Below are 57671 nucleotides of genomic sequence, written 5' to 3'. Positions count from 1 at the left end.
CGTAAGGTCAACGAGATTGATAACCGTGGCAGCCATTTCTACCTAGCGCTTTATTGGGCGGAAGCACTTGCTGCACAAGACAAGGACGCGGAGCTGAAATCGCGGTTCCAGTCGCTTGCAGCGACCTTGTCGGATCAAGAGGCGAAGATCGTCGACGAGTTGAACTCGGTGCAGGGCAAGGCGGTCGACATCGGTGGTTATTACCAACCCGATTGCAAGAAGGCCAGCGATGTGATGCGACCAAGTGCAACGCTGAACGCCGCGATCGACGAGCTAGTAAAGTCGTAGTCGAAGTGTGGGATAGGCTTCCAGCCTGTCATTGGTCGGGGGATGTTGCTTGAGGGATCTTTAGCAAGATCCACTACGGAGCGATCAATGGCGATTGTCGCACGGCTTTCCAAGCCGTCAGCGTGCCTCGCGTTTGATCGTTGCTTCGGGAATCGCCGCGTGCAATTTTGGATGACGCGAACGCTCTCGTAGCGAAAGTCGCGAAGACTTTCGGGGTGTGGGATAGGCTTCCAGCCTGTCATCGGTCGGGGGATGTTGCTCGAGGGATCTTTAGCAAGATCCACTACGGGGTGATCAATGGCGATTGTCGCACGGCTTTCCGCCGTCAGCGTGCCTCGCGTTTGATCGTTGCGGCGGGAATCGCCGCGTGCAATTTTGGATGACGCGAACGCTCTCGTAGCGAAAGTCGCGAAGACTTTCGGGGGGTGGGATAGGCTTCCAGCCTGTCATTGGTCGGGGGATGTTGCTTGAGGGATCTTTAGCAAGATCCACTACGGGGCGATCAACGACGATTGTCGCACGGCTTTCCAAGCCGTCAGCGTGCCTCGCGTTTGATCGTTGCGGCGGGAATCGCCGCGTGCAATTTTGGATGACGCGAACGCTCTCGTAGCGAAAGTCGCGAAGACTTTCGGGGTGTGGGATAGGCTTTTAGCCTGTCATTGGTCGGGGGGATGTTGCTCGAGGGATCTTTAGCAAGATCCACTACGGGGCGAACAATGGCGATTGTCGCACGGCTTTCCAAGCCGTCAGCGTGCCTCGCGTTTGATCGTTGCGGCGGGAATCGCCGCGTGCAATTTTGGATGACGCGAACGCTCTCGTAGCGAAAGTCGCGAAGACTTTCGGGGTGTGGGATCGGCTTCCAGCCTGTCATTGGTCGGGGGATGTTGCTTGAGGGATCTTTAGCAAGATCCACTACGGAGCGAACAATGGCGATTGTCGCACGGCTTTCCGCCGTCAGCGTGCCTCGCGTTTGATCGTTGCCGCGGTGAGCAGTCACGTGCGATTCCGACAGCACGGTTAATTTAGCGCTACCAGCTTGGAAAGCTGGGCGACAATGACTTTGCTTCGTTACGGTCTGCAGCTCGCCCGCATATACAATAATGCAGTCTTCAAAACTTACGCTTCGGGTTATGATAAACACGAAACTGCAAAACCCACGCAATACCCGGTGCCTTACGGCCCTCGGCTCACGACGGACATTGACATTTCGATAAGATCGACAAGCTGACCGAAACGAGTACCCCAAACTTCACCATGATGACTTCCATTCGATTCCTCGGCTTCCCACTTGCCTTGGCGTTCATGTCGTTGACGAGTTCGCTTTGCAGCTTTGCGAGTGAGCCGGTTCGTGCCAAGGTCGTCTGCTTTGGAGACAGCATTACCAAACGAGGTTACTCGGACTTTTTGGCGCCGCTGCTAGGCGTTGATGCAATCAACGCCGGTGTCGGTGGCAACACAACGACGCAAGCCCTGCGGCGAATGAACCAAGACGTATTGTCAAAACATCCCGATGTGGTGGTGATCTTTTTCGGCACCAACGATAGCCGCGTCGACAGTGCGAAAGTCCATGTGCCGCTGGATCGCTACTCGGCGAATCTGCATGAAATGATCGATGCGTGCCAAAAACAACAGGCACAGGTGGTCTTGTGCACCGTTCCTCCGATCAATCACGAGCCCTATTTCACACGTCATGACAAGGCGGTGTTTGATCGCGCCGGCGGGCTGGATCGATTGCTGCAACAGTATCGCGAAGCCGCGTTGCAAGTGGCCCGCGAACGCATGGTCGCGGTCGTCGATCTGAATCAGATATTGTTAGACGAGCCAAACTGGCTCAGCTCTGATGGGGTGCACCCGACGCCCGAGGGTGTTGAGATTCTGGCAAAACATATCGGCAAAGCGGTCCGCCCTCTGATCGCAGCGAAACAAAAATAGACTTGGCGTCGTCTTTCGCTTGGGTCGCTCACTTTTAATCGTGGCGGCGCTGGTCGCCTAATCGATCAAACCAAGCCGAGCGCCATCATCAGCGTGAGTTTGTCTTGCAGGCCGACTAACCGTTTGGTGGCTCGGCCGCGTGTAAACACGATCAGCGTTGGCAGTGAAGTGACTCGGTGCTCGTTCGCTAGATCGCTGTTGGCCTCGGTATCGACTTTGACCACCTTGTAGCGGCCTTTGGCTTCCGAATGCAACTTATTCAGCTGCGGAGCCATTTTCCGGCAGGGGGCACAGCGATCAGAGTAGAAATCGACGAGCACCGGAACGTTGGCGTCAAGCACCTCGCGGTCAAACGTCGATTCCGTCACTTTCTTGACCATCGCGAAACCTTACTTCTGCAACGAGATGTTTTTGAAGCGGACGGTCATCGGCGGACCGACGTGTAATTGCAATGCGATCACGCCATCGGAGGAGGATTTTTCGGATTGCTCGTCAATCACTTCGGCGGTCATCGTGCCGTTGATGAAGTGTTGCAGGCGGTTGCCCTTGGCGACGACACGAAATTCATTCCACTGGCCGGGGTGAATCGCATTGGCGAGCTCTTTGCCATCGGCAAACGTTTCATCTTGCTTCTTGCCGTCCGCAGTGATGGTGACCCGATGACCACGCTGAGCCAAGATGCCGCGGCCCCGTTCTTCGTACAAAATACCAGCGAATCGGTTGGTGAAATCGATGTCGGCTTGATAGCCCCCTACGATGAATTTGTCTTCGTCGACGATTTTGCTGCGGTACTGGATCCCCGAGTTGCCCCCTTCGATTTTGAACCAGACGGTCAGTTCAAAGTTTTCGGGGACGTCTCCCTTCCAGATCAAAAAGGTATTGGCGTCGATCGGGTTGGCTTCGGTGGTGCGGCCGACAATTTGGCCGTCTTCGACACTCCACAGATCCTCGCGGCCTTTCCAGCCGTCGATGCTTGTGCCGTCAAACAAGACGGTCGAGTCAGCGGCGGACTTAGTCGCTTCGCTGTCGTCCTCGGCAAACGAGAACGCGGGGGCCAACAGAAGGGTGGTCAATAAACAGGCTGCAAATCGTTTCATGAGGGTGTCTCTTGTTAGGTTCCAATGCCATCGACGGTGTTCCAATAGCCACCTCGGCTATGGTCAAACCGCAATTTCGTTCCGCGGAAGGATTCGTCGAACCCGCGTATTGTATTCCAAACGCAGTGCCCGTGAACATAAGTCGCAACGGGCCATCCTTGCAGTGTTTCCCCGTCCCAGGGGCTCCAGCGGGATTTTGTATGCTGCTGGGCATCGCGAATCGTGCGTTTTTCGTTCATGTCGACCACTACTAAATCGGCGTCATAGCCCGCTTCGATTCGGCCTTTACCGACCATGCCCCACACCCGAGCGGGGGCGTCGCTCATCCATGACGCGACTTGATTCAGCGTACAGCGGCCTTCGCCAGCTTGATCGAGCATCAGTGCCAAGCTGTTTTCGACCGCCGGCAAACCTGATGGGCTCTGCGGATAAGGCTGCGATTTTTCTTCGAGTGTGTGCGGAGCGTGATCGGTCGCGATCACCTGGATCGTGCCATCGAGCAGTCCTTGCCAAAGCCCTTCGTTGTCCGCCTTGGTCTTGATCGACGGGTTCATTTGGATGCGGCTGCCGAGCCGCGGGTAGTCGTCGACGTTAAAGAAGACGTGATGCAAGCAGATTTCCGCCGTGATGTAGGGCGAGGCATCCGCAAGCAGCGGCAACTCGGCGGCGGTCGATACATGCAGCACATGGAAGCGATGCTTGTGGCGACGAGCCAATTCGGTCGCTCGTTTGGTCGCGATCACGGCCGCGTTCTCGTCGCGAATGCGTGAGTGGTCGGTGATGTCCGTGGTTCCGGCCAGCCGCTCGGCGTTGGCACGCACGGTGGCTTCGTCCTCACAGTGGGCGCAAATGGGTAAGTCGGTCTCGGCAAAGATCCGTTCCAATGCCGCTTGCTCGTCGACAAGCAGATTGCCGGTGCTGCTGCCGATAAAGATTTTGATTCCCGGAACGTCGGTGGCCTGTTGTAGCTCGGCGACGTTATCCGGAGTCGCGCCGATGTAGAACCCGTAATTGACTCGCGATTTTTTGGCCGCGATCGCTTCTTTGTCGCGAACCCCGGCCAGCGTGATCGCAGGCGGCTTGGTGTTGGGCATCTCGAGGAACGAGGTCACTCCGCCCGCGGCACAGGCACGCGATGCAGTTTCCAGGTCCTCTTTGTGCGTCAATCCGGGATCACGAAAATGGACCTGGTCGTCAATCACGCCGGGCAGCAAGTGACGACCGCTGCAATCGACCACTTCGTCCGCTTGGACATGTGATCCAGCGTCGACGTCCATGATCTTGCCGTCTTCGACCAGCACCGATCCCGTGCGGACCGAGTCAGCGAGAACAACGTTGGCATTTTGAAATAGGGTGCGGGACATGGGCTTTGCAGGCGGAATCGAGGAACAACGTGTGAGCTACCGTCAGGATAACAGTCTGAGTGAGGAGTGAGGAGTGAGGAGTGAGGAGTGAGGAGTGAGGAGTGAGGAGATGGTGACGCGTGAGCGGCCGGGTTCCGCATATTAACGCGGTTTCGTAAGGCCCACGGCTCACTTCCAGATGCCGGCTTCGGTGAGTTGTTTTGATGCGGTGCCGGCCCAGTCTCGGTTCGCCGCTGGCGACGCGGGACTGGGGTGAAGGATCCGTGAAAGTTTTGCCTCACTATTGATTGCTTCGAGTGATCGCTTCAAGCACCCTTCGGCATACGCGCCGACGCCGACGACGTAGGTCGGGTCGAGCAGTTCGAGTAGTCGCTGCAGGTGCGCGTCACAGACCTCGTTAAGCGATTCACGTTCGGCAACCGGCAGTTTGTCGGGCGTGCGATTGCGGGCTGATGCTTCCATGAACACCAACGGACAATAATTCAGCACGAAGTGGTCTTTGAAAAACCGATCTGCCGTCTTAAACCGCTCGCGGAACAATCCCCACAACCTTCGCCCGCTGACTTCACTCTTGGCACAATCGAATCCTTCGACAGGCCGTTTGGGGTGTTCGTTTTCAGGATGATCGACGGGGACATTGATCCCCATCCAATTTTTGACCGAGTCGATCTCGCCAAACGGAACTCCGGTTTGAGCCATTCCCCAGGGGCCTGGGTTCATCCCCAAGAATACGACATTCACTCCCTTGTTGTTGACATGTTCCAGATAGGCTTCGTGCCCCTTCCAGGCGTAACGCAGCGGATTGTAGACGTGCGTCACCGGTTCGGAAAACGACAGCGAATCGACATCGTCGCGGAGTTGCTGAGCGGCAGCGATCACGGAATCGCGAATACTCGTTTTCTTTTTAGCCATCAGTGAGTCGCAGGTCCTTCGGAAGTGGGTTCGAGTTCGGTATTGGAGGTTGCCGGGTCCGCGTTTGCCGGGGCGGGGATCGCCGGTGGTTCTAAGTCGGAGGCATCAAACAGGTCACGCGACTGAGACAGGATCATGATCTTTTGCCAGATTTTGCGGCTCATACTGGTACTTAGTTGTTCGATCTCGGTGACGGCGGCGACGGAATGAGCGTCGTCGAATCGCTCGACGTACAACGCCGCGATCTTGCCCACCAACGATAACATTTCGCTGCAATAGTCCAGGTAACGACCGAGCAAGAACGGCGTCATGTTGTATTTAGGCGAGTGATCAGTGGCCTGCCAGTTTTGTAAAATCCGTTCGGGATCTTTGGTCAATTGATGCATGTCGATGATGTGGGCGATCGACCGCAATTCATGAACCGCCGCCAACGCTCGTTTGCGTTTAATCCGCGTTTCCAAACTGATCAAAAAGTACAAGGCGATGCCGACAAACACGGCACCGTTGATCCCGGCGTCAAAGGTTTGGATAAAGTCCATCGGACTGACTTCGTCCGGTTCCAAACGAACGACCAACGCTCCGTAGAAAATCAAAACGGCCAACAAGCTGAACGCCAACAGGTAACCGACCGCGCGAATCCACAAGATCGGACGCCCAATCCAGGCCGATCGCGATGCGGCTTGCAGCGAGACTTGGTGAAGTTGTCCGCACAGCTTGCCGAGTCCGCAATTGGGAAATCGCTCGTCGATCCGCACTTGAAGCATCGCGACCGTTTCGACGATGCGGTCATCACGCAGTCGCAGCAGATCGTGCGGCTTTCTTTCGACGTATTCGGTTAACTTGTTCATTCGCATGCGTCTCGCAGAAAAGCCAGAATCCTAGCAAAGCCAGGAAAGATGTTTTACTTCGAATGACACGGCGGGAAGTGATCTGGCGAGCCCAGACTGGCAGTCTGGGCTACTTCTACACGGCCATGTATTCTTCGATGGCATCAATCACGATCTCTTCGGGCGCAGGTTTACCCACCCATTTTTCGATACATTGGCAAATCATACCGACTCGCCGCTGGTCGATGTTGATAACAGTGGCTGCGAAATCATCGAGCGCTTCGGCCACCGCTTCATTGCCGCTGAGGTCAAACAGCAGAGATGACGGGCAGGCGGCGGACGCGTCTTCGATTTCCAGTGCCACGGCATCCGCATCGAGCTCGCCAACCAGGATCACATCCGCCTCGGGGATCGAGGCGGTGTCGGGTTCGAGCAAGGACTGTTTCAGGGGTTCGCGATACGGTTCGGGAAACAGCGAATCGAGATCGCGGTGAATTTTACCAATGACGCTCGCCGAGACCGCCGAATCGTCCTGTTTGGCAGAAAGATGGGCATGGATCTGAGCCGAAATCCATTGGCTTTCAGCATCAAAACCAAGCAGGCCTGAGTTTTGTGAAGCAGAGCCTTGTAGACCCGAACGGGCAATCGGGTCACGATAGAAACAGTCCAGTACTGCGGGTCCGGATTGATCGGGCAGATGGCCAGCGGCCCACTGAGCCGCTTCACGGATCAAATTCTTGCTCAGTAGAATTCCGCGGACCCCAAGCACCTCGAGTCCATGCAGGGCGACGGGCAAGTTTTCCGGCGTGACATCAAATGACATCACTCGCCAATCGAGCTTCATCGCTTCAAAGGCTCGTTCGATCGCGAGCTGTGACGGATTTCCGGCAATCGGGTGCCCAAGCACCGCAATGATCGGTTCAGTGGTACCATCCATGTTTCAAGTTCGCTCTCTCAAACCAAACCTCGGGAATGTCAAGTGGAAGCCGGAAAACAGCAAACCTACTTGATTCCGCTGTTAAATCGAAGGGCGCTGGTAATTCTGGGCAGCTGGGCACTGGCAATGATTGTCGCAACATGGCGGACCGCAGATCCCGCACATGGCATAGTCGAAAGCCACGAAATCAACTTTGCCTTTCGCTGTTTCATTGTCGGCTGCTGGTTGGGCAGCATCGCGGTGAGTTGTTGGATCACGTCGGCGGTAAAAAAAACGGTGATGCGATACGGATTGCAAATCGCACTGGTGCTGGTCGGCGTGACGTCGTTTTGGGGCACGTTTAGTGATGACCCTTGGCTCTCAACTTTGGTTGACATGGTGGGAATCGTGCTGAGTCAAAACGTCGTGTTTGCGTGGATTGCGGTCCCTCGATGGAACGATACGCGAGAGTCAAGTCAGCGGAAACGACGTCAATTTTCGATCGGCGACCTGATTGCGATCACGACCGTGTTTGCGTTGCTGTTAACATCGGCACGCGACTTTCTGCCCCCGATACGAGCCGAGCTCTATTGGCCGGTGCTAATCGGGATCTGGTTGACGGTCCCCGTCGCCACCGCGCTGCTCAGCCAGGCAATGCTACTGGTCGCGTCTCGCGGCGGGTTGGCACGTGTGATCCTGGTGGGATTTGTGCTCTTTTTAGGCAGTTTCGCGATGGCGATTTTTGCCACGGAGTTTGAATTTCCCATCGAGTGGAATGATCTGTTTTTCCTGTACGTGCTGTACTACTTGATGGTGTTTGTCGGCTTTTTGTGTGCGTTTGCGGTTGCCAGTTTTGCGGGTCGCTCGGCCGCACAACATGCCGCGATCACTGAATCGGCTGAGCTTTAGCATTACCCGGTGCCTTACGAGAGCGTCTGACTTTGAACGCCTTGTGATTCACGGCGCCCGCATAGCAATGACAATCCTAACCCGACGCGTGAGTTTTGAAGTTGCGCTATTTGCTGTCGCGGAGCGACATACTTCGATAGCCTCGGACTTTAGTCCGAGGGATTTTCGCCAAAAACAATCGAGTCCCAGCGGGACGTTTTGTGACTTGATCATTCGCCACAGAACGTCGCTCCGCGACTTGGTGCCAATTTCAGAACCGATAACCTTGGACTAAAGTCCAAGGCTATCCCATAAAGTGCCTCCGGCACAAAAACAGCAATTTCAAAACGCGTGAGCGAGGGACCTCCGGTAACGCGATGCGATCTGCTTGGAGTCCCTCGCTTAAGCTTCGGGTTGTGGTTTTTCTAAGCCGGACGCTTTCTTACCGCCCACGGCTCACCCGTTTGTTTCAATCATCGACTCAAGCAACAGGTCACTCGCGACCTGCCGGCTAGTTTCTCGCCGCGTCGACGATCGCATCGACCACCAAACGGTCGTCGTACTGAGTCAACGTGAATTGACCGCCGCGGAACCACTGCATGATCGGATGGGCATAGTCCAAGGGCGAGCTCAGCGGTGGTTGTGTGCCATGCCATGCCGTGCTCTGCCATTGATCCACTTGAGGCTGAAATTGGTATTCGCCGCCGAGGGTGCACTGCAGATCGGTGGCGAATATATCTTGCGTGGCTGCGAGTGCATCGGCTGGCGGCACTCGCAATTGGCGTGACAGCATGCCCAGGAAATCGGCTCCCGCCAAACTGCTGGTTGCCGACCGTTGGTACAACTGGTTCGTGACCCAGGATTCGAGTTGGCTGCCTCGCAAATTTCCGATTCGGCCACGAAGTTGGGCCGCGTCTTCGACTTCGATCGAAGCCAAAAACGGCAAACTCGCGGTCAACAGATCAGGATAAAACGACAACACGCTGAACCCGCCTCCGGTGTAGCGATAGATTCCGCCGATCAGCCGGCTCATCCCTGGACCGACCGGAGTGCCACGGCCTAGACCCAGCGGCAATCGATCAATCGCTCCGGGGGATGGCCACGCGCCGATGTAACCTGGCAACTGTTTCAGTGCACGATAGGTCTTGATCAAGCCGTCGAAGTCATCGGGATTTGGTGGCACCGAGTCTTTGATCGCGGCAAACAGATGGGTTGGGGGACCCAGCTGTTCCGAAGCCACGTGGGCTTGGACCGCGACGATGTCATCCGGAGCAAATTGCATCGCGACCCGTGTCGGTGGTCCCAATTGCTGAGCGTATTTGCCGTATTGTGCGGGCGACCAAGGAGCGATCTCGGCATGGATGGCGAGCCGTTCGACGGTGGCGTTTTGATCGCCACCGGCAAATACCGTCTCCCGCTGCACGCCGGCCATGATCGGGTCCATGTGCGGAAATCGTGAGGTGTAGCTCGCGGCGATCCGCGAGTACCACAATGCTTCTTCGGCCGTCACGTTTTGTAGTTCGATGTCGGCGATCGGCAAAAAGGTCCCGCGAGCACCGCGGCGCGTATCGATCACGCTGTCGCCGAGTTCCACGATCCCGCTGGCGTCCGAACGCTCGCTAAAGTTGTTGGGCAGGTAGCCACGTTGGATCAACTGGTCAATCGACACCGTCGCTGCTCCTTCAGCAGCAGCGGCTAATTTGGCCAGCTGTACCAAGGTCACATCCGATTTCGCATCGATCCGTCGCCGCAGCTCGATCAGGTATTCGGGTGACACCAAACCTTGCAGCATTTGAGGCGAAAAGTAGGCAAACAGTGAATCCTCTCGCTCGATCGGCATCAATCGCCGAGCGAGTCGAAATTCCGAGGTCGCCGCGAGCGATTGCCCACTTTCGCCGACTTCGAGAAAACGCCTCGCCATTGTTTCGCTGTTGGTGACCAGGATGTACTCGCCATCTTCGACCATAAACGAACGCACGCGATTGTCGGCACTTTGCAGCAGCGAAACGGTTTTGCCGGCGATGGTGGTGTCGCCAAGTTCGATCGCGTCGTCTGATTTCGCTCGTGTCGCTCGATCGTTTTGCAGTGAGGTGCGGAACAGGAACGCGTTCTTGACTTTGAACAACACTCCCAACGTCGCTCCGTCATTCAAATACAGATCGCGACCGATGATCGCTTGGTCTTCGATCACGGTTGGGCCCAACATTCGCGACAACTGATTCATTTCCAGATTCAATTGCGTTTCGATGGCCTTGGTCCCCGGGCTGCGGAAACCTCTTAGCGTGACCATTCGCGAAACATCGCCGCCGTACTCTTCCGAAAGATCACGGAACCACAAATAGTTCTCGAACGACCCATAGCGAATATAAAAACACTCCGGCGGCACTCGCGTTGCCAGCGGTTCGATCGCAGTGTTGTCATTCGCACCGCCGGGGTTTGGAATCGGCTGGGTCCATCGCGGAGCGGCGGGAACCGGGACGACTCGGCTCATGTCCGGTGCGAGAGGTTGTCCCATCGCGGCTTGGCGAAACATTGCCTCGGTCGCTTGCTCGGCACCCGCCATCAATTTCAGGGTCGACACCAGCGTGTCGCCGGCCTCGGTCTCGGTGGTGAACCAAGCCGGCATGGGAAGATGCAAGCGGCCAGATAGCATCGCCACTAAATAGGTCTCGACCCAGGGCGGATAATCGCCAGCATCAATTCGCGTTTTGGCGGCCGCGGTGTAGTCGCTCCACCACTGGTTCAACAGTTGAGCATGCGTTGCGGGATTGGATTCCGGATTCAATTGATATTCACCGATCACACCGCTGGTATCGCTCAGTGCGACCACCATCGGTTCGCTGCCTTGGAACAGGAACGAGATTCGGCGTGCGACCGTCTCTTCGGTCGGTTGGTCTCGGCTAGTGATCTCGCGGATCAGACTTCCGACACGGCGAAGCAGCCGGCCTTGGCCTGCCTCGGGCACCGGCCGCTCCGATGGCGGGACCAATTTTTGACGAATTTCTTGCCCCACCGGATAGAACACGCGGCGCTGTGCATCGGTGACACGAAGCGGTGGCTGCGACCCGATCGGCACCCCTGCGGCCAATGGGATCTCAATCGTAGCTACGCCAAACGGCTCACCCGCTTGCGCCGAAGCGAGGACCTGCTGGGCCGTCGCGGCCGAGGGAATCCCTAGTACCAGCAGCACGGCGAAGCACGCCAGTGGGGGGGCGATGTGAGTGAGTGCCCGCCGTCCTGCGGTCGGGACGCGGCTGCGTGAAACCGTGGAGAGATCGGGCAAAGGGGAAGTGGAGCAATATTTCATGGAGAATTTTTCTTTATCTGCTTGGGGTCGTCACCCGTGTTTCTTGGGTGATAATGGCAGCGAAGTTCCATTATTAAGACCGACTCAGCAACAGGATAGGGCGATGGCAGATAGTCCATCACGAAGTGGCGTTTTTCAGGCAAGTACCGACAAGCGATTGGAGGCGTTTGCCGAGAGCATTAGCTTCGATCGACGCATGTATCAACAGGATATTCGCGGCTCGATCGCGCATGCGGACATGCTTTCGAGCGTCGGTTTATTGACTCGAGAAGAGTTTTCGACGATTCGTGACACTTTGAAGGAAATCGAGGCGGAACTTGATGCCGATCAGTTCCCGATCCGCTTCGAGCTCGAAGATATCCACATGCATATCGAGCAGGCGTTGATCGACCGGATCGGTGACGTGGGCCGAAAACTGCACACCGCTCGCAGCCGTAATGATCAAGTTAGCACCGATGTACGGATGTGGGTCCGCGAGGCGCTGGACACCGTGGACGCCCGGCTGCTGGAATTGCAACGAGCGTTCCTGAGCCGCTGTGAACGCGATTTTGATGTCGTGTTGCCGGCGTACACCCATCTGCAGCGGGCTCAGCCGGTGATCGCCCCCCACTACTGGATGGCCTATATCGAAAAACTACAGCGAGATCGCGGCCGGGTTGCCGATTGTCGCCGGCGAGTCAACGAATGCTCGCTCGGGGTCGCGGCGGTCGCGGGAACCACGCTGCCGATCGATCGTGATCACACCGCCAAGGCGCTCGAGTTCGATCGGCCAACGGCCAACAGTTTGGACACCAGCAGCGATCGCGACTTCATGCTCGAAAGCGCATTTGTGCTGTCGGTGATCGCGTCGCACCTGAGCGGTTGGGCTGAAGAGTGGATTCTGTGGAGCACCGTTGAATTTGATTTCATCAAGATGCCACAAGCGTTCTGTACCGGCAGCAGCATCATGCCACAAAAGGTCAATCCCGATACGCTGGAACTGACCCGAGGCAAATCGGCTCGCGTGATGGGCAATTTGCAAACGTTAATGTTGTTGGTCAAAAATTTGCCGCTGGCGTACAACCGCGATTTACAAGAAGACAAGCCACCGCTATTTGATTCGTTCGACACCGTGATCGCCTCACTCGAATTGGCGATCCCGATTGTCGAAGGATCCGAGCTGCGACGTGAATCGATCGCCAGTCGTTTGGAACGCGGCTACTTGGATGCGACGACGTTGATGGAGTGGATGATCCGCAAGGGCATGCCGCAGCGTCGAGCACACCATTTGGTGGGCGCGATTGTGGGTGAAGCGATGAGCCGCGAAGTGCCACTGAGCGAGTTGCCGCTGGACGTCATGCAGTCGCACGCAGCGGAGATTGACGAATCAGTCTACGAAATCTTGGGCAGCCGGAAAGCGGTCGAGGCGTTCGTTAGTTACGGTTCGTCGGCACCGGCGCAAGTGCGAAGTCAAATCGATCGTTGGACCAAGCAATTGGCCGCTTCGTAAGCGTGCTCGCCACATCAACATCGCCGAGCGAAACTCGCCAAGAGTTTCGGCGGTGACAGCAGCGAGTCACCTCGCCCGAGCGCAGCTTGGGAGAGGTCGGACGGGCCCCTTTAGGCCTCGTCCGGGTGAGGGCCGACCGCGCAAAGAAAACGCCGCAAGCAGTTGCCGGTGCGATGACCAGTGCGAGTAAGCTGGAGGCAGACCCTCACCCGAGCATCGCTGAAGGCTCTGCTCGACCTCTCCCCAAACGGCGTTTGGGAGAGGTGTACTGATTCTAGCCCAACCGCTTACCCTCGGCCGCGTTCCAGTAGCACCAGCATGATCATCGCTAGCAGCGATCGCAGTTCGTCGTCTTCGGGCATTTCGCCAAGTTTCTCGAGCACAAATTTCCCTTCAAACACCGCCGGTCGTTTGGTCAACCGTAACAGGGGTGTGCCGTCCGGCCGTGTGATGATGTAGCTCGGATTCAACAGGTAGGCGGCCACCAGCCCGATGATCGGAATCTCGCCCAACAGACTTTCGAGCACCTTCTTCATCGGGCTCTCTTCGCTGATCGTCATGTCGACGGCACCATTTTGCATGATCTCGTAGTGGGCGGACCATAACGATCGCATGCCCTTTCGGCGGACCGCACCCCAATCGTTGCCTTGCGCATCGGTGAAATGGTAGTTGGCGGAAAAGTCGATCATACGATCCGACGCGATGGTGAAAATCAGATTCGATTGGCTGGCATCGCTGTAAATGTTCACTTTCTCTTTTAACTTGAACATTTTTTGTTTGATGAACATCAACACGTTGCCACTCGCGTCGGTGGCGGTCACGCGCTGGCCAAATGTCATCAGTTTAAAAGTCAATTCGATGGGGTACTGCATGGTGTTCTCGGTTAGAATCGATTCGCAAACATCGGAATGGGACCAAAAAAAAGCCGCGTCACTATTGCAGTGACGCGGCTTAGTTTAGCTGATCTCGCTGCCCATGTTGCAGCGCGATCAATTAGCTCTTTTGTGCAGGTTGGCTCTGCTGAGTCAAACCTGGACGAACTCGCTTGTTGATGTCGGTTTCCAAAACGCCGAACACCGACTCGTGACGAGCGACCGACATTTGCAGTGCTGCCAACAAACGCTTCGCGGTGAAGAAGTTCACGATGATGCGTTGCTTGACTTGGATGGGGTCCTTAGGAACGCCGATCGGTTGTGGGTTCAAACCGAAGTCGATGATCAATTCTTCAGGCGACCCCGTTACGCGGCAAAAGTTTGCGTAGCATGCCAACGCGTTGTCATCGGTCACTTGGACCTGAACAGGTTGTTGTTGCTGAGTTTGTGCTTTTTCCGCTGGTGCTGCAGCAGCGGTTGCTGCTTCTGGTGCGTCGGCCGCGGGGCTCTTGGTCTCGTCTGCCATCAGTAATTTCACTCCGAAAGGTAAAGAAGAAATATCATTCTGTTCTCGCATCACGAACAAGCGAAAACGGTGTGGGCGTAAAAGTCGTCTCGGGTTTGCCGCCCGAATCGCACTAAGTCCCAGTCAGCTCTCTTTCTGTTAAGCCTGCGTCACCATGATGAAACATCCTGACAATTCGCATGCTAACAATATGGGGGGCTGCTGCAACGTGAGACGACCTTGTTCGATTAAATAATTCTTAATGTCTGCTTTTGTTTGTTAAACCACGCGAAATACACAGCTTGGCGAGTTGTTTAAAACTCGAAATTGAAGGTCTTCGCAATCACACGCCACAGTCGTGAACCCAGCGACATCGGGTCCACATGCACCTTGGCACTGCCTCGGTAACCAGGCCGCAACGTCAAATCTTTAGGATCCAGCGGCACACGTGCTTGGTAGGAAACACTTCGTGGTTTGATCATTCCCGTGGTAGGGTCAATTTCGGTTTGTAAGTCGCCTCCGGTCTGGCTAGCCATTGATGACGAGGTTGCTTTGAGCGGGTCGTTGGATTTTTCGGAGATCGTTCCGCTAAACTTTTTCATGCGATTGGAATCGAGCAGCATGTCCACCGATTGGCCTTCGCGAACCAATTGGTCATCACCTTGATCGATTACCAATACCGCTTCGAACGCTTCATGACCGCCTATCTCGCAAATCAAGTCATCTGCCGTCAACATCGCGCCTCGATTTCGTTCATCCAGCGGCGATCCGGTCCAACCGGGCAGTCGTCCGTCGCCAGAATCTTTCGAGTCGCGTTCGGGTGGCGGCAAGACAAATCCGTCACGATTCGCCCGAATCACCAATCGCTCTAGTTCTTCTTCGGTTTTTGCACGCACCGAGGCCAGCGAATGGAGCAATTCGACTTGAGTTTCAATCGAAGCTTTTAGCGATTGGTCATAACTGCTGCGGAGCGATAGGTTGCGAAGCTTGACGGTTTCGACCTCTTCTTCGCCTCGGTAATCCGCCAAACGAATTTGCAGATCCGGGTTCTCTAAGATCGCAATCTTGTCCCCGACGCGGACCTCGGTCCCTGGCTGGACTGTCCAGACGATCCGGCCTGGGGTGCCGGCATAAACCGCTCCCGCTTGGCTGGGGCGAATCTCTAGGGCGCAATCCACATGATGAGGAAGCTCAATTTTTACAACGGCAGCGATAACCAGCCCGGCGATCGCCAGCGTCGCCAACAGACGGCCACGTTTCACTTTTGATAATCTCCCAGGCGTACGACAAAACTTCCAGGTTTGGATCACCGGTTGTGCCACCAGGCCGAAGAACCCGATCACCGCCACCATCCGTCCAATCGCTTGAAGTCCATACGGTTCGAGCACTTTGATCACGAACCAACAAATCGAAAACACAACGACCCAGCGATAAATCACACTGGCGATCGTAAACATTCCGAACATGAACTTGCCCCGCGTGGGCATGAACGGATCGTCTTGTAATTCCAAACCGAGACACGTTTCTTGGAACCAACGCTTCAGCACCTCGGTGCTCTTTTGGCGAAGGTTCGGTATCTCTAAAAAATCCATCAGGATGTAGTAACCGTCGAATCGCAACAGCGGGTTACCGTTAACCAGCACCGTGCTGACGACGTTCAAAAACATCATGTTCAAACACAAGTCATTGATCGTGGTGCCTTGTTCACTAAACCACCACACAAATGCCGCGATCGACGCCAAGATCATTTCGACATAGATCCCGCCAGCACCGATCCAAACGCGTTTCCATTTGTTCGGCAGCATCCACGAATCAGACACGTTGCAGTACAAACAGGGCGTGAATACCAACAGCATGAAGCCGATCTCGTGGCATTCCCCCCCGAATTTTTTACAACTCAATCCGTGGCCAAACTCGTGTAGCACCTTCACCAGCGCCATCGTGATGGCCAGGATCAACCAGCGATCGGCCGCAAAAAATTGCTGGAACGTCGGTAGTTTTGCATACACCGTCTCGTATTGGCTGGCCAACAGCAGGCCTGCGGCGGTACACAAACCGATGAAAAAGATCAACGCCGGGACGGTAAAGATCCATCCGAACCACGGCAGGATCGCATTCAAGATTTTTTCAGGGTCGAAGCCGCGGAATCGCAAGGCAAAGACGTTGGACATCTTGCCCATGACTTCTTTGTTCTTCTTTTTGCGACCACGCTCACGCAGTGCTTTTCCTTGCCCCGGAGAGTTGCTGATCACCAATCCGCTGCGGTGCAACATCCCAATGAACTGCTGCAGGTCACCAAAGGTGATCTTTTGCGGAGCGAAACGCTGCTCGAATCCATCCTTGATCTGCTGCAGGCTGACGTGTCCGTCGAGCATGTTCAGAATGTAATACTCTTCGTCGTGAAAGCGAAAATACTGCAGGCCGACTGGTTCCTTGACGACCCAATAGCCGGTGCCTTGATAGCGATGCCGGCTCGCCGTCAAGTCAGGTCGTTTGCGCACCGTCAGCGGCCTTGATGAGCTGCTTACGAGTGATTCAGCAAGTGTGGCCATGAAGTAGAAAAGTGAAGAGTGAAAAAATTGGGATAGGCTTCTAGCATGTCGTGTCTGAAACGCTAACGTCTGCACCGGCGATTCCCCAAGCGGGAGCTAAATGCCCATTCCACGCCAGCGAACCTGATTCCATTGCGATTAGATTACTTCAGCACGGTCATTTCAGCTCGCATTCCTGGCTTGACCAACCATTGCTGGCCAGCTTGTTTATTGTCGATGTTGACCGAGATTCGATAGAGTTTGTCCAGGCCAATTTCGCTGCCGACGAAGTCGACCTTCGCATCGAATGTAACGACGTTTTCATCGCTCGCATCGCGATACACTCGCACTTGGACCGGCATCCCTTTGACCACTTGTTCGGAATAACGCCGCGTGTCGATGTAACCTTCGACTTTCAATTTGTCCAATTGAACCAAGGTCGCTACGGGGCTTCCCGGTTGCACCCATTCGCCAAGCTGGGCAATACGCGCTTCGACATAGCCATCAAACGGAGCCGTAATTCGGCGTTTTTCGATCTCGTATTCAGCCATCTGGCGTTCACTTTCTTTGGCTTTGAACTGGACCTTGGCGATCTGCATCTGCATTTCCGCCAAGTCAATTTTCAGTTCCGCTCGCGTCGCTTCGAAACGTTTCTTTTCAAGTTCCCAAAACGGGATCGCACCTTCACGCCGCAGCTCCTTGAAAGCCTCTAATTCAGCAACCGCAAGGTCCTTTGCGTTTTTCGAGTCCTTCAAATTGACGTCGTTGGTCGCATTGAGCAACGCTTCTTTTTCTTCGGCCTTCTTCAGCTCCAAAGCGTGTTTCGCTTGGGTGTCGTCGATTACGACCATCAATTCGCCTGCGGCAACGGTCCAGCCTTCATCGAACTTCAGCTCCATCACCTTGCCATCCACTTCGGCAGGCACATTCACATTGTTAATGAATTTGACCGTGCAGTTTTCGGCATGAATTTCATTCGCCGAAGGGTTGGAGGTGGTCTGAGCCAACGCTGGAGTCGCAAACGCCAACGCGAAAGCGGCAATCATTGTTTTGTTCACAGATTTAAACTCGATTTGATTGGGGGCATCGTGATGGGGCTGTTTGAGTACACCGCCCCATGGCTCGAACTAGAAGAAGAATTTACAGCACCATTCGTAGATCTCGTGGAAGAACACAAATCCACTTGATCGGCGTCCACAGTAGACCTTGGCAATGACCTTGGCCCCCGGACGCGGATGCAGTTCTTGTAGTGAAGCTTGCTCGGGGTAGGCCGACATTTTGATCACGGCCCCATGTTCTTCGTTCGGTTCGGCGCGAGCGGAGATGTCGGCAACCTTTAGCGATGCGTCCAACTTCTTGTCCGGGTCGGTCGCCAAAATGTAGGTCACGTCCAAGGTTTCAGACTGATTTTCCTTGACGTATTCGTCCAAATGGCCTTCGCGTTTTTCCGGAAGCTCTAACTTCAAGAACAACGGTTGGCGAAGATCCGCGACCTCCAATAGCACTTGGCCAGTGGAAATGGGGCGGCTTCGCAACATCTTTTCGACGTCCCACGACGTCACGATGCCGTCGATGGGCGAACGAATGATCAGTTGCTCGGCGCGATCGACCAGCAGTTGCTTCTTTTCGATCAACACGCGTCGTTTTGTATCGAGCTCGCTAACCTCGCCTTCCAACGCACGTCGTTCGGCGGGTTCTAAGGACTTTCGCTGAGTCAGCTGACCTTGGTTGCGTGCTTTTTCAGCCAATGCGGTTTGGATCTGGCCTTCGATGTCGGTCAGTTGAATCTCAAGATCGCGGTTGCGAAGTCGAACCAATTCTTGACCGACGGTGACAGGTGAATTGTGGTCCACTAAAACTTCGATCACCTCGCCATCGATCGGCGCAAAGATCTCGCGTCGCACTTCCGGTGTTAACGTCCCTTCGGCTTCGAGCGTGAAATCTTTGGGAATGAAAACCAGGGCTAGGATGGCGGCAACAATCAGAGCGACCACGCCAAGTGTTTTCGGAAGCGTTCTCGCTCGCAGTACCCAAGTTGCACGGCCCAGTGCCCGCCAAACTGGCATCAAGAACAAATTGCTATGCGACATCGAGTTGGCGATCGCACGTGTTCCGTGCTCGTAAACCAAGTCGCAGCGGGCGTGAAAGATTTCGGCCGGAATGTTGCTCTCGATTTGCTCGATAATCAACGCGCCGATGACTTCACCACGGTGCGCATTATCGCGATCGATCTCGCCGGCAGCACCGGTGTCAGCTTCGGCACCCAGTTTTCGTTGCGGTTCGCGAAGCGGAAGTACTGCGATGCTACGACCATACGATTGGTCAACATAGTCTTCGAGTGCTTCTTCGATTTGAGGCGGCAAATCTTCGGTCGATCCGTCATGCCATAGCGGCTCGCCCGCCGCGACGACTCGCGTCGCCAATTGGTTTAGCGAGGCGACAATGTTGGATCGGTTTTCGATCGTGTCTTGGCCGCTGATTGCTTTGACCGTGCACTTGCGACCTTTCTTGATCGCCACGCTGACGCGGTCGCATCCAATCAACCGCCGTCCTTCGTTGGCGACGATGTGGGCGGTTTCCATCAAATCGAGCGATTCGTGCGATGCTCGGGCGAAAGCGTCTGCTTGTTGCCAGAGCGTTTGACGATCACCCAGTTTTTGTAGTTTTTGGCCTCGCAACCAATCGGCCGCGAGTTCACACATCTGTTGTACAAACCGCAGATAACCACGCTGGGTGTCGGGTGCGGTGTCGGGACGTTGAAAAATTTCGATCAAGCCGTCTTGTTGCTCATCGTGCTTGAGCGCACCAAGAACGAGCAGGTAGCGAGTCGGATTGCCCTCGGCTTCGCCATCGGTGGTTCCCGAATACGGCGGCACAATCAGCGATTGACCGGTGTTGGCCACACGCTGGATCAGCCGAGTGTGACGGGTCGCGTCCTCGGAGTCGCCCGAGAGCACGCTCGGTTCCGCATTGATTTGGTACTGCAACTTCAGCTGGCGATCTTCGTCCAACAGCCAGATGGCACCGCCGGCGGCAGCCAGAGCAGTGATGATGCGGGAAAGCAGTTCAGGATAAAACTCGCCGGCCGTCGCTCCGGATTTCGAGAGCGCAGCAATCTCGTTGACCAGCGAACGGATCTGAGCTTTGGTTTCCTCAACGGTTTGTTGATTGACCGACATGGCGTATTTCGGAGCTCACGAGGGAGAGAATTGGGTTAAGCGTCTGTCGACAGTAATGAATCAAGCGGTTCACCGCCATGTTGACCTGAGCGGTTATGTAAGAAACACAGCTCGCGGCACCGACCTTGTCGATTGATGCGAATAAGCTGCATTTGCCCATTCTGCGCCGTTGCTTTATTTCCTCATGGCGTGGCGAAAATGGGACATTCCGGTAGACCAGCGAAGGAATTTGCTCGACGTGTCTAGACAGCTTATACAATTTGTATAAACTCGTCTAGACTGTTCGGGGGGATTTGCTTTAAGTTTCTCGGCAGTGACTGTTTGTTCACGTTCCTCCTCGCGTTTCGATTTTATGCTCAATCCCGATTCCATCGAGCCGACGCCGCATCGCCACGACCCAGCGGCGGATCGACAAGAGCCCGCCGATTCGGAGTCGCTGTCGACAGAGGATGTCGGGGCGGCGATCGAGGATTTGCAGCGTGAGATCAATCGGCTGCAGCGTTCGATTCGGCAAGCAATCCAGGCTCAATTGAGTCGGTTTGCCGATCGAAACTTTGGATCGTTGCAGCAGAACCAGCAGATGGTCCAGGCAATTCATACGCTGCTGGACAGTCACGGATTGCGGGTCCAGTGCAGCGAATGTGGACATCCAGCGATCTTGCGAGTTTCGGCTCGGCCGGGGATCGAGCATGGTGCGTTTGTGTTCGATCACACGATTGATCGCCGCCGCACGTTTCATGGCGGCCGAGCGGTGATGCCGCAAATTCGTCTCGTTTCCAAGCCCGCGCGAAAAAAAGCGGCTAGCTAAACTGCGTTCGTACTTCACTCGCTAACACCACGAGCCCCACCCAGAGCCGGCTACCGCCAACTCAGACCTCCCCCGAGGGGGAGGTGAAGATGAGGGGCTGACGTCGGCATCGCAGCGGGCTCGTCTTCATTTCCGGAATTTTGGTATGATCCCCGACATGAGTACGGAAGACAAAAACACAGCGGAACTTTCACCGACACAAACCAGCGAGATGTTGCGGGGGGCGATCGGTCAGATCAAATTCGCCCGCAATTACACATTGGAATTGCTGGCAAATACTCCGCAAGAACTGTGGTTCAAGATCCCCGAGGGGATGCCGACCAATGTCGCTTGGCAAGTCGGGCACTTGGCGGTCAGCCAATATGGTTTGTTGATGTTTCGCATTCGCGGGCGAGGCCCCGATGATCTGGAGTTGATACCTGGGAAATTTCGCAAAGCATATGGTCGTAGCAGCGTGCCGAGTGACGACCCGTCGTCGCAGCCGACGGCCGATGAATTGTTGGCGAGATTGGCCCAAGTGCACGAGCAATCGATGCAGGTGCTCGATGCGGTGACGCCTGAGGTGTTGCTTGAGCCGGTCGATATGCCTTTTGCAGCTTATCCCAACAAGCTTGGCGGTGTTCTGTTCTGTCCGATCCATGAGGGGATCCACGCAGGTCAGCTTGGCATTTTGCGGCGAATGCATGGGCTCGAGCCTGTGCGGTAAGTGCCGGGTAACCGGTCGCGCGATCATCGTTGTTCGCTCGGCCGATCAAACGCTTTTTCTTAAACCGTCAAAGCATGCGTTTGAATTGAATCTGTCTCTATTTAACGACGAAGTAAATTAATCAACATGGATGATCCATCCGCTGAGGTATCGGGAATGCGTCGCCGACTGATTCTGATGCGGCATGCAAAAAGCGACTGGGCGGACGAAGGATTGTCGGATCATGATCGTCCCCTCAATAAACGCGGCAGGCGTGATGCGCCGCAGATGGCCGCGTGGCTTCGCGAGATCGATTGCCTGCCCGATGTCGTGCTCAGTTCGTCGGCGGTGCGAACACGAGAAACACTCGAGTTGATGCAGGACTCGTTTCGCTCGGATGTTATTGTTAGCTATAGCGAATCGCTGTACCTGGCGTCGCCCGAGACGATATGTAATGTGATCGCCTCGGATAGCTGTGATGCGTCCACCGTGATGGTGCTCGCACATAACCCAGGGATGGCGTATCTGGTTTCTCAGTTGGCGGGACAAATGGTCGACATGCCGACAGCCGCGATCGCCATCTTTGACGTATCGATTACCGATTGGAGCAAGTTTCGGCTGAGCAGCCCGGTCAAGCTTGAACATTTCATGCGACCTAAGGCTTTGTAGAACATGCTCACCCCCAATCGATGGTGGTTCATTCTGCTGGCTGTTCTGGTTGGCCATTTTGGCATCCATCTGGCGATCTACAATCGCATTAACGGCTTTGGAATACCGCGTCGCACGATCAAGCGAATTGTTAAAGTCTTTTTCGTCTCGGCAATCACGCTGCCCTTCATTGTCGGCTACCTCTACTTTGATACGTTCCGGCAACTGATCATCGACCCGCATGCGAGCGTTTATTTTCCATCGGTTCTGAACGCCTACGGCGTGGTGTGTTTGGCAAGTTGGTTGGTGTTGGGGGTACCGTGGCTGCTGTGGCGTCCTGTCCTTGGGGTCGAGTGGGTGCATGCCGAACGCAAAGTCGAGGTGGTGGACGTGCAGCGAGCGGTCAACCGTTCGTTAGCGCTCACCGCGAAATGCAAATTCGAATCCAAGCTGCCGCTGAATCAAATCTTTGACTTGGCGATCGAGCAGATTACGTTGCCGGTGGCGGGATTGCCGGCCAAGTTAGATGGATACCGGATCGCGCATTTGAGCGACATTCACTTGACCGGCGATGTGCACCCCGATTACGCCAAATACGTTGTCACGCGAGCGACTGGTTGGCGGGCGGACATGATGGTGATCACGGGCGACATCATCGACCGCCAACCGTGTGTCGATTGGTTGCCCGAGATCTTTGCTGCCGCCGATGCAGCGGACGGTTGTTATTACGTGCTAGGAAATCACGACACGCGGATCGAGGATTCGCGGCAAACACGTCAAGCGATGGACTTGGCGGGGTGGACTGATCTCGGATCCGATTCGGTGCTTTGCAATTTGCGAGGCCAATCGGTGCGGATCATTGGCAACGAATACCCTTGGTTTGATCGGCCGGAGCTCGAACCCAACCGTGATGACGAGTTTCGAATTTTGGTCAGCCACAGTCCCGATCAAATTTGGTGGGCACGTCGACATGGCATCCAATTGATGATGGCAGGACACACGCATGGCGGTCAGGGGCGATTGCCTTTGATCGGTCCGATTTTGAGCCCTAGTTTTCACGGCAGCCGATTTGCGTCGGGCGATTTTTACAAACCGCCCACCACGATGCATGTCTCACGCGGTCTCGGCGGCGTCCACTTAATGCGAATCCACTGCCGCCCCGAATTGTCGCTGATCACCCTGTCCGCACCGCGGCCGAAGTAACGCAAAGCAGTTGCAATTGACATTGCCTCCCCCCCTCGCCTAAAAGCGTTGTCAGGCTGGATAAACCGACTTTTCTCGTCGTCGAGGCCGCGACTGAGTCGCCTGAGACTCGGTGTTTTTGCTTTTCCTCGGGGAAAAATATGGCTGGACGGCAATTGGATGTAGTCATCCCGGTTTTCAACGAAATCGAAATTATTGAGACGCTGCATACGCGAGTCGATGCGGCGTGTAAGGCAACCGGGCTGCGCTACCGGATCAATTATGTCGACGACGGCAGTAGCGATGGTACTGCGGAATGGGTCGTTGAAAACGCGATCAACAAGTCCGCCTCGCCCGACGAAGCGGTGCAGCTGATCTCGCTGTCGCGAAACTTTGGTCAACCTGCTGCAATCGTCGCGGGGCTCGATTCAACTGACGCGGAATGCGTCGTGTTGATGGATGGCGACCTGCAGGATCCGCCCGAACTGATCACGCAAATGGTCGATCGCTGGCGTGAGGGTGCCGAAGTCGTCATCCCCCAGCGAACAGCACGCAAAGAAACCTTTGTTCGTGGGCTTGGGTTTGCCGCCTTTCATCGGCTGTTTCAATTTCTGTCCGAGTCCAAGGTGCCGTCTAATACGGGCACGTTTTGCTTGATGAGCCGCAATGCAGTCGAAGCGGTCTGCCGTCTTCCCGAAACGCACCGATTCTTTCCCACGCTTCGCGCGTGGGTCGGCTTCAATGTTTCGATCATCCTATTTGAACGTCAAGAACGAGCGGGCGGCGAGCCAAAGCAGAACTTCGTGCGACTGTTTCGCTACGCCATGGATGCAATCTTTGGCAACTCGCTCAAGCCGCTGCGCTTTTTGACAGTCTCGGGAGCCCTCCTTTGTTTTGTCTCGCTGGCTGCCGCGGCATGGTTTGCAGCGAAGCGAATCAGCGGTGTTGAGACTGCATCACTTGGCTTTACCACGATCGCCTGTGCCATTTTAGGCTTGGGCGGATTCCAGCTGATTGCGGCTGGGATTCTCGGTGAATACATCGGCCGGATTTATGACGAAGTGCGCCGGCGACCTTCGTATATCGTGTCCAGTGCAACCACGTCGGAGGATGCCCAAGAGCGCGCGTTCCGCGTGATCTCACGAAAAGCGAGCTAGAGGATTATTCAGTGAGTACGGATAGCAAAACGATCCAGCCGGAAGCCTCGCGTTCGTTTGTCGAGTCGCGCCGAGATGCGTTGTGTCGACCGGTCATGGTGTTGGCGGTTTTGATGGTCAGCTGTGCGGTGCTTGCGTTGTACTGCAGTCGACTGAACCAGGAGTTCTATCAACACAAGAACCCGTTCTATGATTCGCTGAGTTACAACCAGCTCTTATTTGAATCGATGGAAACGTCCCGCCAGCAAGGGCTAGTGGCGGGTTGGAATCACGTTTATTCCGCCGACACAACCGTGTTTCTTCCGTTTGCGATCGCAGCCTCGATTGGACCTTGGGTGGAACCGAGCCGGATGGTGCCGGTCTGGATCCAAGCTGCATATTTGTTCGGCTTCTTGGCGTCGGTGTTTTATTATCTAGTTAAAATTCGTGACCTGAAACCGGCGACTGCGTTACTGGGATGCTGCACGTTTTTTACGACCAGTTGCATCTTCATGGAGGTCGGCGGGCTGTCGGATTTCCGAGCCGATTTGATGTTGTGCCTCAGTTTTGGTGCATCGGCGCTGTGGTTCCTATCCGCAATGCAGCGACCCACGACCGGGCGGTTTGTCGCATGCGGCATTGCCGTGGCAATCTGTTGCCTGTCGCGTTCAACGGCACCGATCTATTTGGTGTTCGGTCTCGCTCCCTTGGCGGTGCTGTTTTTGTTGCAGCAAGGCGATCGCAGCAAGCGGATACGCGGCTTGATTCTGACCAGCGTGATCGCCAGTGTGTTGTCGGGATGGTTTTATATTCTGAATTTTGATTATCTGCACTACTATTATGTCGTCTGGAATACCGACGCCAACGCAAAGCTTCCGCTAAGTGAAGCGGTAAAACATGGCGAATTCGCTGGGCGTGCGATAGGTGCTGAGGTCCTGTATCTGATCGGCGGGTGGATGATCGGTCTTGTTTTCTTTACACGCAATCGCGGGACGTTCAAGACGATTTTGGATGCAACTCGCGATCGCTCGACGCCCGACTGGGCTCTACTTTGGGTGGGACTCAGCCCGATCGTATTTCTTGTGGCTCGACGTGCGGGATTGAACCCGTTCGTTTCGATGCCTGCGGTAGTCGGGTTAATTTTGTTCGCCATCATTCCTCTGCTGAAAGCATTTGAGAGAAACGACAATCGTCGATTGTTGGCGTGTTCATGGGGACTGCTTGCGATTGCGATCGGTCTTGCTGCTCAACGAGGATGGCAGCGGCATCAACCCAGTGGATTCAATTCGATGGCGGCCCAGCAACAGATCATGGACGTGATTTTGGCCGACAGCATCGCGAACAATATGTCCGACGTCCGTTTCGGAGTCAGCCATTTAACAGAATTAAATTTGTGGAGTCTGTATTCGACCGTGATGTTTGATCGCGAAGGGGTCACCAGCGACGAAGGGAAATTGATCTATCAGAACGTCCGATTGCATGCCAATGGTTTGTTTTCCCTTCCTGCCGCAGCGGATTGGGACACGGTGCCAGGGGAAAGCGAGTCGGAAAAGTTACAGTTGCTTTTGGAACAGTGTGATCGCACGTGTGACTTCGTGGTGGTTCCTGATCAAAACACGGCGGCCTATGTCCAGCAGCACTGTGCTTACAATTACATCAACCGCTACGCGCCGACATTGCGTAACGAAATTGTCAACGGAAATTGGGAACGGGTTTCGAATCCGATCCAAACCAGCGAGAATGAGTCGGTCGAAATCTATCGCTCGCGGCAAATCACCTCGCAAGCACCCGTTGCCAGCAAGCCAAAGAGTCAATCTTTCCGGTAAGCCGATAGACCGGTAAGCCGATTTGGCGTCAAGAACTTATCGTCGCTCTGCTTTCGCCTTGTCAACAGGATTATCAATCTCGATGATCAGCGTTCTGGCTTTCGGCATCACCGAGCAGTTGCTTTATCCGATCTTCGAGTTGCTTGGGAGATGTAAAGCCGACTTCGTAATCGATTACATTTCCCTTTGAATCGACCCAAAATGTTGTCGGGTAGGCGCCGACATGGTAATGGTCATCCGAAACCACTCTGCCTCCGAGAACAATGGGATGACTCAAGTGTTCGTCTTTGACATATTCCGCGACCGCTTCGTGTTTGTCGTTGTATCCATTGATGGCAACGATTGAAAAACCATGTGGCGAGTATTTGTCGTGCATGGCCGACAACCACGGCGCTTCCTTTCGACAGGGACCGCAGGCCAGTCCCCAGAAGGTGATCAATGCGGGGCGATCTTTGATGAACGACTGCAATTCAAGCTCAGTGCCGCTGAGTTGAGTTAGCTTGAAATTGGGTGCAGATTCTCCAATCAATTTCTCGGGGGCGCCTCCGCCTGGCGAATGCGAATACTGAATGCGTTCAAAACCAAGTTCTTGTGCCAAGAGCAATGCGGGCGATGGCGTATAATTCTTTTTTTGTTGCGCGAAGAAATCTAGCAAGGCGGGATTGGTTGTGTCGGGGGCTTTGGGTGCGAGTCTCGCATCAAACAGTTTCTCAATCGTTTCTCGTCCGGCTTCGGTGCTGGACAACTTGAAAAGCAAGGTGTGCTTTTGGGATAGTTCAGTCGATTGCACTGCTTCACGAATTGACGATTTTAGTTCGGCGGAAATTTCGGTCGTCCGTCCATCAATGGGATGGATAATTTCCACAATGCAATCGGTGTCACCATGCACAAACTTCGACAGCCGCGTTGTCACTGGGAATACCCGTACCCGTCGGTTTTCAGTCAACGGCTCCTTCGCATCCGCGATTTCATCATCAGGATCGACGCGCTGATAAGCTTCGATCCAAGCGGCGGATGTGCTCATTTGCGAAGAACTGATGTCTTGATAACCCGCCGTGGCAGCGATCTCTGACAATTTCTTCTCGAGTCGTTTACGGAGTGATCGGTCTCCACTTTCAGGAAATTGGTAGCGGCAAACTAGTCGCAAACTTGAGCGGTCAGGGGTGGCGTTCTTCAGTGCCGCAACAAAGTCTGGCTCATTTAGCGCAGACAGGTTCACATCGTCGTCAACGATGAGAGCGTTGCAGTTGACGACCGCGTAGGTGTCCGCGTTCGACGACACCGTTGCTCGTTGAAGCTCGGTAGAAATCGACGCCACGAAGTAATTCGGTACCTCCTCGGCTGACGACGCAGCGCACGAGATCATGCAGCATCCGTAAAGCAGTAAACTCTGGATGTATCTCATCTCATTTCTCTCCAACCGTCGTCAAAGACTTGTGTGATTCGCCACGCAAAGCGTGATGCTTTGAAATCCGTTGCTCAATGATAAACCAAAAGTCGCCCGTAAATTTGGTTTCGTGCGGCTGATTCTAAGCTCGGAGCTTAAAGGGGGTGGTCCAGTGATTTGGCGCGGGTGCGGATCCTTGCCTTCGTCGTCGGCGGGCGTATTGGTAACCGGGGACGAAAAAACAGCCACCTCCTACAATTCCAAATATCAAATGGGCCCACGGTGGATACATCGCCATCAAGACCGATGCAAATAACAATGCCGCAGTCTGGAAATAGAACGCCCCAGTTAACATGCTTGCTTTGATTAGAAAAACCATCGCAGTGACAATGCCTAGCATCGGCGACAGGGTGAGCACGGGTAGTTCGAGCCACCACTCCAGCGGAAACATCATCGCGATCGCCATCATGCTGGCGCCCCATACATGGGCCACTTGTCGCTCAATAAACGTGACCGGCCCCATCCGTTTGCGCAGTCGCCAAAATACCGCTGCCCAGGCGCCCAAGCCGATCGTCCAAACCGCGCCGTAGGCCATTCGGTTGGTGAAGCCGTGATAGTCCAATTGCCATGTCAACAAACAAGCAACTAACAACACCAGCGAATGCCACATCCATAACAAGCCCCAGTTCTCTAGAACCGCGGCATGATGCGTTTCGCGGAACACTCGCGCGACCACTTGGCTAAACCGACCACTGCGGGCGGCCACCGGTTCGTCGGCAAGATACGCTTCGAGGTCTGTGGCCAATGCGGCAGCCGATTCGTAGCGTAAATCAATTGGTTTTTGCAGACAGCGAACGACAATCATTTCTAAGTCGCGATCTAGACTCGGACGCAGCGCTCGCGGCGGGCTCGGGTCTTGCTCGATCACCAGCATCACCAATTGCATCGGAGTCTCGGCGACAAATGGCGAGCGTCCGGTCAAGGCAAAATAGAGTACGCAGCCAAGGCTATACACGTCGCTGGACGGACCGACCATGTCGCGGCGATTGCCCGCTTGTTCGGGTGACATGTAGGCTGGAGTGCCGACTAACATGCCGCTGCGAGTCAAGTCGGCCTGGGATCCCGATTGTTTCGCCAATCCAAAGTCGGTGATCATCGGCAAGCCATCGCGAGGCAATAAGATATTGCTCGGTTTGATGTCGCGGTGCAGGACGCCAGCGTCATGCGCGAACTGGATCGCGCGAGCGACAGTAGCGACGATCTGAGCCGCTTCTCGCTGGGGCATCGGGCCATCCGCCACGCGATCGGCCAGCGTGATGCCGTCGATGTATTTCATGCTGAAGAAAGGGCGGCCGTCGACGTCAGCGACTTCGTACACCGGCACGATACTGGGGTGATCCAACTTCGCCGTGGCCGACGCCTCGGCCAAAAAACGCTGCATGTCGGTGTCGCTGGCCAACCGTCCCCGCAAAATCATTTTGACCGCGACTTCGCGATCGAGACTGATTTGTCGAGCTCGGAAAACGACCCCCATTCCGCCGCGGCCGATCTCTTCGATCAATTCATAATCACCGATCTCGGTTGGCAACTGCAGGCTTCGCCAACGCCCCGATGACCCATTCTCGTTTGCTGTAGCCCCGTTTGGATAAGACCCGATTGGATCAGGCCGCTGTTCGTGGGCAACGCCTGCGGTATCGGTGACCAGGACGGCGCCCCACAGTCGCCGCAGTTCGTCGGCGTATTGAGGATGCTGGTGGCATACGGCGGCAAAGTCGACCAGTTCACCGCGGCAAACACCGTCGGCAAGATCGGCCAAGATCGCGGCGATCTTTTCGTCATCGGCACTGAACGGCTCCGCATCGGAGTTCGGTTCGCCCGGAGGTCGAGACGGTTCTTCGCTCACGGTGCGTACTCGTCACCCGATTCGCTCTCGAGCAGTTCACGCAGTCGCCGGACGGCGCGTAGGTACCGCATGCTCGCCGCGGGCGGATTGACGCCAAGCACCTCGGCAATCTCGAGATTCGAAAGGTGCTCGTAATGCCGCATCAAAATGATTTCGCGATCTTGTTCGCCGAGCTGCTCGATCGCCGCTTCGACTTTCGCCGCGATCTCCGCTTGCGTGGCCGCAGCGGCAGGCGTCGGGCCGGGATCCCAGAGCTGAGCCGCCAATTCCACGGACGATTGATCTTGGCCGCCGGGCATCACCATCGCTTGTTCGCGATCCATACTGCGTTTCGCGCTGACGCGGTGCCGCCGGTAGGTGTCGATGATGCGGTCCCAGGCAATTTGACGAATCCACAAGTGGAACGCCATCGCGGGGTCATCGAGATATTTGTCCAGTCGTCCGCTCGCTTCGACCAACACATCTTGGACGACATCACTGACGTCCACTCGCCGTTGGACTTTGCGATCCAGACGCATTTCCACCAGTCGTCGTACGGAGACGCGGTGCCGTTCGAGTAAACGGTTCACCGCATCGGCGTCACCCTGTTTCGCTGCGATCAACAGCGTTTCGGTTTTGTCGTCGCTAGGCCAGATCGATTTTGCCATGGAATTGTGTTTGCTCGCGTTCGAGATCGTTCTCTACCATCATAGTAGGAAGTAAATGCCAAGAGGCGAGCGATCGTCGTTGATCGCTCGGCGATCCGCACGAATGATTCATTCGCCCTTTTTCCCGTAGTGGATCTTGCTAAAGATCCTTCACGCTAGATTTTTGACAAGTTCCACTACGGGACGATCCGAGGCCCCATTGGCTTGTTTTTGCGAACGCGGAGTGATCTCGATGACCGCTTCCACGCCAGGCGAACCGTAGACTGCCGCCCCGGTGTAAACGGTCAAGTTTTCACGTAGCGTGGCGACGCCGTCGTGATGTGTATGCCCACAAATCACGGTCGTATTGCAATCCGAACGCTGTTGGCAAAACTCCATCAACGTCTGGCCGATTTCCCCGCATACGAAAAAGGGAGCCCAGTTGTCGTCGGTCGTTTTGCCTTCGTACCAACATGATTCTCGAAACGGCGGAATGTGGGTCGCGACCAGCACATCCGTCGCGTCGCGGGGAACGGCCGCGAGTTTGACTTGCAGCCGGGCGGCCGATTCGGCGCCGAGTTGTTGTAGCTTGGCTTTCCAGCGGTCCGGCGATGTCTCGCGAAAATCATCAATTTGCTCGAAGTCGTTCAAGCGGATAAACGAAGCTTCGTAATTGCCGATGGTGGCATCGCCCCAACCATCTTCACCGCATAGAAAAACTCCGTCGGCCAATGGAATCGGGCCAAGGTCGGTCAAGTAGTTCAGTGCATCGAGCTCGCGTGACGCCGCGATCACAGCCTGGCGAGTCCGCGCAATCGAACTTTGGTAAAAGTCGTGATTGCCAAGCACAAAGTACAGAGGGACCGCGACCGTGTCGGCGAGGCGACGGAGTTGCAAGACGACGTCATCCCCTTCGGAGATATCGCCGCTGATCAGAAGGGCATCCGGCTGTGTGGATGCGATGCGATCGGACCATTGGTCCCAATCGTGAGACGAAACGTGATTGAGATGCGGATCGGTTATCCACGCGATTCGCATCTCATTTCACTTTCATTTTTTTACGACAACACGACGGACCTGATGGAGCCGTCGTGTTGGTTGGGTCAAGCTGAATCAAGCGAAGCCAATAATTAGGCGGTCGCTGCGATACCGGCAGCTTCAGCCAGCGCTTCGGCCTTGTCGGTCTTTTCCCAAGTAAACGCATCGCCTTCGCGTCCGAAGTGGCCGCCGGCACTGGTTTGGCGGAAGACCGGACGACGCAGTTGCAAGTGGTTGATGATTCCCGATGGAGTCAACGGGAAGTGTTCTCGCACCAACGCACACAATTTGGCGTCTTCGACTTTGCCGGTACCTTCGGTGTCAACGTGAACGCTAACCGGTTCGGTCACACCGATGGCATAGGCGAGTTGAACTTCGCAGCGATCGGCAAGTCCTGATGCGACGATGTTCTTGGCAACGTAGCGGGCCATGTACGCGGCACTGCGGTCGACTTTGGTCGAGTCCTTGCCGCTGAACGCGCCACCGCCGTGACGTCCCCATCCGCCGTAGGTGTCGACGATGATCTTACGACCGGTCAAACCACAGTCGCCGTGAGGTCCGCCGACCACGAATTTGCCGGTGGGGTTGATGTGGTACTTGATGTCGCCCTTGTCCAGCTCGGCTGGGATCGAAGGCTTGATCACGTTTTCGATGATGAACTTTTTGATTTCATCGTTCGTGACATCGGGGCTGTGCTGGGCACTGACGACAACGGTGTCGACGCGGACCGGAGTTTGTCCTTCGTATTCAACCGTGACTTGCGCCTTGTTGTCGGGACGCAACCAGTCGACCTCTTTGGCGAAGCGAGCTTCGGTGATGCGATTGATGATGCGGTGCGACAATGCGATCGGCATTGGCATCAATTCAGGCGTGTCTTTGCAGGCGTAGCCGAACATCAACCCTTGGTCGCCGGCGCCAACGTCTTTGCCGCTGGAGTCGTCTGAGTTGACACCTTGGGCAATGTCGGGGCTTTGGGTATCCAACGAGACCATGACGGCACAGGTGTTGCCACAGATGCCCATTTCGTCATCGGTGTAACCGACTTCGTTGATGACTTCGCGGACCACGTCCGAGTATTGGACGTTGGCCTGGGTAGAGATTTCGCCCGCGACGATCGCGATGCCGGTGGTGACCATGGTTTCACAGGCCACGCGGCTATTTGGGTCTTGCGCCAACAACGCGTCGAGAATTCCATCCGAAATACGATCGGCCAGCTTGTCGGGGTGACCCATGCTGACAGATTCACTTGTAAACAGGTATCGAGCGTCGCTCACGTGTTCTCTCTCCACTAGGTTGATCTTTCCCACCAAACTGGCGAGTCACCAAAGTGTTGGTTTAGGGTTAGAATGAATTGCCACTAAAGTAATTGTCAAAAGCGAGTCTGAAAAGCGCTATTCAGCAGCCGTGAGGGGGATCGCGGCGAAAAACAGCTACCTTTTGCTGCCAAATTCCTCTAACAATCTTATATGAACCGACCTAGCACGCCAGCAACGACCGTATCCCGCAACCCGAGTTTGCCCACATCCGGGGATCCATTGGAGATGGATTTGCCCGAACGGCCGCTGCCGGCGTTGTTGTTATCGCTGTCGTTTCACGTCGTTTTATTGACCGGACTAGGGATTTTTTGGGCGCGAACGCCCTCGGGGACCGGTTCCGAAGTCGATCGGCCTGCGGGGATTGCGATGGTTCACCGCATGCCCGACCGCGATCGCTACGTGGATTCCGCCAAAGTGAGCGAGGCAGCCGCCAGCGAAAATTCGGCCGCCAAGTCGGGTGATGTCGCGTCGGCTGCGGCGCCGCCCGCCGATTTAAGTCCGCCAATCGACTTGGCTGGCATTCTGAGCGAAATCAGCGATACCCCGTCCCCGATTTCCGGCAGCGGAGTCGCTGGTGAGACCAGGCTCGATGGCGACGCGTTTGATTCCAAGCGACCGCCGGGCAGCGAAGGAGATTCCAGCGATACGACGACGATGGTTTTTGGCGTTTCAGGCAGCGGGTCACGATTTGTCTACGTTTTTGACCGATCCGACAGCATGAATGGCAACGGCGGAATGCCGCTGCGGGCGGCCAAACGCGAATTGATCAAAAGTTTGAACAGTTTGACGGACCGCCAGCGTTTTCAGATCATTTTCTACAACGACCAACCCGAGCCCTTCAAAACTGTCGGCATGCCGGTGCAATTGATGACGGGCGAGGAGGCGACTTTGGCTCGCGCTTCGCGTTATGTCGACTCGATCACCGCGTTTGGCAGTACCGAACACGACAGCGCATTGAAGTTAGCGCTGCGAATGGATCCCGACGTGATCTTTTTCTTGACCGACGCCCGCATCCCGCGATTGTCGTCGTCCGAGCTTGCTGAGATCCGTCGCCGGGCTCAGCGGAGTGGGACCACAATTCATGCGATCGAATTTGGTGCCGAACCGGTGTCGCCGCCGGACAGTTTTTTGCGTGAACTCGCAGCCCAGAATCTGGGGCAGTATCAGTACGTCGATGTTCGTTCGCTGGGCAGCAGGATGGAACCTTAATGTTGAATCGAATTCTCTATTTGACGATCGCGGCCCTTTTGTTGGTTCTGCAAACCGCGGCGTGCGCCGACAAGGTCTGGCTCGAACCGACGCGGCCGACCGCAGCCCAAAGTGATTGGTATCCGCAAGCGATCCAGACGCATACGGGCGAGATCATTGCACTGGATGCAAAACAGTTGGCGATGCGAATGGCGGGCGACGAAAAGGAATCGCTGTTCGCAGCATATCGCGTGATCTGGATCGAACCGAGTGAGGTCGGTGAAAAGCAAGCGGCTGCGATCAAGTTGTTTGACGAGAAAAAGTACGACATGGCACTTCGTGGTTTGCTCGATGCACTGAGCGAGCGGCCCCCGGTGTGGCGTCAGCAATGGTTGTCGATGGTCGCGGCGCAGGCGGCTTGGCGAAGTTCACGCGGTGCGATCGCGTTAGAATTGGTGTCCCAGTTAGATCGTCGCCCGTTGCCGCCGATTGCACTGGCATGGCTGCCGATTGCGTGGCGGAACCCGCGAGGAATCTCGAGCGCCGCGACGACCGATGCGGCCCTCAAACGACTCGGCGATCCATCGTCGGCGGTGCGACTTGTCGCGGCAAGTTGGTTGCTGTCGAGCGACCGACGCGAGGCGGCTGTGGAGACGCTAAAGACACTCAGTGCCGACCATTCACGGCCGGTGATCGCGCGTTTGGCCGAAACGGTGTTGTGGCGAGCGACGTCGCCACCCGAGGTGGCTGCGGCGGCCGCGCGGTGGCAAGAAAGGCTTGATGCGTTGCCGATCGTGCTGCAAGTCGGCCCGACCGTGGCGATGGTCGAGCTACTGAACAATGCGAATCAAGACGAGGTTGCGGAGCGATTGAAGCTGTCGCTAGAGCTGACTCCGCCGCACCCACACCCTGATCTGTAGCGGAAGTCGTCAAGACTTTCGATCCACTCTCCGAAACTCTTGACGACTTGTTGATTTAATCGAAATGCAAATCGCAACAGTGAGCCGTGGGCCGTAAGGCACCGGGTAGCGCGCGGGACCCGGCCGCTGACGCGTCGCGGCTCAGTAAATCAACAAGCCGTTGACGAGTTCCGCTACAGAATGCTTCATAACGTTACCTAACCGGGCGGCCATGCCATCTTGCGGCCGCCGAGCAGGTGAAAGTGCAAGTGCGGAACCTCTTGGCCACCGTCGCTGCCGCAATTGACAACCAAACGGTAACCATCGGTTAGCCCTTCGGACTCGGCAATCTTTGATGCCACCATCACGCAGCGGCCAACGGTCTGCTCGTCCTCGTCGCTTAAATCATCCAGCGACATGATCTCGCGTTTGGGGATGATCAAAATATGAGTCGGCGCCTTGGGCGATATATCGCGAAACGCCAAACAGGTGTCGTCTTCGAAAACGATGTCTGCTGGAATTTCGCGATCAATGATCTTGGTAAAAATCGATGGCATGGGCTTAAACCTTCTCCTGCTTGCCGGCTTTCAAACGAAGGAACGCGTCGAGAAACCCTTGCAGTTCGCTGCCGTTCATCACGGAGTTGAAACTGCCAACGTAATGTCCCGTTCGCGCATCTTTGACACGTTGATCGGGGTGCAAAAAGTAGTTGCGAATCTGGCTGCCGAAACCGGTACGCGCCTGCGTCGCGTACTTGCTGGCATCCTCGGCGTCCCGGCGATCCTCTTCGATCCGAGCCATCTTCGCTCGCAACATCTTCCAAGCGGTCGCCTTGTTCTGATGCTGGCTGCGTTCGTTCTGGCACTGGACGACGGTGTTGGTCGGGATATGCGTCAAGCGAATCGCACTGTCGGTTTTATTGACGTGTTGGCCCCCCGCACCCCCGGCGCGATAGGTATCGATCCGCACATCCTTTTCCTCAATGTCGATCTCGATCGAATCGTCGATTTCCGGAGTCACGCTGACGGCGGCGAAGCTGGTTTGACGCTTGCCTTCACTGTTGAACGGGCTGATCCGCACCAGACGGTGAACCCCTTCTTCGCCTTTCAAATAGCCATACGCCATCGGTCCACGGACCGCGATCGAGGCGTGGTTGATCCCGGCTTCTTCGTTTTCTTGTCGGTCGAGCAGTTGGATCGAGTAATCTTGGCTGACGGCCCAGGCGGAATACATCCGCAGCAGCATATCGGCCCAATCGTTGGCGTCGGTTCCGCCATCGCGGGCGTTGATCGTAATGATTGCCCCGGCCGAATCATTAGGGCCGTTCAGGAGTGCCTTGAGCTCCAAATCGTCCAAAATATTCTCGAGCCGCTCAATTTCGCCAGCTACCTCCTCGGCGATCGACTCGTCCTCGTCCGCCATCTCGAATAATGCATCAAGATCCTCGACCGCGGTAGACAATTTCCCCATAGGACCGACAATAGCTTTCAGTCCCTTCAGTTGTGAAACCACCACTTGGGCCGCTTCGTTGTCGTCCCAGAAGTCGGGTTGGCCCATGCGAGCTTCGATCGACTCAATTTCTTCACGCTTGGCAGCGTAGTCAAAGAGAGTCTCCGAGTTGGACCAGACGCTCGCGGATCTTTTTGCTGCGTTGAACGAATTCGGCATCCACGGGTGGGGTGAGCTCCAGGAAAGCGGGTGAGTGAGGGAACCGGTCTGTTAGCGATCGGATCGGGTTTCGAGGGTGATCCAGACAAATAAATCATATCGAGTTAAGGGAAAAAGATACATGGCACGGGTGGTTCTAGCGATGAGTGGCGGCGTCGATTCCAGCGTTGCTGCGCACTTGTTGCTCGAGGCGGGCCACGAGTGTATCGGTGTCTTTATGAGGCACGGTGAAGAATCGAGCCGCGTGTGCAGTACCCCATCCGCTGCGGGTGGCGAACCGGATGCCGCAGGCCAGTCAGCAGGCCAGTCAGCAGGGGCACTGCCGGTGCTCGGCGGACTCCACCAAGCTCGCGCCGATCACAAACAAGGCTGCTGTACCGCGTCGGACGCCGCCGATGCTCGCCGCGTTGCCTCGAAAATGGGGATTCCCTTCTACGCCCTCGATCTGCAAGAAGATTTCCGCCGCATCGTTGACTACTTCGTCGACGATTACCTCAGCGGTCGCACGCCCAATCCGTGTGTGAAGTGCAACAATTGGATCAAATTCGGCCGTTTGTTCGACTATGCCGATGGCGTCGATGCCGATTTTGTGGCGACTGGGCATTACGCCCGGATGGTCAAAAATGGCGACCAATCCGAGTTGCATCGAGGGCTCGATTCCAACAAAGATCAATCCTACGCCCTGTTCGGGATCGGGGCCGAGCGGCTCAACCGGATGCTGTTACCGGTCGGTGGCTTTGAAAAGCCTCGAATTCGCGAAATGGCAATGGAGCTCGGGATGGGGGTCGCCGGCAAACGTGACAGCCAGGAAATCTGCTTCGTCACGCAAGGCCATCACAGCGATTTCGTGAAAGCGAGACGCCCCGAAATGGTGGGAGCGACCGCAGGTGAAATTGTCACCACCGACGGCAAAGTTGTGGGGACGCACGCCGGATACGAAGCGTTCACGATCGGCCAGCGAAAGGGACTCGGCGTGGCGATGGGGACGCCTCATTTTGTCGTCCGGATCGAAACGGAAACCAATCGAGTCGTGATTGGGCGGCAAGAATCGCTCGCTCGTGATGGTTTAACAGCAAACGAAGCGAATTGGTTGGTCGACCCTGCCACGCTACCCGATCGAGTGGGAGTGCAGATTCGCTACAACGGATCCCCGCTGCCGGCTCGCGTTTTTGTTGATCCGGTGAACCCCGAGCAGTTCACGGTCGAATTTGACGAGCCTCAGCTAGCAATTGCCCCTGGCCAAGCCGCCGTCGTTTTTGACGATACGCGCGTGCTCGGAGGGGGCTGGATTCAGTAATTTGAACGATATCGACGAGACGGCATCATGATTGCTAGGATGCGGGTTGCTTGTTTTGCCCAATCGTTAAAGTTTTAGGAATGGTTCATGGGTCTATATGACCGCGACTACGGACGCTCGGCCGAACGTACCCCGTGGGACCGAGTCCAGAATCCGCGAAGTGTGACGATCATTTTGATCGTCATCAATGTCGCTGTGTTCTTTGTCGACATGATTTTTAAGCAGGGTGGCGTCAGCCAGTTGGTGCCTTGGCTCGGCGCCCAGGCCAGCACGGTGACTCATCCGTGGATGTGGTGGCAATTTCTGACCTACGGCTTCGTACACGATCCGAACAATATCAACCATATTTTGTTCAACATGATCGGGCTGTTTTTCTTCGGCCGGATCGTCGAGCGGCGAATTGGGCAGCAAGAGTTCCTGAAGTTTTACCTCGCGGCCATCATCTTGGGTGGCATCGCTGCTTCGATCTCGTATTTCATCCAAGGGGGTGGATTGGCGATCGGAGCGAGTGGTGGAGTGGTGGCAACGACGATTCTGTTTGCCTTGTACTATCCGCATCAAGAAGTGTTGTTAATGTTCGTGATCCCGGTGAAAGCTTGGATCTTGGCGGTCGCTTTTGTGGGGATGGATTTGGCCGGTGCGTTGGGATTGATGGGGAATTCCCAGACCGCGTTTGAAGTCCATTTAACGGGCGCGGCGTTCTCGGCTGCTTATTTCTATCAACGCTGGAATTTTCGCTGGCTCGATTTGGCGGTGCTCTCCGATTTGCCTCATTATTTCCGCCAGCGATCGCGTCGTATGAAGCTGAAAATTCATGATCCCGATCGGAAATTGAACCAAGAAGCGGCGGAGGCGGACCGAATTTTGGCAAAAATTCACGCCAGCGGCGAAGCGAGCTTAACGCGATCCGAACGCAAAACGTTAGAACGATACAGTCGACGACAACGCGAAAAACGGGATCAGAACTAAGCAGCGAGCGGACGCGTTTGGGGTCTATCGCTCGGCGAATGAAGCAAAAAAACAAGTCCCAATTGTAATACAAGAAACCGTCACCGGCGTCGTGGACCCTGTCAAAGGTCCCGGCTCGAGGATCTTTAGCAAGATCCACTACCTCTTTGCCCTAACCAGGATACAAATGATGATTCCACGAGTTTGCGGTGCTGCGGCGTGCCTGATGTTTTTCGCGGCGATCGCCGCAAATGTCCATGCTGATGACGACGGACGTTCGCAACCGCTTGCCGAGGGAGCCAAAGCGATCAATTTTGAATTGCCGGTCGTGGGCAGCAAAGATTTCATCGAATTGCAAGCGGAATACAAAAAGGGACCAGTCGTCGTCATCGTGCTACGTGGCTATCCCGGATACCAGTGCCCGCTGTGCAGCAAACAGGTCAGCAGTTTGGCGAACCGTGCCAAAGCACTCTCTCAAGCCGCATCACGCGTGATCCTTGTTTACCCAGGCGAAGCGACCTTGCTGCAGCGACATGCCGAAGAATTCATGGGCTCGCGAACGCTACCGGCACCGCTGGTGATGGTCCGCGATGACGCGATGGAAATGGTTTCTCAGTGGGGCCTTCGCTGGGATTCGCCTCGTGAAACCGCGTACCCTGCAACTTACGTGATTGATACAAATGGTCGTGTTGCTTGGTCCAAAGTCAGTAACTCGCACGCCGGGCGAACCACAGTCGAAGAAATCATGAAAGAGCTGCGAAAACTATAAATGTGGGATAGGCATCCAGCCTGTCATCGGTCCACCCTTTTCACAGTCGTTGATCGCTCCGCGATCAAAACGTAAGCTCGCAGAGCGACTGTGAACATATTGTACAACGCCTTCACAACTACCACTACAAACAACGGACACTAGATTGACTGCTCGCATTCATATTGTTGGGATTGGCGACGACGGACTTGATGGGTTGACCGGTCAAGCGAGAAACTTGATCGACCAAGCGACCGTATTGGTGGGCCCGTCGCAGCTGCTCGAAAAAGTTCCCGCCTCGGCTGCCAAACGCATTGTTGTCGGCAGCAATCTTGAACAGTTGCAACAATCGATTCGCGATCTTGGCGACCAGCCCGCAGTGGTTTTGGCGGGAGGCGACCCGTTGTTCTACGGCATCGCGCGTTACTTGACCGAAACGTTTGGCAAAGACCGTTTTGATGTGGTGCCTCACGTTAGCAGCATGCAGTTGGCGTTTGCGCGTGTCAAAGAGAGTTGGGATGACGCCTACCTGACCAACCTCGCGAACCAATCGCTTGATCGAGTGGTGGATAACATTCGCACCGCCGAGCGTGTGGGGATTTTTACTACCGAAGACATTTCGCCCTCCGTCGTTGCCGAGGCGCTACTAGACCGACGCATCGATTACTTCACCGCCTACGTTTGCGAAGATCTTGGCACGCCCGATGAAACCGTGACGCAAGGAGATTTGACTTCGATCCGAGGTCAATCGTTTGGCGTCATGAACGTGATGGTGTTGGTGCGAAAATCGGGAGCCGCCGATCGTCCCAGCGGCAGTGCCAACCGCCGCTTGTTCGGCAACCCCGACGATTTGTTTTTGCAGTCGCGACCTAAACGAGGTTTGTTGACGCCTGCCGAAGTCCGCTGCATCGCGTTGTCTGAACTCGATCTGACCGCAAAAAGCACCGTATGGGATGTCGGCGCCGGCTGTGGGTCGTTGGCGATCGAAGCCGCTTCGATAGCGACGCAAGGCAAAGTGTTTGCAATCGAAATGGATGCCGAGGATTACGGATTGATGATCGAGAACGCGAAAATGTTCGACGTTCCCTCGTTGATTCCGGTTCATGGCCAAGCCCCTGACGCTTGGAAAGACCTTCCCGATCCGGACGCCATCTTTGTCGGTGGTACCGGACGCGTGGTGCCCGATTTGGTCTCGGCCGCCGTGCCGCGATTGGCCCAAGGCGGCCGCATCGTGGTCAATGTCTCCAGTCCTGATAATCTGGTTTCGGTCCAGAACGTGTTCTCCCAAGAGGGGCTGGTTCAGGACGTGCGAATGATCAATATCTCGCGTGGCCAGTACCAAATGGACCGCGTCCGTTTCGAGTCGCTTAACCCGACCTTCTTGGTTTTGGGCCGGAAATTGAAATAGTTCCGCCTTGGCTTTGCCCGTGTATTTTGCGAACTATGCTAGGGGCCGATCGAGGGACGTCCGACGCGTTCCCTCGTAGTGGATCTTGCTAAAGATCCCGCACGCAGGATCTTTAGCAAGTTCCACTACGTCACTTATTTGCTTGGCATTCAACGATCGGTCCCGTGGATGCCCTTTTCCTCTCTCGTACCATCGCCATTCGCTATGCAGGTTCACAAGGCAGTTATTACCGCTGCGGCCCCGAAACAGAACACGTTGCCGCTGCAGCAGCTGGTCGACCGCAATGGCGAGACCAAGACGGCACTGCAATTGATCGTCGAAGAAACGCTCTCCGCTGGCATCGAAGAGATCTGTGTCGTGATCCGGCCAGGCGATCAGGAGGCCTACGAACAGGCCGCCGGGACTCACTTGGCTAGCATCCAGTTTGTCGAACAGCCTGAGCCATTGGGTTATGCCGACGCGATCTATCAAGCAAAGTCGTTTGTCGGTGACCAGCCGTTTCTGCACCTTGTCGGCGATCACTTGTACCTCAGTGCATCCGACATCCCGTGTGCAAAGCAGCTAATCAAGATTGCCAGCGAGTTTGAGTGCTCGGTGTCGGCGGTGCAGTCGACTCGCGAAAACAAATTGCCGTACTTTGGTATCGTCAGCGGGCCTCATCTACCTCGACGCGACGACTTGTACGAGGTTGAAGCGGTGGTCGAAAAGCCGACACCGACTTATGCCGAACAAGAACTGGTAACGCCTGGGCTGCGAGCGGGACATTATCTCGGATTCTTTGGGATGCATGTGTTGACCGCCGAAGTGATGGCGTCCATCGAACAATTGCTTGCCAATCATGCAGTCGAAAAACCTTCGCTCTCGGATGCCTTGGCAATGTTAGCGTCGCGGCAACGCTATCTCGCCTATCGGTTGCAAGGTTCACGTTATAACTTGGGTGTCACCTATGGGTTGTTGATCGCTCAGTTGGCGATTGGGTTATCGGGGCGAGACCGCGATCGAATTTTGACCGAGATGGTTGAATTGCTCGCTACGCGTGCGGAAGGAATCACGGCTCAATGATTCGTTCTGGAACCAACCCGCTGATTGAAATCATTACTTCGGACGACGATGCGGTTCGCGATCAGTCGCTTGAATCGGTGTGTGGCGATCAGACGCTCGATCAATTACTCGGTCACGTCGAGGTGCTCGATACCTTTCGTCGTGAAGAAGAGAATTTGTATCGTCGCGTGCGGGCGTTATTCTTCTTGTCGGCGATCTACCGCTACCACTTGCCATCGCGTTTGTCGGTCGAGCAATCGGGGAGGATTCCGTACGAGGGTTACGAGCACCTGTTGGCTCGTCGGTTTATGGAAGCGATCGATTGTTTTTTGGCGTACCAGCAGCAAGCCGGCCCCAGTGACGCGTTGGCCAGTGCGTTGTCGCAAGCGTACCATCAACTCGGGTTTCAAACGCTTGCTGATCAAGTTCGTCGCAGTGTCCGCACGGTCCGAGGAAACCAGTGGATGTTCCGTGTCGGGCATCCCGCGGATCACCCGCTGCGAATCCGCAGCGAACTGGTCGAGGTGGATCCTGCGACCGGGACCTCGCCGCTGATGAAAGAAACGACGGCGGTGCGAATGGACTTTTCGCACAGTGCGTGGAGTGACATCTTCTTTCTCGGGATGGATTTTCCCGAGGGAGCTCGGGTGCTGAACGTCTCAGTCGACCTCGGCGTGCGTGGCCGTGATTCGCAAACGAAGCCGCCGATCGAAACCTACCTGCGAATCATTGACGAGCCGGTCATTCGGCTGACCAGCGTCGATCTCGGGGCGACGACAACGCTTCGTTCAATTTCCGAGACCTTCGATTTCGCTCGCGATTATCTGGGACTGCTCAAAGCGGCGTTGATCGCCGCGGGCATCGTGCCTCCGGGACTGGAGGGATGTCGCGAGTCGATGGAAGACCTGTTGAAGGTCATGCTCGGCCCAGGTCGTGGATTGGAATTGGTCAGCAAGATCAACGATATCCCCAAGGGATCGCGGCTGGCGGTTTCCACCAATCTGCTTGGTTCGCTGATCTCGCTGCTGATGCGGGCGACCGGACAAGTCCAATCGTTGACCGGGCCGCTCACCGAAGCCGATCGCCGCTTGGTCGCCGCACGAGCGATTCTGGGGGAATGGCTTGGCGGCAGCGGTGGCGGATGGCAAGATTCTGGTGGCGTTTGGCCCGGCATCAAACTGATTTGCGGAACCACCGCCCAACAGAACGATCCCGAGTTTGGTATTAGCCGCGGCCGGTTGATGCCGGTTCATCATGTGCTCGGTAGCGACAAAATCTCTGATGCAACACGCCAAAAGATCCAAGAGTCGTTAGTGCTGGTGCACGGGGGAATGGCCCAAAACGTAGGCCCGATCCTAGAGATGGTGACCGAGCATTATCTGCTGCGTAGCGAGAATGAATGGCAGGGCAGAAACGAAGCGATCAAAATTCTTGATGAGGTCGTCGAATCGCTCGAAGCGGGCAATATCAAACAAGTCGGCGATGTCACCACTCGCAATTTCGAAGGCCCCCTGCAAACGATCATTCCCTGGGCGACCAACCGCTTTACCGATTCATTGATCGACCAGTGCCGCGAGCGTTATGGAGATCAGTTCTGGGGATTCTGGATGCTCGGCGGGATGGCAGGCGGCGGCATGGGGTTCATCTTTGACCCCAAAATTAAACCCGAAGCCCAGGCGTGGCTCGGTGACGCGATGGTCAAAACGAAACGAGACTTGGAAACGTCGCTGCCATTTGCCATGGATCCCGTCGTCTATGACTTTAAGATCAACGACAACGGCACCAGTGCCGAGTTGCTCAGCGGCAACGATGCGATGCTGCCCGACCGTTATTATGCGCTCGTATTGCCAGCGTTATTGCGAACCCCGCTACGAGATTTGTCGCTCAGAACGCGATCGGAACTCGAGCGAATCAGTAAACGTTGTCACGATGTCGAAACCGGCAGTGCGACTGCGGGAATGTTGTTGGAGAGTATCCTGCCGTCGGCTGCGGTCGAACACTCCAGCGAATCGTCGCTTGGTTCGCTGTTAAATGAAATTGGTTTTGACCGGTTCCAGCACGAACAAATTCGCGCCGATTTGATCAGTGGACGGATCGGGTTGTCCCAGAACCGGCTGCCTGCCAACACGATGATTCAAGATGTGAAGCCCGAACACGTTGTCGATCTGCGTGAACGGATCGATCCAAAATATGTCGATCTGGGATCGGCAGCAATCAAGGCAGGAAAGGTCGCAGTGGTGACTTTGGCTGCGGGCGTCGGCAGCCGCTGGACCGAAGGTGCCGGAGTTTGCAAAGCGCTTCATCCATTTTGTCGTTTCGCCGGTCGCCATCGTAGTTTCCTGGAGGTGCATCTCGCCAAGAATCGCGCGATCGCCGAAAAGTTCGATGCTTCGATTCCGCATGTCTTCACCACCAGCCATTTGACCGACCAACCGATTCGCGAGTACCTCGATCGCAATGATTCTTTTGGTTTCGGCGACAACTTGCTGGTTTCGACTGGGCGCAGTGTTGGGCTGCGGATGATCCCGATGGTGCGTGATTTGCGATTTTTGTGGGAGGAAACTGCCCAGCAGATCTTGGACGAACAACAGCAAAAAGTGCGTGAGAGTTTGCGAACCGCGCTGATCGGATGGGCGAAATCCGCGGGCGAGGCCAGCGATTACACCGACAATGTACCAAGTCAGTGCATCCATCCAGTGGGCCATTGGTTCGAAATTCCCAACATGCTCCGCAGCGGTGTGTTGCAGCAGATGCTGGATCGCCAACCGCAATTGGAATACTTGCTGCTGCACAACATCGACACACTCGGGGCGAACGTTGATCCGGCGTTCCTAGGGCGTCACATCGCCGCGGAAACCACACTTAGCTTTGAAGTGATTAGCCGGCGACTCGAAGACCGTGGTGGCGGATTGGCTTTGGTCAATGGTCGCCCGCGACTGGTCGAAGGCCTCGCGATGCCAAACGAGCAGATCGAGTTCGATCTGACTTTCTACAATTCGATGACGACCTGGATTTCGATCGACGGATTGTTGAAGTCGTTCGGATTGACACGAGCGGATTTACGCGATGCTCAGCGTGTTGACCAAGCGATCCGTGCGATGGCGCAGCGGATGCCAACCTACATCACGCTCAAGGATGTCAAGAAACGCTGGGGCAACGCCCAAGAGGACGTGTTCCCCGTCGCTCAGTTTGAAAAACTGTGGGGCGACATGACCGCGATCGCCGATATCAGCAGCTGTTTCTTCGTCGCCCCGCTTCGCCGCGGCCAGCAACTGAAGGCACAAGCTCAGCTCGATCCATGGAAACGCGACGGCAGCGCCGACTACATCGATTCACTATGCAAATGGTAAGTCCCGTAGCATAGGCTTCCAGCCTGTGTTCCAAAATGTGGGATAGGCTTCCGGCCTGTCATGCGGTCCTCTAAGCAGAGCACCTTAGGCTTGTCCGATCGCTTAACCACTTTTTCCTGCGTCTTGAATTACGACTCGAGTTCGTCGATTCGTTTTTCCAATTGATCGATACGCTCGTTCACCGATTCGAGTCTGGCGATCAACGCATCGACTGCGGTGTTGCTGGCCTTGGCCGGCGACGGTGATGGAGACGCGTCGGATGCAGCGGCTTGTTTTTCCAATCGAGCTTCGAGGTACTGGCGTTCTTCGGGCGTATACAATTTGTGCGTGAACGTTTGCCCGCGTCCCGGAGGCGAGAGCGGTTCGACGAGATCCTTTGCGATCAACGAGTCGACGACCTCTTGAGTCGCTTTCAAATCCTCCAACGCATACATCCGCGAAGCTCGCGTGCGGATTTCGCCCAGTGTTTGGCGGCCACGAAGCAGCAGTTCGGTCATCACCGCGGCACCGGGGCTATCGACATCAAACCATTCGTACGCCGCGTGACGGTACTTCGTCGCTCGGCCGCTGCCTTGGACTTCACGTGCCGCGCCGACTCGTTTTAGCTCGTCCAAAGCCGTCAAAATGTCGTCTTCGTCCAACTGCAATTGAGGCGAACGATTTGATTTTTGGTTGCTGCCGCTGATCAGTCCCGACATCGTCAGCGGATAACTATCGGGAGTCGTTTTGGCCTTTTCCACTAGCACTCCCAAAACACGGCGTGCGTTACGCGAAAGGGCGACTGGTTTGGGCTTCTCTTCACTCGTTTCGTCGGACATGGGTAAAACCGCCTGCGCATGTTGGATGATAAAAAGGGTGATGCACCGCTATCTTGGCGTCCCAAAGGGCGGTTAAGCAACTCCCCCTCTTTTCTACAAGCGTGGCAAAGATTAGCTATCATGGTGGGCACTCCTCCGCAGACGTCTGCCTAGTGCTGCGTCGCAGCTAAGGATTAGGGTTGGTGGTAGCGGAAGTCGTCAAGACTTTCGTTGCGTTTGCCAACCGATCCGAAACTCTTGACGAGTTCCGCTACCCTAAAGGTAAACTGCGCCGTACCGCTACAGAACTTAGCGATCGTTTTTCGCGGTGTTGTTCCCTACCTCACTCCCACAGGCTTCGTTGACGATGAATCGACTGCTTTCCTATTTATCGCTCGCTCTGTTCAGTGTGATCCCGTTGCTAGGCATCCCGTCTCTGACCCATGCCGCGGATCGTCCCAACATTGTGATGGCGTTTGCTGATGATTGGGGGTGTCACGCCAGTGCGTATGGCAAGCTGAACCCGGGCGGACTGGATGACCTCGTAGCGACACCTCATTTTGATTCAGTTGCCGAGCAAGGAGTGTTGTTCACACGCGCGTTTGTCAGTGCGCCATCGTGTACGCCGTGTCGCAGTTCGTTGTTATCAGGCCAACATTTTTGGCGATGTGGTTCGGCATCGATCCTGCAAAACGCTGAGTGGGATTTCGAGATTCCCTCGTACCCGCTGCTGTTGGAATCGGCCGGATACCGAATTGGACACACCTACAAAGTGTGGAGCCCTGGAACTCCGGCCGATGCGCCACATGGCGGTGCCGCTCGCGGGTTTAATCGTGCAGGCCGCAAGTTCAATGGATTTTCGCAAAATGCGATGAAGGGGAATGACCCAGATGCTCGAAAAGCAGAGCTGTTGGACGAAGTTCGCGGCAATTTGCTCTCGTTCCTCGATCCAAATGGGGACCAGACCGTCGATGGCGAACAACCGTTTTGCTATTTCTTTGGACCTACCAACTGTCATCGCAAATGGGTTGCCGGAAGCGGCAAGAAACTGTGGGGGATCAACCCTGACGACTTCGCGGGCAAGATCCCGCCGTACCTGCCCGATGTTCCGCTCGTTCGCGAAGACTTTGCCGACTACTTTGGCGAGATACAAGCGTTTGACGCGGGGTTGGGCGTGATCATTGATGAACTGAAGCGACTGGGCGTTTACGACAACACGATCCTGGTGGTCAGCGGTGACCATGGTTTCCCCGGTGTCACGCGAGGCAAGTGCAACTTGTACGATTTTGGCACCCACGTTCCGCTGGCGATTCGTTGGCCCGCTGGGATGAAAAAGCAAGGCCGCGTCGTCGATGATTTTGTCTCGCTGCCCGATCTGGCCCCAACGTTTTTGGAGGCCGCAGGCGTTTCGATTCCCGAGACGATGACCGCGAAATCGTTGATCCCGGTGCTTACTAGTAGCAAGTCGGGAACCGTCGATGCAAAACGCGACGCCGTCTTTACCGGACGTGAACGGCACGTTGCCGCGGCACAGCCTGGTTTTACGCCGTATCCGCAACGGGCGATTCGCACCGATCAACATTTGTTGATCATTAACTTTGCACCCCAGCGTTGGCCGATGGGGTCGGGGCCGGGTTATGGCGAACCTGCTACGGCGATGCCGAACTTTGCCGCATCGCGAGAAAACACGATGGTCGGTTTTCGAGATATGGATGGTAGTCCCACCAAAGCTTGGATTATGACACATCGCGATTCGGATCCCCGGTCGTTTGATTTTGCCTTCGCTCGGCGTCCACGCGTCGAACTGTACGATGTCCAGAAAGATCCGCACTGCATGAAGAATCTCGTCGACGATCCCGCATCGCAATCGGTCCGCAGTCAACTCGAGTCACGGTTGATGTCCGAGCTAAAACGGACTGGCGATCCACGGGTGTCCGATAACGTGATTTTCGAGTCCGCGGAATTTACGAAGCCATACGTAAAGAACAAAAAGAAATAACCGACGAACCGTCCTGTTGCTATCAAATGCCGCTATTTTTTTCCGGCAAATTACAACCCGAAGTGTTAGCGAGGGATCGCGTCAAGATCGAGATTCCCTCGCTAACACTTCGGTTATCGAGGGAATGAATGTTTTATTGGGCCAGACGTCTTTAGTTTCGCCGGTCGATCACGCTATCAACCAGCCCTTATGCGGCGGGTTAGGACGTTGTGGCGGTCCGCACGGGGGATCACGGTTTGCGGGGGGCAGTTGTCCGTTGTGGCAATTTGTCCCCCTTCTTATACTGCCATGCGAACTGCGAATTCTAACCATCACGCGATCGTCCCATGTCTGATACCCCGAACATTACTCCGATCTCTGACGCCTCGGCTCCTTTTTTTTGGGGCATCGATATCGGTGGCACCTCGATCAAGATTGGGTTGGTCGACGACGAAGGGCACACATTGGCTTTCGAGCGACTGCCGACGCGTGAATCCGAAGGCCCTACTGCGGCAACGCAGCGAATTGCGGCGGTCATTCAAGACATCGAGGGCCAACTTGGCATTTCGGACAAAGTGCGACGCGTTGGATTGGGAGCTCCTGGACCGATGGATCTTTCCACCGGCTACCTCGTCGCCCCGCCTCAGCTACCGAGTTGGTGGGACTTTCCGATCCGCGATTCGATCGCAAAGATGCTTGAGCGGCCGGTTTCGTTCTTGAATGACGCCAATGCGGCTGCCTACGGCGAATTTTGGCTCGGCAGTGGGCGAAACGACCAATCGATGTTGCTTTTGACGCTCGGCACCGGGGTCGGGGGCGGGATTATTATCGAGGGTGAATTGGTCAATGGCACGAACAGTTTCGGCAGCGAATGCGGGCACATCATCGTCGATCCGTCTCCCACCGCCCAGTTGTGTGTGTGGGGCGGGGGACGCGGTCAACTCGAAGCTTATGCGTCGGCCAGTGCGGTGGTTCAGCGGACTCGGCAACGGTTGACCGAAGGGGCCAAGAGTTCGCTCAGCGGACTGCTCGGCGGCGGCGACAGTGAATTGACCGCCAAACGTGTTTATGAAGCTGCCAAAGACGGGGATCCGCTGGCGCTGGAAATTGTCGATGAAACCGCTCGCTGGTTGGGTATCGGGTTAACGACCCTGATTCACACCCTTGATCCTGGTTCTGTGGTGCTCGGAGGCGCCATGAACTTTGGCGGGGCAAATTGCTGTATCGGCAAACGGTTTTTGTCCAAAATCTCAGAGGAATTCCGTGTTCGCACCTTCGAGAATGTGTTCGAGGGAACGACAATTACGTACGCCACGCTTGGCGGCGACGCCGGATATCTGGGAGTCGCTGGTTACGCCCGACGTCAATTCAACAAAGATCACGGCGTCAAGAAATAAGGCTTCGTTAAGCCGATTTCTCGAGTCTTTCTCGTTCAAACCCGTTTAGTACCTCGGCCGAGAACGGCCAAAGAACCAATATGTCAGTCCACATCCGTAACTTTTGCATTATCGCCCATATTGACCACGGCAAGAGCACGCTGGCCGATCGATTGCTCGAACACACCGGCACCGTGACGCTGCGTGAAATGAAATCGCAGCTGCTTGATGACTTGGCGCTCGAGCGTCAACGTGGGATCACGATCAAGGCGCGTGCCGTCACGATGCGATTCAAACGCGGCGGCAAAGATTACGAATTGAACTTGATCGATACTCCCGGTCACGTCGACTTTCACTACGAAGTCTCGCGGTCGTTGGCGTGTTGCGAAGGCGTGCTGTTGTTGGTCGATGCCTTTCAAGGGGTCGAAGCCCAAACGGTGGCCAACGCTTACGCCGCGATGGAGCACGATTTGAAGATCATTCCCGTGATCAACAAGATCGACCTGATGCACGCTCGGCCCGACGAAGTGGCCGAAGAAATGATGAACTCGTTGGGGACCGATCCAGACGAATGCGTTCGCGTAAGCGCAAAGACCGGTGTTGGCGTCGACGAGTTACTCGACGCGATCATCGAGCAAATTCCGGCACCGACCGGTAATCCCGAGGCTCCGCTACAAGCGATGGTGTTCGATTCCAGCTATGACGATTTTCGTGGCGCGATCACCTATATCCGCGTGATGAACGGCACGGTTCGCAAAGGACAAAAAATTCGCTTTCTGCGTGCCGGGTCGACTCACGATGTGATCGAGCTGGGACGCTTTGCACCGGCGCGTGAATCGTGCGAGGAACTAAAAGCAGGTCAGGTAGGGTATTTGATCTGTAACATCAAGAGTCTCGGTGACGTGCATATCGGCGATACCGTTGGACCGCCGGGCAAAGAATTGGTTGAACCGCTGCCTGGGTATTCGCGGCCAAAACGGATGGTTTATTGCGGATTGTTCCCCAGCGATGGCCAAGATTTTACCGAGCTGCGTGATGCACTCGAGCGGCTCTCGATCAATGATCCAAGCTTCGAATTTGAACCGGAAACCAGTGAAGCCCTTGGGTTCGGGTTCCGCTGCGGCTTCCTTGGGCTGCTGCACATGGAAATTGTTCAGCAGCGGTTGGAGAACGAATCGGACGTCGATCTGGTGCAAACCGCACCGAACGTCACGTATGAAGTCGTTAACAAGCGGGGCGAGACGCTGACGATCCATAAACCGCAAGATGTGCCCGATCCTGGTGACATCGAAGAATTCCGCCAACCGATCGTTCGCTGCAGTGTGATTGTGCCAAATGATTTCATCGGCGCGGTCATGAAGCTTTGCCAAGAACGCCGCGGGATCCAAAAGTCGCAAGAGTACCTTGGTGCCCAACGCGCGATGTTGACTTACGACATCCCGCTTGCCGAAGTCGTTTACGATTTGCATGACAAGATCAAGAGCTGTACCAAAGGCTACGGCACACTCGATTACGAGATGGTCGGCTACGAGCCCGCTGATCTTTGCCGGATGGACATTATGGTCAACGGCAACCGAGTCGACGCACTCAGCGTGGTGTGTCACCGCGCCGACGCGGATCGTCGCGGTCGAGCGGTGGCCAAGAAATTGAAAGCCGAAATCGAACGCCACATGTTCGAAGTCGCAGTGCAAGCAGCAATTGGAAGCCGCGTGATCGCTCGCGAGACCGTTCCTGCGATGCGAAAAAACGTAACGGCGAAATGTTACGGCGGTGACATTACGCGAAAGCGTAAATTGCTGCAGAAGCAAAAAGAGGGCAAGAAGCGGATGAAGGCGATTGGCAACGTCGAGATTAGTCAAAAAGCGTTCATGGCCGTGCTGAGCGATTCTGAAGGGGGCTAAATCCCCGGGGGGCATTTCCCTACGCTTCTAGCGGACGCTCACTCGCATTATCCTTAATGTTCAATTTTAGGTGCCGGCGGAGGCACCGTGTTCCAATCAACAACGCTTCTTCACGTTAAACAGGTGTCCCATTCTCGGATGGGAACAAAGGCGGCCTGGATTAAACGCGATCAAGATTCCCCGTGCGCGGGGCGTTGTTACGGTGGTAAGCACTTCTAGAGGATAATTACGGTGAAGCAGACATTACTTATCGGGGGTTTTTTGGCGTTGCTGTCTTTCGCCGCCCAGCCCAGTTCAATCGCGGTGGCGCAGGACGATGAGGCCGCGGTGGCCGCAGTGGTTGTTGCAGAAGAGGTTGTTTCGGAGAGTTCTGAAACCCTTTCCGGCAGCGAACCGGTCGCGCAGGATGTACGGACAGCTGATGCGGCCTCCGCAACCACAGCCGAGTTGGAAGAAAAAATCGCCGCCGCCGCTCTGGCTGGCCACAACGCTTGGATGTTAACCAGTTGTGCGTTGGTGCTGTTTATGACCGCACCGGGTTTGGCCATGTTCTATGGAGGTCTGGTTCGCCGGAAAAACGTGCTCAGCGTTTTGATGCAGTGCATCTTTCTGATGGGCATGATGACTGTGCTATGGGCTGTGGTAGGATACTCGTTATCCTTTGGAGGCTCGGGAGCATGGGTGGGTAACTTTGATTATTTGTTCATGAACGGCGTGCAACGCTACTGGAGCGATGCAGCGGGTGCTCCGGTCACTCCGATGTACAGCGATGATATTCAGATCCCGATGCTCACCCACATGCTGTTTCAAGGCATGTTCTTTATTATCACTCCCGCACTGATCTGTGGTGCGTTCGCCGAGCGAATGAAGTTCAGCGCGATGGCGGTCTTCTCGGTGCTGTGGGGCCTGCTAATTTACTGTCCACTGTGTCACTGGGTTTGGGACGGCGGCATTTTGGCGTATGGATCCGAGCATGCGTTTGCGGGCGGAGCATTAGACTTTGCCGGAGGCACGGTGGTTCACATCAGTAGCGGGATTTCCGCATTGGTCGCCGCCATTTTGATCGGGCCTCGCATGGGTTATCTGCGAGAACCGATTCAGCCCCACAATCTTACCTTCACCGCCCTGGGCGCAGCGATGCTGTGGGTGGGCTGGTTCGGTTTCAACGCAGGCAGCGAATTGTTGTCCGATGATTTGACCAGCAGTGCGTTTGCCGTCACTCACTTTTCCGCCGCTGCCGGTGCATTGGCGTGGGTGTTGACCGAATGGTGCATCTTGAAGAAACCAACCGTGCTGGGCGCGAGTAGCGGCGCGGTTGCTGGATTGGTTTGCATTACGCCCGCCGCCGGCTTTGTTCAGCCAATGCCCGCGCTGCTGATGGGCGCTCTGGCAGGAATCGTTTGCTACTTTGCTTGTAGTAAGCTGAAGCACGCGTTGCGATACGATGACGCGCTGGACGCGTTCGGAGTCCATGGTGTTGGTGGCACGCTCGGAGCTGTGTTGACAGGCGTTTTCGCCACGCGAGCGTGTTGGAATATCGCGGGCGAAAGCAAGCTAGGGCTGATCGAAAGTGGCGACCCTAGTTTGTTGATCGGCCAAATTGTTGCCATCTTGGTAACCTACGCGTTCGCAGGTATCGGCAGTCTGATCCTGCTGAAACTGATCGACGCCGTGATCGGACTTCGCGTTCACGCCGAGAGCGAGCAACGGGGGCTGGATATCACCGACCATGGCGAAGAAGGTTACACGTTCGCTTAGGTATCGCCGACGCGAAACAGCAAACTCACCGCAGCCGTGATCGTCAAGATCGCGGCTGCGGTCGTTTGTGCGGTCGTGATCGAGGTTGCTTCGGCGAGTTGACCCCACAGAATCGATCCAGTGGTCATCGAAAACGCCATCGCCGTCAAGTAACATCCCATGCCGCGGGCTCGCATCCGAGCAGGAAGTGTCATCTGAGCCGTCGAATTCAGCGTCGTCAATGTCATCATCCACGTCGCACCCATCAGCAAGGTGGCAGCGCATACGATCACCGTTCCTGTGTAATTGGCGATCGTAGCCAAGCCGATTGCAAAACCCACCATCGCGATGGCAATCGTTTGGTCAGCGCCACGGCGACGCTGGAAATGAGGCAGCGTCCAAGCGGCAAACACCGCTCCGACACCGACGCAGCCCACCAGGAAACCAAACCCGCTGGCGCCCCAACCGAGATGTTGTTTCGCCACCAACGGCAACAGCGACCATAATGCGCTTCCCGGTAACACGAACAACACCACGCCGAGGATCGTGTGCCGCATCGCCACGGTTTTGGCCACGTAGCGAAGGCCTTGGTACATCGACAAGCGAAACGAAAGCCCGCGTGAGGATTCTCGGCGTGCTCGTTTCCATGACAATAAAACGGTCAACACTCCGGCAAACGACAATGCATTGATCGCAAACGCGGTCCACACACCGGCCATCGCGATCAAGATGCCGCCCAAGGCAGGGCCGACCGCACGCGCGAGATTGAAGCTGATGCTGCCCAGCGCCACCGCGCGAGCGAGCTGATTCTTCGGCACAAGTTCCGGGATCGATGCTTGCCAAATCGGAACGTGCACCACCATGCCCAGGCCAATCACAAACGTGAACACCAGCAGCAATTTGGCGGTGATCATGTCGCTAAACGTCAGCGAAGCCAGCGTCGCGGTGCAGGCACAGAGGACAAATTGCGTACCGATCAACATTCGTCGCCGGTCGATGCGGTCGCCCAATACGCCGACGGGAATGGCTAAGAAAATAATCGGGGCTGCCATCACGGTTCGCACGGCGGCAACCATTTCCGGCGAGGGGTCCAAGCTAGCCATCAACCAACCCGCACCCACTTCGTGAATCCAGGTGCCAAGATTCGACGCCAACGATGCGAACCAAAACGCGCGATATAGCGGGTTTTGTAAGGGGGCCCAAGCCGACGAGGAGGTCAGAGTACGGGCGGCGAAAGATCCGGCCAACGATTTGACCTTGTTCCGGCCGCGGTCATCTCGATCCATCAAGCAATTCCTCGACGCGGGGGGCCAGAGATGGTAGAAGTTCCCTCAAAAGACAGCAAAACGTAATTTACGAGCGAGTCCAAACGGGCTCGCCAATGCAGGATAACGAAAAAGTGAAGAAACAGGAACGAGCCGACCGTGTGCGGCAAAGACTCAGTCAGCTGTACCCGAATCCCCCCATCCCGCTGGACCACACCGATGAGTTCACGCTGTTGATCGCGGTCCTGCTGAGTGCCCAGTGCACCGACAAAAAGGTCAACGAAGTAACGCCCGAATTGTTCGCTGCCGCTGGCACGCCTCAGGCCATGGTAGAGCTAGGGCAAGAAGAAATTTTGCGTTTGATTCGTCCGATCGGTTTGTCGACCAACAAATCCAAAAGCATCTACAAGTTGTCGCAGTTGTTGCTCGAGCGACATCAGGGCGAGGTGCCGAAAACATTCGCCGAGCTTGAAGCACTACCCGGCGTGGGGCACAAAACCGCTTCGGTCGTGATGGCTCAAGCATTCGGGGTTCCGGCGTTCCCCGTTGATACTCACATCCATCGACTCGCTCAGCGATGGGGTCTCTCCAGTGGCAAGAATGTGGTCGATACCGAACGCGACTTGAAAAAGCTGTTTCCCGAATCGTCGTGGAATGACCTGCATCTGCAAATCATCTACTACGGCCGCGAACACTGCACCGCGCGTAGCTGTGACGGCACCAAGTGCGGGCTGTGTGTCGAGTTGTATCCGAACCGCAAAAAGCCCGTCGTCTGGAACAAGCCATAGTAGCGGAAGTCGTCAAGACTTTCGCCTCACTCTACCGTTGCTGCCGCGATTCCCGCGGCTCTTCCGGTGCTGAACGCGGCTTGGAAATTGTAGCCGCCGATCCAACCATCCACGTCCAGCACTTCGCCGGCAATGTACAGTCCCTTCACGACTCGGCTTTCCATCGTTCGCGGATTGACCTCTTTCAAGTTGACTCCGCCTGCGGTGACTTCGGCTTTGCTGAAGCCGCGAGTCCCGGTGATCGGCAACGCCAATTGTTTGATACCGGTCACCGTCGCTCGGCGACCCGCCTTGGTCAATTCAGCAATCGTCGGGTCACCACACATCTCGTTGGCCACGGCCGTGGCCAGCCGGCTTGGTACCCATTGGCTTAGCACATTGGAAAGCCGGCGACGCCCGGCTCCGCCAGCGGTATCGCACAATGTCGCTTCGATTGCTTCGGCCGGTACGTCGGGAGCCATGTCGAGTTGGACGCGAACGCGAGCGAGTTTTTCAGTCAGCGTGACAATCCGGCTGACATCCATTGCCGCGGGTCCCGAGAAACCAAAGTGGGTGAACAACCAAGACGAACGCCGGCTCATGGATTGTTTTGACTTCTTCGCTTCGGAGGTTTGGTTTTCCGCCGTCACGATGCAGTCCTCCAGTGTGATGCCCGACAACGCCTTGGTCCACTCAAAGCCACCGGTTAGCGGCACTAGTGCCGGGCGGGTGTCGACGATCGAATGTCCGAGTTTTTCGAGCCAACCGTAGCCATCGCCCGTGGTCCCACAGCCTGGCCAACTTCGCCCACCCGCGGTCACGATCACTCGATCCGCATTGTAGGTCTCGTCATCGGTTTCAATCTGCCAATGTTCGTTGCTGCGGGTCAGACGTTGCACCGATTGCTGACGAATGATTTGCACACCGGACTCGACTGCTTGCCGCTGTAGTGCATCGCGCACTTCGATCGCACGATCGCTTTGCGGGAACACTTTTCCGGTGCTTTCGACCTTGGTCGCGACCCCCAAATCGGCAAACATGCGCACGACTTCCGATGGCGGAAACGCTCCGATCGTCGGCTGCAGAAAGCGAGACGCATGCCCAAACCCAGGCAATATTCCGCGTGCGTCGGTGTCGTGAGTGACATTGCAGCGAGTCCCCCCGGACATCAGGATTTTGACGCCCGTCTTGGTGTTTTTTTCCAGCAGGATGACGTTCGCACCGCGTTTTGCCGCTTCTGCGGCCGCGACCATTCCAGCGGCTCCGGCACCGATGACGACGATTTGCATGAGGGATTCGTGTAAGCGAAAAAGGAAGGGAGAGGGACAACGATGCCGCGTGCCTCGTCTGGCTTGTCGACCCGTCGGGCTTATCATAACCTTGCCGAAACATTCCTACGACGCCTACTCCTTCTTACTGCGCTCGTCATGCCCTCGTTTGATTATCTCGCTGACCGGCTTGCCGAATTGAGCTCGCAGCATCGACTGCGAACCCTGGCGGCTCGCCAACCTCAGGGCGTCACGTTTGTGGACGCCGCGAATCGTCGGCTGGTCAATTTCGGCAGTAACGATTATCTCGGCTTGGCGACATCCGGGTTGCCGATTGCGTCGCTTCCACGTGAGAGTGGCAGCACCGCCAGTGCGTTGGTGTGTGGCTGGACCCCGCTGCATCAACAGCTTGCCGAAACGATTGCGGAGCTTGAGTCAACCGAATCGGCAGTGTTGTTCCCGAGCGGTTACGCGGCCTGCAGCGGCACGGTCGCCACGCTAGCCGAAGCAGGCGACTTGATCCTCAGCGACGCACTGAATCATGCCTCGTTAATTGATGGTTGCCGTTTGTCGCGAGCCGAGTGTGTTGTGTATCCGCATCGTGATTACGAATTTGTCGCAAGCGTACTGAAACAGCGGCGGCACGAATTCACGCGAGTTTGGATCGTCACCGACGGCGTGTTCAGCATGGATGGCGATGTCGCCCCCTTGGTTGAGTTGTGTGACACTGCCGATCCGTTCGATGCGTCACTGATCGTCGACGAAGCTCACGGCACGGGGGTATTAGGGGAAACCGGCAGTGGCGTTTGCGAAGCACTCGCAGTCAAAGACCGCATTGCGATTCGAATTGGCACGCTCAGCAAAGCGATCGGATGCCAGGGCGGTTTTGTGGTGGGGCCCAAGGTGGTGACAGATTATCTCGTCAACCGCTGTCGTTCATTTATTTTCAGCACCGCGCTAGCCCCGTCGACCGTGGCCGCCTCGATCGCCGCGTTTGAATCACTAAAAAGCGAGCCCGAGCGACGCCATCGAGTGCAGTCGCTTGCGATACAAGTGCGTGATCGATTATCGATATCAACATCGTGTGCGATCGAGAACACGGTCCCGATCGTGCCATTGATTATCGGCGAAGATGCGAAAGCGGTCGCAGCGAGTCAGACGCTTAGCGAAGCAGGCTTTTTTGTCCCCGCGATTCGCCCTCCCACAGTCCCGCTTGGCACCGCACGACTAAGGTTGTCCCTCTCGGCATCGCACACCGACGCCATGGTCGAATCGCTGCTCAGCGCCATCCAAAAGTGTGGCGTCCTCACGTAGGATAGGCTTCCAGCCCAGGGCTGTAAGGGTATGTTGCTAGGTTAATCCTAGCAGCTTCG

The 57671-nt window shown here is 55.7% G+C and carries 47 protein-coding genes (1 of these 47 running past the window's edge); 24 read left to right on the top strand and 23 right to left on the bottom strand.

The window, feature by feature from the left end; genetic code table 11:
* Positions 1–288: the end of an NADP-dependent isocitrate dehydrogenase gene (locus ABD971_RS01015; protein ID WP_425571232.1), read on the top strand. Its footprint begins 1950 nt before the window's first position; only the last 288 of its 2238 coding nucleotides appear in the window; the start codon falls outside the window, past its left edge; the stop codon is at positions 286–288.
* A gap of 535 nt (positions 289–823) precedes the next feature.
* Here ABD971_RS01015 and ABD971_RS01010 read toward each other — a convergent pair.
* Positions 824–1285, bottom strand: coding sequence for a hypothetical protein (locus ABD971_RS01010; RefSeq protein ID WP_345318558.1), 462 nt, complete (start codon positions 1283–1285; stop codon positions 824–826).
* A 257-nt stretch (positions 1286–1542) separates the two neighbouring features.
* On the opposite strand from ABD971_RS01010, the gene ABD971_RS01005 reads away from it, so the two are divergent.
* Complete coding sequence (locus tag ABD971_RS01005; RefSeq protein WP_345318556.1) at positions 1543–2220, top strand: SGNH/GDSL hydrolase family protein; 678 nt, start codon at positions 1543–1545, stop codon at positions 2218–2220.
* A gap of 65 nt (positions 2221–2285) precedes the next feature.
* Here the strand turns inward: ABD971_RS01005 and ABD971_RS01000 are convergent, their stop codons facing one another.
* The 6 genes from ABD971_RS01000 to ABD971_RS00975 all read right to left on the bottom strand — a co-directional run bounded on the left by ABD971_RS01000 (position 2286) and on the right by ABD971_RS00975 (position 7357).
* Positions 2286–2600, bottom strand: a complete 315-nt coding sequence (locus tag ABD971_RS01000; RefSeq protein ID WP_339944963.1) for a thioredoxin family protein — start codon at positions 2598–2600, stop codon at positions 2286–2288.
* A 9-nt stretch (positions 2601–2609) separates the two neighbouring features.
* Positions 2610–3317, bottom strand: a complete 708-nt coding sequence (locus ABD971_RS00995; protein WP_339944961.1) for a 3-keto-disaccharide hydrolase — start codon at positions 3315–3317, stop codon at positions 2610–2612.
* Positions 3318–3331: 14 nt separating this feature from the next.
* Complete coding sequence (locus ABD971_RS00990) at positions 3332–4681, bottom strand: dihydroorotase (RefSeq protein WP_339944959.1); 1350 nt, start codon at positions 4679–4681, stop codon at positions 3332–3334.
* A gap of 168 nt (positions 4682–4849) precedes the next feature.
* A complete protein-coding gene (locus ABD971_RS00985) occupies positions 4850–5593 on the bottom strand; it encodes a uracil-DNA glycosylase family protein (RefSeq protein ID WP_345318553.1) in 744 nt (247 codons plus the stop codon).
* The gene (locus ABD971_RS00980; RefSeq protein ID WP_425571226.1) at positions 5593–6447 is read right to left on the bottom strand and encodes a hypothetical protein; all 855 of its coding nucleotides are present in this window, start codon (positions 6445–6447) and stop codon (positions 5593–5595) included. The genes ABD971_RS00985 and ABD971_RS00980 overlap by 1 nt, the downstream gene beginning before the upstream one ends.
* A gap of 109 nt (positions 6448–6556) precedes the next feature.
* Positions 6557–7357 (bottom strand): hypothetical protein, encoded by an 801-nt coding sequence (locus ABD971_RS00975; RefSeq protein ID WP_345318549.1) that lies wholly within the window; start codon positions 7355–7357, stop codon positions 6557–6559.
* A gap of 42 nt (positions 7358–7399) precedes the next feature.
* On the opposite strand from ABD971_RS00975, the gene ABD971_RS00970 reads away from it, so the two are divergent.
* Positions 7400–8245 (top strand): hypothetical protein, encoded by an 846-nt coding sequence (locus ABD971_RS00970; protein ID WP_345318547.1) that lies wholly within the window; start codon positions 7400–7402, stop codon positions 8243–8245.
* Between the two features lie 490 nt (positions 8246–8735).
* On the opposite strand, the gene ABD971_RS00965 is transcribed toward ABD971_RS00970, so the two are convergent.
* Entirely contained in the window at positions 8736–11531 is a 2796-nt protein-coding gene (locus ABD971_RS00965; protein WP_345318545.1) for a hypothetical protein, read from the bottom strand.
* A gap of 103 nt (positions 11532–11634) precedes the next feature.
* Between ABD971_RS00965 and argH the strand changes: the two genes are divergently transcribed.
* Positions 11635–13020 carry an argininosuccinate lyase gene (gene argH / locus ABD971_RS00960; RefSeq protein ID WP_345318543.1) on the top strand — a complete coding sequence of 462 codons (1386 nt, stop codon included), beginning with the start codon at positions 11635–11637 and terminating at the stop codon, positions 13018–13020.
* Between the two features lie 287 nt (positions 13021–13307).
* On the opposite strand, the gene ABD971_RS00955 is transcribed toward argH, so the two are convergent.
* The 5 genes from ABD971_RS00955 to ABD971_RS00935 form a co-directional block, all read right to left on the bottom strand.
* Positions 13308–13892, bottom strand: a complete 585-nt coding sequence (locus ABD971_RS00955) for an LURP-one-related family protein (protein WP_339944909.1) — start codon at positions 13890–13892, stop codon at positions 13308–13310.
* Positions 13893–14013: 121 nt separating this feature from the next.
* Complete coding sequence (locus tag ABD971_RS00950; RefSeq protein ID WP_339944907.1) at positions 14014–14418, bottom strand: DUF3467 domain-containing protein; 405 nt, start codon at positions 14416–14418, stop codon at positions 14014–14016.
* A gap of 293 nt (positions 14419–14711) precedes the next feature.
* Complete coding sequence (locus ABD971_RS00945) at positions 14712–16898, bottom strand: hemolysin D (protein ID WP_339944905.1); 2187 nt, start codon at positions 16896–16898, stop codon at positions 14712–14714.
* A gap of 194 nt (positions 16899–17092) precedes the next feature.
* Complete coding sequence (locus ABD971_RS00940; protein WP_345318540.1) at positions 17093–17986, bottom strand: efflux RND transporter periplasmic adaptor subunit; 894 nt, start codon at positions 17984–17986, stop codon at positions 17093–17095.
* Positions 17987–18055: 69 nt separating this feature from the next.
* Complete coding sequence (locus ABD971_RS00935; RefSeq protein ID WP_339944901.1) at positions 18056–20107, bottom strand: GAF domain-containing protein; 2052 nt, start codon at positions 20105–20107, stop codon at positions 18056–18058.
* A 352-nt stretch (positions 20108–20459) separates the two neighbouring features.
* Between ABD971_RS00935 and ABD971_RS00930 the strand changes: the two genes are divergently transcribed.
* The 6 genes from ABD971_RS00930 (at position 20460) to ABD971_RS00905 (ending at position 26392) form a co-directional block, all read left to right on the top strand.
* Complete coding sequence (locus ABD971_RS00930) at positions 20460–20915, top strand: hypothetical protein (protein WP_339944899.1); 456 nt, start codon at positions 20460–20462, stop codon at positions 20913–20915.
* A 157-nt stretch (positions 20916–21072) separates the two neighbouring features.
* Positions 21073–21621, top strand: coding sequence for a DinB family protein (locus ABD971_RS00925; RefSeq protein ID WP_425571225.1), 549 nt, complete (start codon positions 21073–21075; stop codon positions 21619–21621).
* A 126-nt stretch (positions 21622–21747) separates the two neighbouring features.
* A complete protein-coding gene (locus tag ABD971_RS00920; protein WP_345318537.1) occupies positions 21748–22269 on the top strand; it encodes a SixA phosphatase family protein in 522 nt (173 codons plus the stop codon).
* Between the two features lie 3 nt (positions 22270–22272).
* On the top strand, positions 22273–23451 hold the full coding sequence (locus ABD971_RS00915; RefSeq protein WP_345318535.1) for a metallophosphoesterase: 1179 nt from the start codon (positions 22273–22275) through the stop codon (positions 23449–23451).
* A gap of 140 nt (positions 23452–23591) precedes the next feature.
* A complete protein-coding gene (locus ABD971_RS00910) occupies positions 23592–24587 on the top strand; it encodes a glycosyltransferase family 2 protein (protein WP_345318533.1) in 996 nt (331 codons plus the stop codon).
* Positions 24588–24598: 11 nt separating this feature from the next.
* Positions 24599–26392 carry an ArnT family glycosyltransferase gene (locus tag ABD971_RS00905; protein WP_345318531.1) on the top strand — a complete coding sequence of 598 codons (1794 nt, stop codon included), beginning with the start codon at positions 24599–24601 and terminating at the stop codon, positions 26390–26392.
* Between the two features lie 73 nt (positions 26393–26465).
* On the opposite strand, the gene ABD971_RS00900 is transcribed toward ABD971_RS00905, so the two are convergent.
* The 5 genes from ABD971_RS00900 to metK all read right to left on the bottom strand — a co-directional run bounded on the left by ABD971_RS00900 (position 26466) and on the right by metK (position 32620).
* Positions 26466–27797: a TlpA family protein disulfide reductase gene (locus ABD971_RS00900; RefSeq protein ID WP_345318529.1), complete on the bottom strand. Its 1332-nt coding sequence runs from the start codon at positions 27795–27797 to the stop codon at positions 26466–26468.
* 124 nt (positions 27798–27921) lie between these two features.
* Positions 27922–29607: a serine/threonine-protein kinase gene (locus ABD971_RS00895; RefSeq protein WP_345319039.1), complete on the bottom strand. Its 1686-nt coding sequence runs from the start codon at positions 29605–29607 to the stop codon at positions 27922–27924.
* A gap of 71 nt (positions 29608–29678) precedes the next feature.
* Positions 29679–30329 carry a sigma-70 family RNA polymerase sigma factor gene (locus ABD971_RS00890; protein WP_339944887.1) on the bottom strand — a complete coding sequence of 217 codons (651 nt, stop codon included), beginning with the start codon at positions 30327–30329 and terminating at the stop codon, positions 29679–29681.
* Between the two features lie 150 nt (positions 30330–30479).
* Positions 30480–31346, bottom strand: a complete 867-nt coding sequence (locus ABD971_RS00885) for a metallophosphoesterase family protein (RefSeq protein ID WP_345318526.1) — start codon at positions 31344–31346, stop codon at positions 30480–30482.
* A 92-nt stretch (positions 31347–31438) separates the two neighbouring features.
* Positions 31439–32620: a methionine adenosyltransferase gene (metK, locus tag ABD971_RS00880; RefSeq protein WP_339944884.1), complete on the bottom strand. Its 1182-nt coding sequence runs from the start codon at positions 32618–32620 to the stop codon at positions 31439–31441.
* Between the two features lie 192 nt (positions 32621–32812).
* Here metK and ABD971_RS00875 point away from each other — a divergent pair, with 192 nt between their 5' ends.
* Both ABD971_RS00875 and ABD971_RS00870 read left to right on the top strand, forming a co-directional pair.
* Positions 32813–33871, top strand: coding sequence for a vWA domain-containing protein (locus tag ABD971_RS00875; protein WP_345318522.1), 1059 nt, complete (start codon positions 32813–32815; stop codon positions 33869–33871).
* Positions 33871–34770 carry a hypothetical protein gene (locus tag ABD971_RS00870; RefSeq protein WP_345318520.1) on the top strand — a complete coding sequence of 300 codons (900 nt, stop codon included), beginning with the start codon at positions 33871–33873 and terminating at the stop codon, positions 34768–34770. The genes ABD971_RS00875 and ABD971_RS00870 overlap by 1 nt, the downstream gene beginning before the upstream one ends.
* 197 nt (positions 34771–34967) lie before the next feature.
* Here the strand turns inward: ABD971_RS00870 and ABD971_RS00865 are convergent, their stop codons facing one another.
* Together ABD971_RS00865 and prfB are read right to left on the bottom strand one after the other, a co-directional pair.
* Complete coding sequence (locus tag ABD971_RS00865) at positions 34968–35306, bottom strand: histidine triad nucleotide-binding protein (RefSeq protein ID WP_339946907.1); 339 nt, start codon at positions 35304–35306, stop codon at positions 34968–34970.
* Between the two features lie 4 nt (positions 35307–35310).
* Positions 35311–36421 (bottom strand): peptide chain release factor 2 gene (prfB, locus tag ABD971_RS00860; RefSeq protein ID WP_339946906.1). Its coding sequence is split into 2 segments (ribosomal slippage): positions 35311–36351 and positions 36353–36421, totalling 1110 coding nucleotides; the frame shifts between segments, so codons are not numbered across the junction.
* Positions 36422–36538: 117 nt separating this feature from the next.
* On the opposite strand from prfB, the gene mnmA reads away from it, so the two are divergent.
* The 6 genes from mnmA to ABD971_RS00830 all read left to right on the top strand — a co-directional run bounded on the left by mnmA (position 36539) and on the right by ABD971_RS00830 (position 45209).
* Positions 36539–37714, top strand: a complete 1176-nt coding sequence (gene mnmA, locus ABD971_RS00855) for a tRNA 2-thiouridine(34) synthase MnmA (RefSeq protein WP_339946905.1) — start codon at positions 36539–36541, stop codon at positions 37712–37714.
* 87 nt (positions 37715–37801) lie between these two features.
* Complete coding sequence (locus ABD971_RS00850; RefSeq protein ID WP_339946904.1) at positions 37802–38683, top strand: rhomboid family intramembrane serine protease; 882 nt, start codon at positions 37802–37804, stop codon at positions 38681–38683.
* A gap of 169 nt (positions 38684–38852) precedes the next feature.
* Complete coding sequence (locus ABD971_RS00845; RefSeq protein ID WP_345318517.1) at positions 38853–39431, top strand: redoxin family protein; 579 nt, start codon at positions 38853–38855, stop codon at positions 39429–39431.
* Positions 39432–39576: 145 nt separating this feature from the next.
* A complete protein-coding gene (cbiE, locus tag ABD971_RS00840) occupies positions 39577–40818 on the top strand; it encodes a precorrin-6y C5,15-methyltransferase (decarboxylating) subunit CbiE (protein WP_339946902.1) in 1242 nt (413 codons plus the stop codon).
* A gap of 204 nt (positions 40819–41022) precedes the next feature.
* Positions 41023–41880, top strand: coding sequence for a sugar phosphate nucleotidyltransferase (locus tag ABD971_RS00835; protein WP_339946901.1), 858 nt, complete (start codon positions 41023–41025; stop codon positions 41878–41880).
* The gene (locus tag ABD971_RS00830; protein WP_345318513.1) at positions 41877–45209 is read left to right on the top strand and encodes a UTP--glucose-1-phosphate uridylyltransferase; all 3333 of its coding nucleotides are present in this window, start codon (positions 41877–41879) and stop codon (positions 45207–45209) included. Before ABD971_RS00835 ends, ABD971_RS00830 begins: the two co-directional genes overlap by 4 nt.
* Before the next feature lie 128 nt (positions 45210–45337).
* On the opposite strand, the gene ABD971_RS00825 is transcribed toward ABD971_RS00830, so the two are convergent.
* Positions 45338–46027 carry a DUF480 domain-containing protein gene (locus tag ABD971_RS00825; protein ID WP_345318511.1) on the bottom strand — a complete coding sequence of 230 codons (690 nt, stop codon included), beginning with the start codon at positions 46025–46027 and terminating at the stop codon, positions 45338–45340.
* Positions 46028–46373: 346 nt separating this feature from the next.
* Here ABD971_RS00825 and ABD971_RS00820 point away from each other — a divergent pair, with 346 nt between their 5' ends.
* The 4 genes from ABD971_RS00820 to ABD971_RS00805 all read left to right on the top strand — a co-directional run bounded on the left by ABD971_RS00820 (position 46374) and on the right by ABD971_RS00805 (position 53019).
* Positions 46374–48005 carry a sulfatase family protein gene (locus ABD971_RS00820; RefSeq protein WP_345318509.1) on the top strand — a complete coding sequence of 544 codons (1632 nt, stop codon included), beginning with the start codon at positions 46374–46376 and terminating at the stop codon, positions 48003–48005.
* Between the two features lie 326 nt (positions 48006–48331).
* Complete coding sequence (locus ABD971_RS00815; RefSeq protein WP_339946510.1) at positions 48332–49381, top strand: ROK family protein; 1050 nt, start codon at positions 48332–48334, stop codon at positions 49379–49381.
* Between the two features lie 80 nt (positions 49382–49461).
* On the top strand, positions 49462–51261 hold the full coding sequence (lepA, locus tag ABD971_RS00810; RefSeq protein ID WP_339946509.1) for a translation elongation factor 4: 1800 nt from the start codon (positions 49462–49464) through the stop codon (positions 51259–51261).
* A 231-nt stretch (positions 51262–51492) separates the two neighbouring features.
* Complete coding sequence (locus ABD971_RS00805) at positions 51493–53019, top strand: ammonium transporter (protein ID WP_345318505.1); 1527 nt, start codon at positions 51493–51495, stop codon at positions 53017–53019.
* Here ABD971_RS00805 and ABD971_RS00800 read toward each other — a convergent pair.
* The gene (locus ABD971_RS00800) at positions 53016–54284 is read right to left on the bottom strand and encodes an MFS transporter (protein ID WP_339946507.1); all 1269 of its coding nucleotides are present in this window, start codon (positions 54282–54284) and stop codon (positions 53016–53018) included. The two genes, ABD971_RS00805 and ABD971_RS00800, sit on opposite strands and share 4 nt — an antisense overlap.
* A 95-nt stretch (positions 54285–54379) precedes the next feature.
* Here ABD971_RS00800 and nth point away from each other — a divergent pair, with 95 nt between their 5' ends.
* The gene (nth, locus tag ABD971_RS00795; RefSeq protein ID WP_339946506.1) at positions 54380–55051 is read left to right on the top strand and encodes an endonuclease III; all 672 of its coding nucleotides are present in this window, start codon (positions 54380–54382) and stop codon (positions 55049–55051) included.
* Between the two features lie 26 nt (positions 55052–55077).
* On the opposite strand, the gene ABD971_RS00790 is transcribed toward nth, so the two are convergent.
* Positions 55078–56319 carry a BaiN/RdsA family NAD(P)/FAD-dependent oxidoreductase gene (locus ABD971_RS00790; RefSeq protein ID WP_339946505.1) on the bottom strand — a complete coding sequence of 414 codons (1242 nt, stop codon included), beginning with the start codon at positions 56317–56319 and terminating at the stop codon, positions 55078–55080.
* A gap of 138 nt (positions 56320–56457) precedes the next feature.
* On the opposite strand from ABD971_RS00790, the gene ABD971_RS00785 reads away from it, so the two are divergent.
* On the top strand, positions 56458–57612 hold the full coding sequence (locus ABD971_RS00785; protein WP_345318501.1) for an aminotransferase class I/II-fold pyridoxal phosphate-dependent enzyme: 1155 nt from the start codon (positions 56458–56460) through the stop codon (positions 57610–57612).
* Positions 57613–57671 lie beyond the last annotated feature (59 nt).

The sequence above is a fragment of the Novipirellula rosea genome, from assembly GCF_039541335.1.
Taxonomy (GTDB): Bacteria; Planctomycetota; Planctomycetia; order Pirellulales; family Pirellulaceae; genus Novipirellula; species Novipirellula rosea.
Note: the sequence above shows the minus strand (reverse complement) of the source record. Positions and strands in the feature narration are given on the sequence as shown.

Bases quoted from the DNA above. Each gene is read 5' to 3' on its own strand.
- ABD971_RS01005 (WP_345318556.1), top strand. From the start codon at position 1,543: ATGATGACTTCCATTCGATTCCTCGGCTTCCCACTTGCCTTGGCGTTC.
- ABD971_RS01000 (WP_339944963.1), bottom strand. From the start codon at position 2,600: ATGGTCAAGAAAGTGACGGAATCGACGTTTGACCGCGAGGTGCTTGAC.
- ABD971_RS00995 (WP_339944961.1), bottom strand. From the start codon at position 3,317: ATGAAACGATTTGCAGCCTGTTTATTGACCACCCTTCTGTTGGCCCCC.
- ABD971_RS00990 (WP_339944959.1), bottom strand. From the start codon at position 4,681: ATGTCCCGCACCCTATTTCAAAATGCCAACGTTGTTCTCGCTGACTCG.
- ABD971_RS00985 (WP_345318553.1), bottom strand. From the start codon at position 5,593: ATGGCTAAAAAGAAAACGAGTATTCGCGATTCCGTGATCGCTGCCGCT.
- ABD971_RS00980 (WP_425571226.1), bottom strand. From the start codon at position 6,447: ATGCGAATGAACAAGTTAACCGAATACGTCGAAAGAAAGCCGCACGAT.
- ABD971_RS00975 (WP_345318549.1), bottom strand. From the start codon at position 7,357: ATGGATGGTACCACTGAACCGATCATTGCGGTGCTTGGGCACCCGATT.
- ABD971_RS00965 (WP_345318545.1), bottom strand. From the start codon at position 11,531: ATGAAATATTGCTCCACTTCCCCTTTGCCCGATCTCTCCACGGTTTCA.
- argH (WP_345318543.1), top strand. From the start codon at position 11,635: ATGGCAGATAGTCCATCACGAAGTGGCGTTTTTCAGGCAAGTACCGAC.
- ABD971_RS00955 (WP_339944909.1), bottom strand. From the start codon at position 13,892: ATGCAGTACCCCATCGAATTGACTTTTAAACTGATGACATTTGGCCAG.
- ABD971_RS00950 (WP_339944907.1), bottom strand. From the start codon at position 14,418: ATGGCAGACGAGACCAAGAGCCCCGCGGCCGACGCACCAGAAGCAGCA.
- ABD971_RS00935 (WP_339944901.1), bottom strand. From the start codon at position 20,107: ATGTCGGTCAATCAACAAACCGTTGAGGAAACCAAAGCTCAGATCCGT.
- ABD971_RS00930 (WP_339944899.1), top strand. From the start codon at position 20,460: ATGCTCAATCCCGATTCCATCGAGCCGACGCCGCATCGCCACGACCCA.
- ABD971_RS00925 (WP_425571225.1), top strand. From the start codon at position 21,073: ATGAGTACGGAAGACAAAAACACAGCGGAACTTTCACCGACACAAACC.
- ABD971_RS00920 (WP_345318537.1), top strand. From the start codon at position 21,748: ATGGATGATCCATCCGCTGAGGTATCGGGAATGCGTCGCCGACTGATT.
- ABD971_RS00915 (WP_345318535.1), top strand. From the start codon at position 22,273: ATGCTCACCCCCAATCGATGGTGGTTCATTCTGCTGGCTGTTCTGGTT.
- ABD971_RS00910 (WP_345318533.1), top strand. From the start codon at position 23,592: ATGGCTGGACGGCAATTGGATGTAGTCATCCCGGTTTTCAACGAAATC.
- ABD971_RS00900 (WP_345318529.1), bottom strand. From the start codon at position 27,797: ATGAGATACATCCAGAGTTTACTGCTTTACGGATGCTGCATGATCTCG.
- ABD971_RS00890 (WP_339944887.1), bottom strand. From the start codon at position 30,329: ATGGCAAAATCGATCTGGCCTAGCGACGACAAAACCGAAACGCTGTTG.
- ABD971_RS00885 (WP_345318526.1), bottom strand. From the start codon at position 31,346: ATGCGAATCGCGTGGATAACCGATCCGCATCTCAATCACGTTTCGTCT.
- ABD971_RS00875 (WP_345318522.1), top strand. From the start codon at position 32,813: ATGAACCGACCTAGCACGCCAGCAACGACCGTATCCCGCAACCCGAGT.
- ABD971_RS00870 (WP_345318520.1), top strand. From the start codon at position 33,871: ATGTTGAATCGAATTCTCTATTTGACGATCGCGGCCCTTTTGTTGGTT.
- ABD971_RS00865 (WP_339946907.1), bottom strand. From the start codon at position 35,306: ATGCCATCGATTTTTACCAAGATCATTGATCGCGAAATTCCAGCAGAC.
- mnmA (WP_339946905.1), top strand. From the start codon at position 36,539: ATGGCACGGGTGGTTCTAGCGATGAGTGGCGGCGTCGATTCCAGCGTT.
- ABD971_RS00850 (WP_339946904.1), top strand. From the start codon at position 37,802: ATGGGTCTATATGACCGCGACTACGGACGCTCGGCCGAACGTACCCCG.
- ABD971_RS00845 (WP_345318517.1), top strand. From the start codon at position 38,853: ATGATTCCACGAGTTTGCGGTGCTGCGGCGTGCCTGATGTTTTTCGCG.
- ABD971_RS00835 (WP_339946901.1), top strand. From the start codon at position 41,023: ATGCAGGTTCACAAGGCAGTTATTACCGCTGCGGCCCCGAAACAGAAC.
- ABD971_RS00830 (WP_345318513.1), top strand. From the start codon at position 41,877: ATGATTCGTTCTGGAACCAACCCGCTGATTGAAATCATTACTTCGGAC.
- ABD971_RS00825 (WP_345318511.1), bottom strand. From the start codon at position 46,027: ATGTCCGACGAAACGAGTGAAGAGAAGCCCAAACCAGTCGCCCTTTCG.
- ABD971_RS00820 (WP_345318509.1), top strand. From the start codon at position 46,374: ATGAATCGACTGCTTTCCTATTTATCGCTCGCTCTGTTCAGTGTGATC.
- ABD971_RS00815 (WP_339946510.1), top strand. From the start codon at position 48,332: ATGTCTGATACCCCGAACATTACTCCGATCTCTGACGCCTCGGCTCCT.
- lepA (WP_339946509.1), top strand. From the start codon at position 49,462: ATGTCAGTCCACATCCGTAACTTTTGCATTATCGCCCATATTGACCAC.
- ABD971_RS00800 (WP_339946507.1), bottom strand. From the start codon at position 54,284: ATGGATCGAGATGACCGCGGCCGGAACAAGGTCAAATCGTTGGCCGGA.
- nth (WP_339946506.1), top strand. From the start codon at position 54,380: ATGCAGGATAACGAAAAAGTGAAGAAACAGGAACGAGCCGACCGTGTG.
- ABD971_RS00790 (WP_339946505.1), bottom strand. From the start codon at position 56,319: ATGCAAATCGTCGTCATCGGTGCCGGAGCCGCTGGAATGGTCGCGGCC.
- ABD971_RS00785 (WP_345318501.1), top strand. From the start codon at position 56,458: ATGCCCTCGTTTGATTATCTCGCTGACCGGCTTGCCGAATTGAGCTCG.